This window comes from Actinoplanes sp. NPDC051470 (genome assembly GCF_040682035.1).
GTDB lineage: Bacteria > Actinomycetota > Actinomycetes > Mycobacteriales > Micromonosporaceae > Actinoplanes.
This window is the reverse complement of record NZ_JBFBAA010000047.1, coordinates 1-51,170: the sequence shown is the minus strand read 5'-3', so window position 1 is coordinate 51,170 and position 51,170 is coordinate 1. Positions and strand designations below refer to the sequence as shown.

55 protein-coding genes are annotated in these 51,170 nt (G+C 71.8%); 23 read left to right on the top strand and 32 right to left on the bottom strand.

Annotation, left to right across the window (positions count from 1 at the left end; translation table 11 throughout):
• Positions 1-1,844: M36 family metallopeptidase (locus AB0M54_RS44535; RefSeq protein ID WP_364478743.1), on the top strand; the 1,844-nt coding region annotated here is incomplete at its 5' end.
• Between the two features lie 75 nt (positions 1,845-1,919).
• On the opposite strand, the gene AB0M54_RS44530 is transcribed toward AB0M54_RS44535, so the two are convergent.
• Positions 1,920-2,510, bottom strand: coding sequence for a DinB family protein (locus AB0M54_RS44530; protein WP_364478740.1), 591 nt, complete (start codon positions 2,508-2,510; stop codon positions 1,920-1,922).
• A gap of 102 nt (positions 2,511-2,612) precedes the next feature.
• Between AB0M54_RS44530 and AB0M54_RS44525 the strand changes: the two genes are divergently transcribed.
• Entirely contained in the window at positions 2,613-3,533 is a 921-nt protein-coding gene (locus tag AB0M54_RS44525; RefSeq protein WP_364478737.1) for a CPBP family intramembrane glutamic endopeptidase, read from the top strand.
• An 87-nt stretch (positions 3,534-3,620) separates the two neighbouring features.
• Here the strand turns inward: AB0M54_RS44525 and AB0M54_RS44520 are convergent, their stop codons facing one another.
• Together AB0M54_RS44520 and AB0M54_RS44515 are read right to left on the bottom strand one after the other, a co-directional pair.
• Positions 3,621-4,424, bottom strand: coding sequence for a CAP domain-containing protein (locus AB0M54_RS44520; protein ID WP_364478734.1), 804 nt, complete (start codon positions 4,422-4,424; stop codon positions 3,621-3,623).
• 95 nt (positions 4,425-4,519) lie between these two features.
• The gene (locus AB0M54_RS44515; protein WP_364478731.1) at positions 4,520-6,562 is read right to left on the bottom strand and encodes an alpha-1,4-glucan--maltose-1-phosphate maltosyltransferase; all 2,043 of its coding nucleotides are present in this window, start codon (positions 6,560-6,562) and stop codon (positions 4,520-4,522) included.
• A gap of 103 nt (positions 6,563-6,665) precedes the next feature.
• On the opposite strand from AB0M54_RS44515, the gene AB0M54_RS44510 reads away from it, so the two are divergent.
• The 3 genes from AB0M54_RS44510 to AB0M54_RS44500 are packed head-to-tail and all read left to right on the top strand — an operon-like array spanning position 6,666 to position 8,421.
• Positions 6,666-7,163, top strand: coding sequence for a SigE family RNA polymerase sigma factor (locus tag AB0M54_RS44510; protein WP_364317951.1), 498 nt, complete (start codon positions 6,666-6,668; stop codon positions 7,161-7,163).
• A complete protein-coding gene (locus AB0M54_RS44505) occupies positions 7,156-8,007 on the top strand; it encodes a hypothetical protein (protein ID WP_364478728.1) in 852 nt (283 codons plus the stop codon). Before AB0M54_RS44510 ends, AB0M54_RS44505 begins: the two co-directional genes overlap by 8 nt.
• 33 nt (positions 8,008-8,040) lie before the next feature.
• Positions 8,041-8,421, top strand: a complete 381-nt coding sequence (locus tag AB0M54_RS44500) for a PPOX class F420-dependent oxidoreductase (RefSeq protein ID WP_364317954.1) — start codon at positions 8,041-8,043, stop codon at positions 8,419-8,421.
• On the opposite strand, the gene AB0M54_RS44495 is transcribed toward AB0M54_RS44500, so the two are convergent.
• Positions 8,339-9,394, bottom strand: a complete 1,056-nt coding sequence (locus AB0M54_RS44495) for a saccharopine dehydrogenase NADP-binding domain-containing protein (RefSeq protein WP_364317956.1) — start codon at positions 9,392-9,394, stop codon at positions 8,339-8,341. The two genes, AB0M54_RS44500 and AB0M54_RS44495, sit on opposite strands and share 83 nt — an antisense overlap.
• A 71-nt stretch (positions 9,395-9,465) precedes the next feature.
• Here AB0M54_RS44495 and AB0M54_RS44490 point away from each other — a divergent pair, with 71 nt between their 5' ends.
• Positions 9,466-10,458: a helix-turn-helix domain-containing protein gene (locus tag AB0M54_RS44490; RefSeq protein WP_364478725.1), complete on the top strand. Its 993-nt coding sequence runs from the start codon at positions 9,466-9,468 to the stop codon at positions 10,456-10,458.
• Between the two features lie 225 nt (positions 10,459-10,683).
• Here the strand turns inward: AB0M54_RS44490 and AB0M54_RS44485 are convergent, their stop codons facing one another.
• From AB0M54_RS44485 to AB0M54_RS44475, 3 genes are read right to left on the bottom strand one after another with little or no spacing between them, the layout of a single operon-like run.
• Positions 10,684-11,571, bottom strand: a complete 888-nt coding sequence (locus AB0M54_RS44485; RefSeq protein ID WP_364317958.1) for a carbohydrate ABC transporter permease — start codon at positions 11,569-11,571, stop codon at positions 10,684-10,686.
• Positions 11,568-12,437 carry a sugar ABC transporter permease gene (locus AB0M54_RS44480; RefSeq protein WP_364317960.1) on the bottom strand — a complete coding sequence of 290 codons (870 nt, stop codon included), beginning with the start codon at positions 12,435-12,437 and terminating at the stop codon, positions 11,568-11,570. The genes AB0M54_RS44485 and AB0M54_RS44480 overlap by 4 nt, the downstream gene beginning before the upstream one ends.
• A complete protein-coding gene (locus AB0M54_RS44475) occupies positions 12,434-13,798 on the bottom strand; it encodes an extracellular solute-binding protein (RefSeq protein ID WP_364317962.1) in 1,365 nt (454 codons plus the stop codon). The genes AB0M54_RS44480 and AB0M54_RS44475 overlap by 4 nt, the downstream gene beginning before the upstream one ends.
• Positions 13,799-13,940: 142 nt before the next feature.
• On the opposite strand from AB0M54_RS44475, the gene AB0M54_RS44470 reads away from it, so the two are divergent.
• From AB0M54_RS44470 to AB0M54_RS44460, 3 genes are all read left to right on the top strand, one after another.
• Positions 13,941-14,954 carry a LacI family DNA-binding transcriptional regulator gene (locus AB0M54_RS44470; RefSeq protein ID WP_364317963.1) on the top strand — a complete coding sequence of 338 codons (1,014 nt, stop codon included), beginning with the start codon at positions 13,941-13,943 and terminating at the stop codon, positions 14,952-14,954.
• Positions 14,955-14,998: 44 nt separating this feature from the next.
• The gene (locus AB0M54_RS44465) at positions 14,999-15,937 is read left to right on the top strand and encodes a TIGR03557 family F420-dependent LLM class oxidoreductase (RefSeq protein ID WP_364317965.1); all 939 of its coding nucleotides are present in this window, start codon (positions 14,999-15,001) and stop codon (positions 15,935-15,937) included.
• A gap of 111 nt (positions 15,938-16,048) precedes the next feature.
• Entirely contained in the window at positions 16,049-16,348 is a 300-nt protein-coding gene (locus AB0M54_RS44460) for a hypothetical protein (protein ID WP_364317967.1), read from the top strand.
• 2 nt (positions 16,349-16,350) lie between these two features.
• Here AB0M54_RS44460 and AB0M54_RS44455 read toward each other — a convergent pair whose 3' ends face one another.
• The 8 genes from AB0M54_RS44455 to AB0M54_RS44420 all read right to left on the bottom strand — a co-directional run bounded on the left by AB0M54_RS44455 (position 16,351) and on the right by AB0M54_RS44420 (position 21,463).
• Positions 16,351-16,590, bottom strand: coding sequence for a GNAT family N-acetyltransferase (locus tag AB0M54_RS44455; protein WP_364478722.1), 240 nt, complete (start codon positions 16,588-16,590; stop codon positions 16,351-16,353).
• Positions 16,591-16,603: 13 nt separating this feature from the next.
• The gene (locus tag AB0M54_RS44450; RefSeq protein ID WP_364317970.1) at positions 16,604-17,830 is read right to left on the bottom strand and encodes a prolyl oligopeptidase family serine peptidase; all 1,227 of its coding nucleotides are present in this window, start codon (positions 17,828-17,830) and stop codon (positions 16,604-16,606) included.
• 84 nt (positions 17,831-17,914) lie between these two features.
• Complete coding sequence (locus AB0M54_RS44445) at positions 17,915-19,171, bottom strand: hypothetical protein (protein ID WP_364478719.1); 1,257 nt, start codon at positions 19,169-19,171, stop codon at positions 17,915-17,917.
• 52 nt (positions 19,172-19,223) lie between these two features.
• Complete coding sequence (locus AB0M54_RS44440; RefSeq protein WP_364317973.1) at positions 19,224-19,787, bottom strand: type VII secretion system-associated protein; 564 nt, start codon at positions 19,785-19,787, stop codon at positions 19,224-19,226.
• Between the two features lie 23 nt (positions 19,788-19,810).
• On the bottom strand, positions 19,811-20,137 hold the full coding sequence (locus AB0M54_RS44435; RefSeq protein ID WP_364317974.1) for a hypothetical protein: 327 nt from the start codon (positions 20,135-20,137) through the stop codon (positions 19,811-19,813).
• Positions 20,134-20,475, bottom strand: a complete 342-nt coding sequence (locus AB0M54_RS44430; RefSeq protein WP_364317975.1) for a YbaB/EbfC family nucleoid-associated protein — start codon at positions 20,473-20,475, stop codon at positions 20,134-20,136. Before AB0M54_RS44430 ends, AB0M54_RS44435 begins: the two co-directional genes overlap by 4 nt.
• A 71-nt stretch (positions 20,476-20,546) precedes the next feature.
• The gene (locus tag AB0M54_RS44425; protein ID WP_364317976.1) at positions 20,547-20,711 is read right to left on the bottom strand and encodes a hypothetical protein; all 165 of its coding nucleotides are present in this window, start codon (positions 20,709-20,711) and stop codon (positions 20,547-20,549) included.
• Positions 20,672-21,463: a caspase family protein gene (locus AB0M54_RS44420; RefSeq protein WP_364478716.1), complete on the bottom strand. Its 792-nt coding sequence runs from the start codon at positions 21,461-21,463 to the stop codon at positions 20,672-20,674. Before AB0M54_RS44420 ends, AB0M54_RS44425 begins: the two co-directional genes overlap by 40 nt.
• A 76-nt stretch (positions 21,464-21,539) precedes the next feature.
• Here AB0M54_RS44420 and AB0M54_RS44415 point away from each other — a divergent pair, with 76 nt between their 5' ends.
• The 4 genes from AB0M54_RS44415 (at position 21,540) to AB0M54_RS44400 (ending at position 24,875) form a co-directional block, all read left to right on the top strand.
• Entirely contained in the window at positions 21,540-22,919 is a 1,380-nt protein-coding gene (locus AB0M54_RS44415) for a phthalyl amidase (RefSeq protein WP_364317978.1), read from the top strand.
• Positions 22,920-22,951: 32 nt separating this feature from the next.
• Positions 22,952-23,830: a hypothetical protein gene (locus tag AB0M54_RS44410; RefSeq protein ID WP_364478713.1), complete on the top strand. Its 879-nt coding sequence runs from the start codon at positions 22,952-22,954 to the stop codon at positions 23,828-23,830.
• A gap of 132 nt (positions 23,831-23,962) precedes the next feature.
• Positions 23,963-24,496, top strand: a complete 534-nt coding sequence (locus tag AB0M54_RS44405; RefSeq protein WP_364478710.1) for a hypothetical protein — start codon at positions 23,963-23,965, stop codon at positions 24,494-24,496.
• A gap of 37 nt (positions 24,497-24,533) precedes the next feature.
• Complete coding sequence (locus AB0M54_RS44400; RefSeq protein ID WP_364478707.1) at positions 24,534-24,875, top strand: hypothetical protein; 342 nt, start codon at positions 24,534-24,536, stop codon at positions 24,873-24,875.
• 6 nt (positions 24,876-24,881) lie between these two features.
• Here the strand turns inward: AB0M54_RS44400 and AB0M54_RS44395 are convergent, their stop codons facing one another.
• Together AB0M54_RS44395 and AB0M54_RS44390 are read right to left on the bottom strand one after the other, a co-directional pair.
• Positions 24,882-25,817: a cyclase family protein gene (locus AB0M54_RS44395; RefSeq protein ID WP_364478749.1), complete on the bottom strand. Its 936-nt coding sequence runs from the start codon at positions 25,815-25,817 to the stop codon at positions 24,882-24,884.
• A gap of 67 nt (positions 25,818-25,884) precedes the next feature.
• Positions 25,885-27,402, bottom strand: coding sequence for an alpha/beta hydrolase (locus AB0M54_RS44390; protein ID WP_364317982.1), 1,518 nt, complete (start codon positions 27,400-27,402; stop codon positions 25,885-25,887).
• Between the two features lie 83 nt (positions 27,403-27,485).
• Here AB0M54_RS44390 and AB0M54_RS44385 point away from each other — a divergent pair, with 83 nt between their 5' ends.
• A complete protein-coding gene (locus tag AB0M54_RS44385; protein WP_364478704.1) occupies positions 27,486-28,331 on the top strand; it encodes an aldo/keto reductase in 846 nt (281 codons plus the stop codon).
• 69 nt (positions 28,332-28,400) lie between these two features.
• Here the strand turns inward: AB0M54_RS44385 and AB0M54_RS44380 are convergent, their stop codons facing one another.
• The 3 genes from AB0M54_RS44380 to AB0M54_RS44370 form a co-directional block, all read right to left on the bottom strand.
• Positions 28,401-28,607 (bottom strand): hypothetical protein, encoded by a 207-nt coding sequence (locus AB0M54_RS44380; RefSeq protein ID WP_364317985.1) that lies wholly within the window; start codon positions 28,605-28,607, stop codon positions 28,401-28,403.
• A gap of 88 nt (positions 28,608-28,695) precedes the next feature.
• Entirely contained in the window at positions 28,696-30,111 is a 1,416-nt protein-coding gene (locus AB0M54_RS44375; RefSeq protein WP_364478701.1) for a M81 family metallopeptidase, read from the bottom strand.
• 11 nt (positions 30,112-30,122) lie between these two features.
• A complete protein-coding gene (locus tag AB0M54_RS44370; protein WP_364478698.1) occupies positions 30,123-31,268 on the bottom strand; it encodes an ROK family transcriptional regulator in 1,146 nt (381 codons plus the stop codon).
• A gap of 137 nt (positions 31,269-31,405) precedes the next feature.
• Here AB0M54_RS44370 and AB0M54_RS44365 point away from each other — a divergent pair, with 137 nt between their 5' ends.
• From AB0M54_RS44365 to AB0M54_RS44350, 4 genes are read left to right on the top strand one after another with little or no spacing between them, the layout of a single operon-like run.
• A complete protein-coding gene (locus AB0M54_RS44365; RefSeq protein ID WP_364478696.1) occupies positions 31,406-33,148 on the top strand; it encodes a peptide ABC transporter substrate-binding protein in 1,743 nt (580 codons plus the stop codon).
• Positions 33,149-33,150: 2 nt separating this feature from the next.
• Positions 33,151-34,110, top strand: coding sequence for an ABC transporter permease (locus AB0M54_RS44360; RefSeq protein ID WP_364478694.1), 960 nt, complete (start codon positions 33,151-33,153; stop codon positions 34,108-34,110).
• Entirely contained in the window at positions 34,107-34,961 is an 855-nt protein-coding gene (locus AB0M54_RS44355; RefSeq protein WP_364317990.1) for an ABC transporter permease, read from the top strand. The genes AB0M54_RS44360 and AB0M54_RS44355 overlap by 4 nt, the downstream gene beginning before the upstream one ends.
• Before the next feature lie 6 nt (positions 34,962-34,967).
• The gene (locus tag AB0M54_RS44350; protein WP_364478746.1) at positions 34,968-36,941 is read left to right on the top strand and encodes an ABC transporter ATP-binding protein; all 1,974 of its coding nucleotides are present in this window, start codon (positions 34,968-34,970) and stop codon (positions 36,939-36,941) included.
• A 2-nt stretch (positions 36,942-36,943) separates the two neighbouring features.
• Here the strand turns inward: AB0M54_RS44350 and AB0M54_RS44345 are convergent, their stop codons facing one another.
• Both AB0M54_RS44345 and AB0M54_RS44340 read right to left on the bottom strand, forming a co-directional pair.
• Entirely contained in the window at positions 36,944-37,519 is a 576-nt protein-coding gene (locus tag AB0M54_RS44345) for a hypothetical protein (protein ID WP_364317991.1), read from the bottom strand.
• 297 nt (positions 37,520-37,816) lie between these two features.
• Complete coding sequence (locus tag AB0M54_RS44340; protein WP_364478691.1) at positions 37,817-38,062, bottom strand: NUDIX domain-containing protein; 246 nt, start codon at positions 38,060-38,062, stop codon at positions 37,817-37,819.
• 73 nt (positions 38,063-38,135) lie between these two features.
• On the opposite strand from AB0M54_RS44340, the gene AB0M54_RS44335 reads away from it, so the two are divergent.
• Positions 38,136-38,687, top strand: a complete 552-nt coding sequence (locus AB0M54_RS44335; RefSeq protein ID WP_364478689.1) for a histidine phosphatase family protein — start codon at positions 38,136-38,138, stop codon at positions 38,685-38,687.
• A 3-nt stretch (positions 38,688-38,690) separates the two neighbouring features.
• Here the strand turns inward: AB0M54_RS44335 and AB0M54_RS44330 are convergent, their stop codons facing one another.
• The 3 genes from AB0M54_RS44330 to AB0M54_RS44320 are packed head-to-tail and all read right to left on the bottom strand — an operon-like array spanning position 38,691 to position 41,026.
• Positions 38,691-39,524: a PHP domain-containing protein gene (locus AB0M54_RS44330; protein WP_364478686.1), complete on the bottom strand. Its 834-nt coding sequence runs from the start codon at positions 39,522-39,524 to the stop codon at positions 38,691-38,693.
• A 16-nt stretch (positions 39,525-39,540) separates the two neighbouring features.
• Positions 39,541-40,242, bottom strand: coding sequence for an FKBP-type peptidyl-prolyl cis-trans isomerase (locus AB0M54_RS44325; protein ID WP_364478683.1), 702 nt, complete (start codon positions 40,240-40,242; stop codon positions 39,541-39,543).
• 31 nt (positions 40,243-40,273) lie between these two features.
• Complete coding sequence (locus AB0M54_RS44320; RefSeq protein ID WP_364478680.1) at positions 40,274-41,026, bottom strand: SDR family NAD(P)-dependent oxidoreductase; 753 nt, start codon at positions 41,024-41,026, stop codon at positions 40,274-40,276.
• A gap of 71 nt (positions 41,027-41,097) precedes the next feature.
• On the opposite strand from AB0M54_RS44320, the gene AB0M54_RS44315 reads away from it, so the two are divergent.
• Positions 41,098-41,973, top strand: coding sequence for an alpha/beta fold hydrolase (locus AB0M54_RS44315; RefSeq protein WP_364317994.1), 876 nt, complete (start codon positions 41,098-41,100; stop codon positions 41,971-41,973).
• Here AB0M54_RS44315 and AB0M54_RS44310 read toward each other — a convergent pair.
• The 4 genes from AB0M54_RS44310 to AB0M54_RS44295 form a co-directional block, all read right to left on the bottom strand.
• Positions 41,968-42,627 carry a class F sortase gene (locus tag AB0M54_RS44310; RefSeq protein ID WP_364478677.1) on the bottom strand — a complete coding sequence of 220 codons (660 nt, stop codon included), beginning with the start codon at positions 42,625-42,627 and terminating at the stop codon, positions 41,968-41,970. The two genes, AB0M54_RS44315 and AB0M54_RS44310, sit on opposite strands and share 6 nt — an antisense overlap.
• 6 nt (positions 42,628-42,633) lie before the next feature.
• Positions 42,634-43,446 carry a hypothetical protein gene (locus tag AB0M54_RS44305; RefSeq protein ID WP_364317996.1) on the bottom strand — a complete coding sequence of 271 codons (813 nt, stop codon included), beginning with the start codon at positions 43,444-43,446 and terminating at the stop codon, positions 42,634-42,636.
• 26 nt (positions 43,447-43,472) lie between these two features.
• Entirely contained in the window at positions 43,473-45,023 is a 1,551-nt protein-coding gene (locus AB0M54_RS44300) for a protein kinase (RefSeq protein WP_364478674.1), read from the bottom strand.
• Positions 45,024-45,094: 71 nt separating this feature from the next.
• A complete protein-coding gene (locus tag AB0M54_RS44295; RefSeq protein WP_364478671.1) occupies positions 45,095-45,775 on the bottom strand; it encodes a nitroreductase in 681 nt (226 codons plus the stop codon).
• A gap of 98 nt (positions 45,776-45,873) precedes the next feature.
• On the opposite strand from AB0M54_RS44295, the gene AB0M54_RS44290 reads away from it, so the two are divergent.
• Positions 45,874-46,338, top strand: coding sequence for an SRPBCC family protein (locus tag AB0M54_RS44290; protein ID WP_364478668.1), 465 nt, complete (start codon positions 45,874-45,876; stop codon positions 46,336-46,338).
• Here AB0M54_RS44290 and AB0M54_RS44285 read toward each other — a convergent pair.
• The 3 genes from AB0M54_RS44285 to AB0M54_RS44275 form a co-directional block, all read right to left on the bottom strand.
• Positions 46,320-46,958, bottom strand: a complete 639-nt coding sequence (locus AB0M54_RS44285) for a class F sortase (RefSeq protein WP_364478665.1) — start codon at positions 46,956-46,958, stop codon at positions 46,320-46,322. The genes AB0M54_RS44290 and AB0M54_RS44285 overlap by 19 nt on opposite strands.
• Positions 46,955-47,365, bottom strand: coding sequence for a hypothetical protein (locus tag AB0M54_RS44280; protein WP_364478662.1), 411 nt, complete (start codon positions 47,363-47,365; stop codon positions 46,955-46,957). The genes AB0M54_RS44285 and AB0M54_RS44280 overlap by 4 nt, the downstream gene beginning before the upstream one ends.
• 113 nt (positions 47,366-47,478) lie before the next feature.
• Complete coding sequence (locus AB0M54_RS44275) at positions 47,479-48,693, bottom strand: amidohydrolase family protein (protein ID WP_364478659.1); 1,215 nt, start codon at positions 48,691-48,693, stop codon at positions 47,479-47,481.
• An 88-nt stretch (positions 48,694-48,781) separates the two neighbouring features.
• Here AB0M54_RS44275 and AB0M54_RS44270 point away from each other — a divergent pair, with 88 nt between their 5' ends.
• A complete protein-coding gene (locus AB0M54_RS44270) occupies positions 48,782-49,597 on the top strand; it encodes an SAM-dependent methyltransferase (protein WP_364318003.1) in 816 nt (271 codons plus the stop codon).
• Between the two features lie 66 nt (positions 49,598-49,663).
• On the top strand, positions 49,664-51,103 hold the full coding sequence (locus AB0M54_RS44265; RefSeq protein WP_364478656.1) for an EAL domain-containing protein: 1,440 nt from the start codon (positions 49,664-49,666) through the stop codon (positions 51,101-51,103).
• The last annotated feature ends 67 nt before the right edge of the window (positions 51,104-51,170 follow it).

Sequence of the window (51,170 nt, the reverse complement as noted above, 5' to 3'; positions counted from 1 at the left end):
TCGCCCCGAACAAGCCCGGCGACTGGCGGTTCCCGTTCAAGGACTTCACCAGCCAGGTCGGCCCGCCCTGCGCCGCCGACAAGCAGTGCTCGTGGGACCCGAAGACCGCCGACTCGTGGAAGGACAACGCCAAGCAGAACGCGGCGCAGCTCTTCTACTACGTCAGCAGCTTCCACGACCACCTGGAGAAGTCGCCGATCGGCTTCACCCCGGCGGCCGGCAACTACGAGACCGCCGACGGTGACCCGATCGAGGTCAACGCGATCGACGGCGCCGCGACCGGCGAGGGCGGGCCGGATTCCGGCCACACCGACAACGCCAACATGCTGCCCACCCCGGACGGCGTGCCCGGCCGGATGCAGATGTACCTGTTCCGGGACCCGACCTGGCCCGAGGACCCCTTCATCGCGGCCAACTCGGGCGACGAGGCCGACGTGGTCTACCACGAGTACACCCACGGCATGTCCAACCGCCTGGTGGTCGACGCGTCGGGCAACTCGACGCTGACCGGCTTCCAGGGCGGCTCGATGGGCGAGGCCTGGTCCGACTGGTACGCGTTCGACAAGCTGGTCGCCGACGGCTTCCAGACCGACACCGCCAAGCCGGGAGAAGTGCTGGTCGGGCGGTACGTCAGCAACGACCAGAATCTGATCCGCACCCAGCCGCTGGACTGCACCGTCGGCGCCGACGCGACGGCCTGCCCCGGCACCGAGGGCGCCGGATCGGGCGGCTACACCTACGGCGACATGGGCAAGATCATCGGCGGTCCGGAGGTCCACGCGGACGGCGAGATCTGGGGCGAGACGCTCTGGGACCTGCGTACGTCGGTCGGCTCGAAGCTCGCCGAGTCCCTGGTCACCCGGGCGATGGAGCTGTCACCGGCCAACCCGTCGTTCCTCGACATGCGCAACTCGATCCTGATGGCCGACAAGGTCACCCGCGACGGCCGGGACGCCAAGAAGATCTGGAAGGTCTTCGCCGGCCGCGGCATGGGCTGGTTCGCCGCCGACCTGGGCGGCAACGACGTCACCCCGATCGAGGACTTCTCCACCCCGCCGACCCGGGACGCCTCGCGCACCTCGGTCACCGGCACCGTCACCGACGTGACCACCGGCGCGCCGCTGGCCGGGGCCACGATCACCTTCGCCGGGCACGCCTCCGGCTTCGCCGACTCGTACCAGGCCGTCAGCGACGCCCAGGGCAAGTACACGATCGCCAACGTGCTGCCCGGTGGCACGTACCCCTCGGTGAGCGCCAGCGCGCCCGGCTACGAGCCGGTCGTGAAGGACCTGCGGGTGCACCAGGGCGCCAACAAGGTGGACTGGGCGCTGCGCCGGGACTGGGCCGCGACCACCGGCGGCAGCCAGGTGACCGACTCCAACGGCGACGACTACGGCTTCATCGGGTGTGGTCCCGACGCCGCGGTCGACGCGCTGCAGCAGACCGGCTGGAGCACCGACGCCACGTACGGCGCCGACGGCAAGATCGACCCGCGCTTCCTGGTCGTGCAACTGCCGGCGGCGGTCGACGTGTCGGCCATCGAGATCAACCCGACCGGCAACTGCGGTGACGACGCCAGCGCCTCGACCGGTGACTACCGCGTCGAGACGTCGGCCGACGGCCAGACCTGGACGGTCGCCGCCGAGGGCCACTTCGGGGTGGCCAACCGCGACAAGATGAACGCGGTGCCGCTCGCCTCGGGCAGCACGTCCGAGGTGCGCTACCTGCGGTACTCGATGCTCGGCACGCAGATCGCCGAAGAGGGCATCACCTGCCCCGACGGCTACGCCGGGTGCTTCTACGTCGACACGGTCGAGGTCGGCGTGTACGGCGCCGCACACTGATCCATCGCTCCACAGGCAGGCCCGGTCAGCACTCCTCATGCGGCCGGGCCTGCCGCCGTACCACGGCGCGCGAGGTCAGGCGTCGCGGGCGGCCTCCGCGACCTGCTGGAGCCGGGCCCGGTAGTCCTGCCACCAGGTCGCGTCGCCGGGCGCCAGGTTGTTGTTGTCCGCCCGCAGCCCCGCCGCCCCGTCGATCAGCTCCCGCACGATGTCGGCGTGCCCGGCGTGCCGGTGGGCCTCGGCGATCATGTGCGTCAGGACAAGGTGCAACGTCACCTCTCGATGCTCCGCCGGCCACCAGGGCACGCGGCCGATCGCGTCCAGGTCGAGCGCCTCGATCGTCGCGTCGGAGTGCTGCCAGACGCGCCGGTAGAACGCCTCGACGCGGTCACGGGACTCGTCGAGGGTGGCCCACATGTCGGCGTTGGTCTCGGCGTCGTCCTCCAGGCCGGGCAGGACGTCGTCGAGCGGGCGACCGAAGACGGCGCCGAGGTAGCCCGCCTCGGTCAGGGCCACGTGTTTCACCAGGCCCAGCAGGTTGGTGCCGGTCGGGGTCAGCGGCCGGCGCAGGTCGTACTCGTCGAGCCCGTCGAGTTTCCACAGCAGCGCTTCGCGGGCGGTCCGCAGGTAGTGATGAAGATCCGCCTTGGTGTCCGATCCGCTCATGCCGAGCAGCATCGCATCTTCGTCGCGGGACTTGACCCTGCCCCCACGACACGGTTTCCACTCGTGATCGCACCTACCGATGCGATGCCGAAGGGAACCCTGATGGACGTCGATGACTCTCGACCGTTCGGCGCACACCTGCGCATGAGCTGGTGGAAACCCCTGGTGGTGGTCCTCGTACCGCCGCTGGTGCTGCTGGTCCTGCAGATCCTGGGCTACCAGCTGGCCGGCGTCCTGGAGGGCAGCGACAACCCGTTGGCGCCGACCATGACCCCGCTGAAGTTCCTGGCCGTGAACCTCGCGACCATCGCCACCGGCGTCCTGGCGATCCTGCTCCTGGCCCGGCTGGCCCGGGTGCCCTGGCGCAGCCTGATCAGCTCGCCCCGGCCGTTCGACGCCCGCCGTCTGCGGCGTTACCTGCTGAGCGCGGCACTGCTGGTGGCCGCCGGGATCGGCGTGGTGGCCGTCGTGGCCCCCGACTCACCGGGGTGGATCGCCTTCGGCGTGTCCGGTACGACGATTGTCATGCTCGTCGTGATCCTGCTGACCACGCCGCTCCAGGCGATCGGCGAGGAGCTGATGTTCCGGAGTGCCGCGCTGCCCGCCGCCGCGTCCTGGCTGCGCGCCGTCCGCCCGGCCCTGATCCTCGGCCTCGTCGTCTCCAGCCTGGCCTTCGCGGTGCTGCACGGGTCCTCGGACCCGTGGCTGCTCGGCTACTACGCCTTCCTCAGCGCCGCGACCGGACTGATGGCGATCGTGAGCAACGGCATCGAGGCGCCGGTCGCGTTCCACGTCGCCAACAACGTCCTGTTCACCACGGTCAACACGCTGATGTCGGACGGTGCGCCCTTCGCCATCGACCGCTCCACCGACACCGGCGACGCGGCCGTGCTGATCCTCGGCGCGGTCAACATTGCCATGCTCGTGCTGGTCTGGCTGCGTGAGCGAAGGATCCGGGCCACCCGTACGGTGGCGGGCGGGAGGAGCGGAGAGCATGGCCTGGAGCACTCGCGAGATCGCTGAGCTGAGCGCTCTACAACCGCGCTCAGCTCGACGTGCTGCGCCGGGCCCATCAGATCAGCACGGATGCCGATCCGGGCCGTTGAGGTACTAGTTGACGAAGTCCTGGGTGAACCAGACGCGGCCGTCAGCGCCGCGGGTCACGGCCAGGCCGACCCGGGTGAAGCCGGGGTTGAGCAGGTTCCGGCGGTGACCGTCGTTGGGCGCCACCTCGGCCAGCATCAGGTCGGTCAGCCCGTTGGCCGCGCCGACGATGGCGGCCTGGTTGTTGGCGGCATTGCTCTGGCCGATGTTCTCACCGGCCGAGCGCCAGGTGACGCCCGCGGCGGTGAAGCGCGCGCCCAGGCCGGCCTCACCCGGGCACTGGTGCGACAGGCCGCAGCCGCCGGCCATCAGGGCGTTGTGCGCCTCCGAGGCGCCGGTCAGCTGCGGGCTCAGCGCCAGGGTCGACAGACCTTCCGCCGTACGCGCGGCGTTGATGTGAGCCAGCACCTGGGTGATGACCGCGTCGTCGGCGGGCGGCGGCGTCACCGGCGGGCTCGTCGGCGGGGTGGCCGGCTCGCTGGGCGGCGTGGTGGGCGGGGTGGTCGGATCCGTCGGCGGCGTGGTCGGGTCGGACGGCGGGGAGGTGGGGTCGGACGGCGGCGCGGTGGTGGTCGGCGGCGCGGTGGTCGGCCTGGTCGGGCGCGACCGGTGCGGGCGCCGCTCGCGGGACGACGTCGCCTTGGTGGCCGGGCCGAGCTGGGCGGCGGCGGGCCGGGCGGCCGGGTGGGGGCGGTGCCCGGAGGACTGGGCCGAGGCGATGCCGGCGGCGCCCGCCCCGAGCACACCCAGGGCGCAGGTGGCGAGCACGAGAAGACGGGTCCGGGAGGGCCGGCGGTGACGCGAGCGCATGGTGATCCTTGTCGATCGATGGGGAGAGCCCGACCGACTCTGACCTGCGCCGACTTCTCACGCACGCTTATTGAACAAAACTTAAAGATCCGGCCTCAGGGACGCTGGACGCCGATGATGTGGACCGGCTCGGTGCCGGGGCCGAGCCGGACGAAGTTGTGTTCGCCCCAGGTGAAGCGCTGCCCGGTGATCAGGTCGTGCGCCACGAAGACGTCCGGCCAGGTCAGGCCGAGGGCGGCCAGGTCCAGGTGGATCCAGGTGTCGCGGGTGTGGTGCGGGTCGAGGTTGGCCACGACCAGGATCACGTCCTGGCGGTCGTACAGCGTCCGCGCCTTGGAGAAGACCAGGATGTTGTCGTCGTCCGCGGTGTGGAAGCGGAGGTTCCGTAGGCGGTGCAGCGCGGGGTGGGCCCGCCGGATGTCGTTGATCAGGGTGAGGTACGGCGCCAGGGATGACCCGTCGCGCTCGTGGTCGGCCCAGCGCCGGTCCTTGTACTCGTACTTCTCGTTGTCGATCTGCTCCTCGGCGCCCGGCCGCGCGCGGTCCTCGACCAGCTCGTACCCGGCGTAGATGCCGTAGGTGGGCACCAGGGTGGCCGCCAGGGCGGCGCGCAACTTCCACGCCGTCGGGCCGCCGTGCTGCATGAACGGCGTGAGGATGTCGTGCGTGGTCGGCCAGAAGCTGGGCCGCATGTACGCCGCCGCCGGCCCGGTCAGCTCGGTCAGGTACTCGACCAGCTCGGCCCGGGTGTGCCGCCACGCGTAGTAGGTGTACGACTGCTGGAAGCCGACCTTGGCCAGCGTGTGCATCATCGCCGGCCGGGTGAACGCCTCGGCCAGCCAGATGACGTCGGGATGGTCGCGGCCGACGTCGCCGATCAGCCACTCCCAGAACTCGACCGGCTTGGTGTGCGGGTTGTCGACCCGGAAGATCCGGACGCCGTGATCGATCCACACCTGCACCACGCGGCGCATCTCGGCGTAGATCCCCGCCGGGTCGTTGTCGAAGTTCAGCGGGTAGATGTCCTGGTACTTCTTCGGCGGGTTCTCGGCCGGGGTGATGGTGCCGTCGGCGCGGGTGGTGAAGAACTCCGGGTGGGTGGTCAGCCAGGGGTGGTCGGGTGAGGCGTTGAGCGCCAGGTCGAGGGCGACCTCCAGCCCCAGCTCGGCGGCCGTCGCGACGAAGGCGTCGAACGCGTCGAGGTCGCCCAGCTCGGGGTGGACGGTCTCGTGGCCGCCGGCCGCGGAGCCGATGCCGTACGGCGACCCGGGGTCCCCGGGCTCGGCCCGCAGGCTGTTGTTGCGGCCCTTGCGGTTGGTCCCGCCGATCGGGTGGATCGGGGTCAGGTAGACGACGTCGAAGCCCATCGCCGCGACGGCCGGCAGCCGGTCGGTCGCGGTCGCGAAGGTGCCGCTGGTCCACCGCCCGGTGTCCGGGTCCCGCGTCGCCCCCTCGGACCGGGGGAACATCTCGTACCGGGCGCCGTAGAGGGCCCGTTCGCGCTCCACCAGCCAGGGATGGTCGGGACCGGGTGAGACGTACTCCCGCAACGGTCGCGCCGCCAGCTCGGCGCGCACCGCCGGGGTGAGGCCGGCGGCGAGCCGTTCCGCCACCGGCAGCGTGCCGTCCCGCAGGGCCGCCGCGGCCCGGGTCAGCAGCCGGACCCCGTCGTCGCCGCGCGCGGTCGCGGCCACCGCCCGTTCCAGGACCCGCGCCCCCTCCTCCAGCATCAACTCGACGTCGACGCCCGCGCCGACCTTGATCACGGCGTCGTGGTGCCAGGTGCCGTACGGGTCGGACCAGCCCTCGACCCGGTACGACCAGCGCCCGGCGCGGTCCGCGCTGATCGTCACCGACCACCGGTCGAGTCCCGCGTTGACACAGGTCATCGGCAGGCACTGCTCGGCGCCGCCCGGATCGGTCAGCACGACCGTGGCGTTGACCGCGTCGTGCCCCTCGCGGAAGACGGTGGCGGTGACCTCGAACGACTCGTCCACCACGGACTTGGCCGGCCGGTTGCCCCCGTCCACCAGCGGCGTCACGTCCTGCACCGGGATCCGTCCGACCGGGCGGGCCGGCGCGGTCGGCGCGTCGGCCGGGACGACGGGCGCCCGCCGTCCGGACCGTTCAGCGTCCATGTCGCGGAGCGTATCCCGATCACCGCCGGGTCGCTCGACGGACGACGCAACCTTGCTCCCGCCCCGGGCGTGTTCTGCTGTGCGATGACCACGGGAGGTACGGGTGCCGGACGCGGGCGGGTTCGACGAGTTCTATCAGGGGAGCCGGCAACGGCTGCTCGGGTACGTGTATCTGCACACCCACGACCTGGCCGAGGCTCAGGACGTGGTGCAGGAGGCGTACATGAGGGCCTGGCAGCACTGGTCCTCGATCGACCGGTACGAGGACCCCGAGGCGTGGCTGCGGATGGTGGCCCAGCGGATCGCGGTGTCGCGGTGGCGGCGGCTGCGCAACCGGGCCCGCGCCTATCTGCGGCACGGACCGGCCGACCCCGAGCCGGAGCCCAGCGTCAACACCGTCGCCGTGGTGGAGGCGCTGCGCCGGCTGCCGGCCGAGCAGCGGACCGCGATCGCCATGCACTACCTGCTCGGGATGCCGGTGGCGGACGTCGCGCGGGAGACCGGCGCGCCGGTCGGCACCGTCAAGGCCCGCCTGCACCGTGGCCGCGCCGCGCTGGCCACCCTTCTCACCCTCGACCCCTCGGAGCCGGCTGATGTCTGACCTGCGAGACCTGATGAGCGATGTCACCACCGACCTGGCCGCCGTCCGGTGGCCGTCGGCCGACGAGCTGCGCGGCCGGGTGCGCCGCCGGCGCCGCCGCAACCTGGTGGCCGTGGCCGGCGCCGTGATCGTGGTGACGGCCGGCGCGACCGGCCTGGCCACCGCCGGCGGGCCACCGCCGCCGATGCCGGCCGCGCCGCCGGTCAGCGCCGCCCCGGTCCCGGTGGAGATCCCGCGGTCGGTGCTGCTGTCCCCCGCCGACGTCGGCGCGGGTCCGGACAGCCAGATCGACGGCCCCGACGCGTTCCGCCCGCTCCAGCCCGATGAGCTCACCCTCTGCCTCACCACCAACAGCAGCGGGCTGAAGCTGCCCCAGGTGCCGCGCTTCTCGGTCGGCGTCACCCTCCTGCTCGGCACCGAGGCGAGCCGCCCGGAGCGCCCATTCGTGCTGGCTCAGCAGATCCACCGGTACGCCGGCCCGGACGCGGTCGCGGTCCTGCGCGACCTGCGGTCGGTGGTCGCCGCCTGCGGCATCCGGACCGTGACCGGCGAGGTGACCGCAGCCGGCGGCGCCAAGGTCGCGGCGCGGGTGACGCACACCTGGTCGATCGCCGCCGAGAACTTCGCGGGCGACGACTCGGTGGTGGTGCGGCACGACGTCAGCGCGGTCGACGCGAGCACCGGCCGCCCGCTCGACGGGGGCGGCAGCGAGCTGGTGGCCTACGTCCGGGTGGGCGACCTCGTCACCCGTATCGTCCCCCGCGACCAGCCCCTCCCCGAGCTGCGGAAGATCGCCGCCCAGGCCGGCACCCGCCTGTGCGGCGCCTCCGACCCGCCATGCTGACCGAATCACGCTTCGGCTCGGTAGGCTGACCGGATGACCTTGGCCGACGAGATCCTCCGCAGCAAGCACGTCAGCCTGACGACCTATCGCAAGGACGGCACACCGGTGAGTACGCCGGTCTGGCACGTGCCGCACGACGGTGAACTGTGGATCGTGACCGAGGCGGCCTCGTTCAAGGTCAAGCGGATCCGCAACAACCCGCAGGTCACCGTCGTGCCGTGCTCGCTGCGCGGGGTGGTGGCGCCGGATGCGCCGAGCGCCACCGGAACGGCCCGGGTGCTGGACGACGACGGGACGGCCAAGGCCCGGAAACTGCTGGCCGGCCGATACGTCATGTCGCGGGCGGGTAACTGGTTCGCCCGCCTGCTGCGACTTCGCCGGCCGCCGATGATCGGCATCGTGGTGTCGTTCTGATTCTCGGGGCCAGGGCGCCGAGAAAATCCGGGGCGTCGAAGGCGGCGCCGGCCGAGGCGACGCCGGTGGTTCCGGTCCGGCCGGTCAGGATGCGGTCGACCGCCTCCACCGCGAGCGGGGCGGTGACGGCGTAGATGTCCCGGCCGGAAGCGACCACCCGGCGCTCCTCGGCGCCCGAGCGGACCAGGACGTCGACGACGAAGGTCTCGGCCTCGCGGACCCGCTCCGGACCGGACAGGTCCGCGGCCGCGTTGGCGGTCATGTAGGTGCGGATCTCCGGGACGGCCAGGTGGCTGGGGACGGTGACGACGTCGGCCATGGTGAACTCGGCGATGACCGGCTGGGGGCCCAGCGGGGCGGGGAAGGGCCAGGTCACGGTGGGCAGGGCGTCGTCGTGGTAGCGCAGCCGTCCGCCGGTGTAGCGGACCCGGCGGCCGTTGCGTCGCCGGCCTGAGACCGCGCCCGCGACAAGCGTGCCCGGGGTGGGGCGCCAGCTGCTCAGGCCGTACGCGATGTGCGCCTCGTCCGCGGCCGTCCAGTCGCCCATCGCGGTGGTGACCAGCAGATCGCCGAGGCCACCGAAGAAGGCCATGGCCGGGACCACCAGGGTGCCCGCGGCACGGGCCCGGTCGGCGAAGTGCTGGAACGTGTCCCGGTTGGCCTCGATCTCGGCTGCCACGTCGACGTACGGGATCCCGGCCCGCAGCGCGGCCTCGATCAGCGGGGCGGCGGTCGTGGCGAACGGGCCGGCGCAGTTGATCACGGCGGCCGCGTCGCGCAGCGCCCGGTCGAGCGCGGCCGGATCGTCGACCGCCGCCGGCCGCACCTCGAGCCCCGGCCGCACCTCAGATTCCGCGAGCTTGTCCCGGTCACGGCCGAGAAGCAGCGGGACGTAGCCGCGCCCACTCAACTCGGCGACCACGAACCGCCCGGTGTGCCCGGAAGCGCCGTACACGGCAACGCTTTTCTCCATGGCTGTCAGCGTGACCGCCCCGCCGTCCGGCGACTAGTGTCCGGAACGACACGACCCGTACAGTTCCGGACATGAGTTCCGGTCCGCGTACCGTCGCCGTCGCCGCCACCGACGGGATGCTGCACTTCGAGCTGGCCATGGCCTACGAGGTCTTCGGCTCCGCGCCGGACGCGGTGCGGGTCCCCTGGTACGACGTGACGATCTGCGGTGATCGGGCCGTGCGGGCCGGTCGTTTCCTGGTCGAGCCCGACTGCGGCCTCGACCGGCTGGCCAGGGCCGGCACGGTCATCGTCCCGGCCCTGGCCGACGTGGACGATGAGCCGCCGGCCGACCTGGTCGAGGCGGTCCGCGCGGCCCACGAGGCCGGCGCGCGGGTGGTGTCGCTGTGCACCGGCGCGTTCGTGCTCGCCGCCGCCGGGCTGCTGGACGGGCTGCGGGCCACCACCCACTGGGCCCACACCGAGCTGCTCGCCGCCCGCTATCCGCGGATCGCGGTCGACCCGGACGTGCTCTATGTCGACAACGGCCGGGTGCTCACGTCCGCCGGCAAGGCGGCGGCGATGGACCTGTGCCTGCATCTGGTCCGCCGCGACCACGGCTCGGCGATCGCCAACGTGGTCGCCCGCCGCCTCGTCGTGCCGCCCCATCGGGCCGGTGGCCAGGCCCAGTTCGTCACCACGCCGGTGCCGGCCCAGGACGGCCACGCCCTGGCCGGCCTGCTGCCCTGGGCGATGCGGCGGCTCGACCAGCCGCTGTCCGTGGACGACCTGGCCCGCCAGGCCAACCTGAGCGCACGCCACCTGACCCGCCACTTCCACGCGGTCGCCGGCACCACCCCGCTGCGGTGGCTGCTCACCCAGCGGATCCGCCGCGCGCAGGAGATGTTGGAGACCACCGACGACAGCGTCGACACCATCGCCGCGGCCGCCGGCATGGGTACGGCAACCACCCTGCGCCGCCACTTCCAGCGCACGATCGGCGTACCCCCGGACACCTACCGCCGCACGTTCCGCCCTCCGCACTCGGGGCAGTCCGGGTCACGGCCGCCCGGGGGCCAGAAGTAGATCACGACACAGGTCACGTTCGTGATTCTCGGCTCGGACGGGACGCCTCGGGTGGCGGAGTACGAGGCCTTCTCGCGCTGGTCGGCCGGAACGCGGCAACGGCCGGGACCCACCACCTGGATCCGGAGGATGGCGGGACTCGGCCGTTGCGGTTGGGTGCTTGGTCAGGCGTACCCAAGCCTGGTCTTGATCTTGCTGTTGGCCCTTGCGGCAACGCGGAGGCAACTATCCTTTGACCGCTCCGGTCATGCTGAACGCGCCGCCGAAGACGCGGGACATGGCCGTGTAGAGCAGCACCACGGGCAGGGTGTAGAGGATCGCGAAGGCGGCGAGCTGGCCGTACGCGACCTGGCCGTAGGTGGAGAAGAACGTGTAGATGGTCACCGAGGCGGGCTGGCTCTCGGGGCTCTGCAACAGGATGAACGGTACGAAGAAGTTGCCCCACTGGGTGACGAAGGTGAAGACGAAGACCACCGTCAGGCCGGGGATCATCAGCGGCAGGATGATCCGGCGCAGCGACTGGAACCAGCCGGCGCCGTCCGTCCACGCCGCCTCCTCGAGTTCGACCGGCACCGAGTCCATGAAGTTCTTCATCATCCAGATGGCGAACGGCAGGCTCGACGCGGCCATGAACAGGATCAGCGCGGGCACCGAGTCGGTCAGCTCGAACTGACTGTACATGGTGTAGACCGGCACCATGACCGCGGTGATCGGCAGGCCGGTGGAGAACAGGATGCCGTAGAGGAACATCCGTCCGAAGCGGCTGCGGTAACGCGACAGCGGGTAGGCCGCCAGCGTGGCCGCGAACACCGTGATCAGCGCCGTGCCGCCGGAGATGATCAGCGAGTTGAGCACCGGGCGGAAGATGGTCTCGACGTTGAGCACGTCCGCGAAGTTCTTGAACGAGAACTCCCAGGTGATGTCGGCCGACAGGGCAGCGCCGGGCTGGACCGACGCCACCACGAGCCACAGGAACGGCAGGAAGAAGGCGATCGCGACGATCAGCAGGACCAGGTAGACGGCGAACCGCAGCGGGCCGCGGCCCGGCATGGTCAGGTCGGCCGTGGGCCTGGTCTTCGCCTTCACGGGCGGCGGGGCAAGGGTTGTCGTCACAGGTTGTCCACCTTGATCAGGCGTACGTAGATGAGCGAGAAGATCGCCCCGATCACCAGCAGCACCAACGCCATCGCCGTGCCGTAGCCGAGCTTGTAGAACTGGAAACTCTCCTGGTACATGTAGATCGGCGTGGTCGAGCTCTTGTTGCCGGGGCCGCCCTTGGTCATCACGTAGATCAGGCCGAACGCGGCCAGGGTCTGCAGGGTGATGAGCATCAGGTTGCTGACGATCGAGCGGCGGATCAGCGGCAGGGTCACGCTTCGCAGGCGCTGCCAGGCCGACGCGCCGTCGACCGCAGCCGCCTCGTGCAGCTCGGGCGGCACGTCGTTGAGCGCGGCCTGGTAGACGAGCATCGAGAAGGCCGTGCCGCGCCAGACGTTGGCCAGGATGACCGCCAGCATCGGCGTCGTGTAGAGCCAGTTCTGGTCGAGCCCGACCCAGCCCAGGATGCCGTTCAGCGTGCCGTCGCGGTGCAGGTAGGAGTACCAGCAGAAGCCGGCCACCACCTCGGGCACCGTCCAGGCGGCGATGACCAGGCCGCTGACCAGCCCGCGGGCGGCCTGACTGCGGCCGCGCAGCAGCAGGGCGATGAGCAGCCCGAGGGTGTTCTGCCCGATCACGGCCGAGCCGACCACGAAGATCAGCGTCAGCCAGAGCGAGTTCCAGAACTGCGCGTCACGCCACATCGTGGTGAAGTTGTCCACCCCGATGAAGTTGACCTCGGCCGAGCCGGTCAGGGCGACGTCGGTGAACGCGCTGTACACGGCCCAGATCAGCGGGCCGGCGAAGAACACCGCGAGCAGCAGCAGGGCCGGGGCGAACGCCCCGATCCTGGCTGCCCGCGGGGCGGTGGAGGTCGTCATTGCGCGTTGGTCACCTTGTCCGGTCCGCCGACCGCCGAGGTGGTCGACTCGGCGAACGTCTTCGCGGCCTCGTCGACCGACTGCTGGCCGGTCATCACCGACTCCATGGCGACCTGGATGCCGTTGGAGACGTTCGGATAGTCCGGGTACGCCGGGCGGAACTTGGTGACCTCGACCAGGTCGGTGAAGAACTTGAGCGACGGGTTCGACTTCAGGTACTCAGGGTCGGCCGCCACGTCCTTGCGTTCGGCGATCTGGCCGGCCGCGATGTCGTACTTCTTGGTGTTCTCCTTGTTCAGCATCGTGGCCACGAAGTCGAACGAGGCCTTCTTGTCCTTGGAGTTGGCGCCGACCGAGAGCAGCCAGCCGCCGGACATGCTGATCTTGCCGGGGGCGTCGCCGTTCTGGGTGGGCATCGCGGTGTAGCCGAGCTTGTCGTTCCACTCGGGCCACGGCTTGCTGCCGCTCTCGAGCCAGGTGCTGCTGACCCAGGAGCCGTCGAGGCTGATGCCGAGCTTGCCGGTCGGGAACAGCTCGGTGTTGACCTTGGTGCCCCAGTTCGGGTCGAGGGCGTCCTGCGGCGCCGGCGCGAGCTTCTCGTCGAAGATCGTCTTGATGAAGCCCAGCGAGTCGTTGAAGCCGGGGCTCTGCACGATCCACTTCTTCTGGGCGTCGTCGTAGAGGGTGTGCTTCGTGCCGTACAGCAGCATCTCGAAGCCCTGCATGGTCGCGCCCTCGCCGGCGCCCTTGCCGGAGTAGACGTTCAGCGGGGTCACGCCGGGCACCTTCTGCTTGATGGCGCGCGCCGCGGTGAGGATGTCGTTCCAGTTCTTGGGCTCCCACGGCACGGTCAGACCGGCCTTCTGGAAGATGCCCTTGTCGTACCAGAGGGCGCGGGTGTCGGTGCCCATGGGTACGCCGTACGTCTTGCCGTCCTGCGCCTTGCCGGCGGCCTTCGCGGCGTCGGTGAACTGGGCCCAGTCGGGCCAGCCGCTCAGGTACTCGTCGATCGGGGCCAGGAAGCCGGCCTGGATGTCGGTGTTGATCAGGAACGTGTCCTCGTACATGACGTCCGGCGCCGTCTTGGGCGACCGGTTCATCAGGGAGAGCTTGGTGTAGTAGTCGTTCTCCGACGCCTCGATCGGCACCAGCTTCGCGGTGTAGCCGGGGTGTGCGGCCTCGTACTCCTTCTTGACGTCCTGCAGCTGCTTGTCCAACTGGATGAAGGACCCGAACTTCTGGTACGCGATGGTGATCGTCTTGCCGTCGGCGCCGCCGCCGTCGTCACCGCCGCCGCAGCCGGCGGCCGAGGCGGCGAGAACCGTTGCCGACAGCGCGGCAAGGACGAGTTTGAGCCGCATCAGGACCCCTCACATGTCGACCCGATCAGGTGGTTACCGGTTCAAGATCAATTGAGTATCGTCTCTGTTAACGTTCTCTGAAAACGTAATCAGATAGCGTGACCAGCGCAACAGCTGTGACGAATGATCTTTCGGAGGAGGCGTGGCACAGCGCCGGCCCACGATGCACGACGTCGCGCGGGCAGCAGGGGTGAGCCCCGCGACCGTGTCCCGGGTGGTCAACAACGAACGCTACATCCGCGAGGAGACCCGCGCCGCGGTCGAGCGCGCCATCGCCGACCTGGGCTTTCAACGCAACGAGGCCGCGAGGTCGCTGCGCCCCGGGCAGAACACCGACACCATCGCCCTGGTCATCGACGACGCGGCCAACCCGTTCTGGTCGGCGGTCACCGACGGCGCCGAAGAGATCGCCCGCCGCCACCAGCACATGCTCGTGGTGGCCAGCACCCGGAAGAGCTACGAGCGCGAACGCGACCTGCTGCGCGACCTGGTGCTCCGCCGCCGGGTCGACGGCCTGCTCGTGGTGCCGGCCGCGCACACCCAGCACGAGCTGCACACCGAGCTGGGGCGCTGGGCGCCGATGGTGTTCCTCGACCGGACGCCGTCCGGGGTGCCCGCCGACGCCGTCGTGCTCGACAACCGGGGCGGCACCCGGGGCGCGGTGGAGAGCCTGATCGCCCAGGGCTGCCGGCGGATCGCCTACATCGGCGGCGACCCCAACGTGACCACCGGGAAGCATCGGCTGGCCGGCTACCGGGAGGCGCTCAAACGGGCGGGCCTCCCCTACGACCGGGCCGTCGTCCGGCTCAACGCCCACACCGTCCGCGACGCCCACGACGCCGCGACCGAACTGCTCTGCTCGACCGCGACGCAAGGCATCGACGCGATCTTCGCCGACAACAACCGCATGTGCGTGGGCCTGCTGCACGCCCTGCACGAGATCCAGCCGGCCGAGACGATCGCCGTGGCCGCCTTCGACGACGTCGAGCTGGCCGACCTGCTCCCTCACCCGGTCGCGCTGGTCACCTACGACGCCACCGCCTTCGGCGCGCACGCCGCCGAGCTGCTGTTCGCGCGGATGGGCGGCGCACACGGCCCGCCCCGGCGCTCGGTGCACCGCACCACCCTGCTCATCCGCGGCGGCGCCCCGGCCTGACAACTGACCGGCATGTCCGGCGTCGCGCGGGGTATTCCCCCGCCATGCGTATCGGCTACTTCCTGTCATGTGAGGAATACACCCCCGCCCAGCTCATCGAGCAGGCCAAGGCCGCCGAGGAGGCCGGCTTCCAGAGCCTGTGGATCTCCGACCACTTCCACCCGTGGAACGACGAACAGGGCCAGAGCCCATTCGTGTGGTCGATCATCGGCGCGCTCAGCCAGGTCGTCAACATCCCGATCACCACGGCCGTGACCTGCCCGATCATGCGGATCCACCCGACCATCACGGCCCAGGCCGCGGCCACCAGCGCGGTCATGCACGACGGCCGGTTCGTGCTCGGGGTGGGCACCGGCGAGGCGCTCAACGAGCACATCAACGGCGACCGGTGGCCCTTCGCCGACGAGCGGCTGGAGATGCTCGAGGAGGCGATCGAGGTGATGCGCGAGCTGTGGAAGGGTGATTTCGTCACCCACCGTGGCCGGCACTACCAGGTCGACCAGGCGCGCATCTACACGCGGCCGGCCGAGCCGCCGGCCGTGTACGTGTCGGCCTTCGGGCCCAAGGCGATCGAGCTGGCCGCCCGGGTCGGCGACGGCTACGTCTCCACGATGCCCGACGGCGACCTGGTTCGTAAGTTCCGCGAGCTGGGCGGTGGGGACAAGCCCGTACAGGGCGGGTTCAAGGGCTGCTGGGCTCCGACCGAGGCCGAGGGGGTACGCGAGGCGCACCGCCTGTGGCCCAACAGCGGCGTGCCCGGCGAGCTGTCCCAGGTGCTGCCGTCACCACGGCACTTCGAGCAGGCGTCCCAGCTGGTCACCGAGGACATGGTGCGTGACGCGATCGTGTGCGGGCCCGACCCGGCCGGGCACGCCGCCCAGCTCCAGGCGTACGAGAAGGCCGGCTTCGACGAGGTGTACATCGCCAACATGGGTTCGCACTACACCGAGCTGATCGACCTGTACCGGCGCGAGTTCCTGTAGGCCGTCCGACCCCCTGGTGGGAGCAGACCGACGCCGAGCGCCGGGAGCGCTGGGAGCAAGGACCGCGCGACTGATCTTTACTGGGCGTCGCCGATCGGCGAGACTGCGGAGATGGGCGAGGTCTTTCCGATGCCGGCCGTGGGTGATCTCTTCACCGACATGCGCGGCGGCGACCGAAGGATGCGGGTCAGCTACCACGAGGACCGCGGCGCGGTCGTGGTGTCGCTGTGGGCCGACACCGTGTGCAAGGGCACCTTCCAGCTCGGCGTCCCGGACGTGAGCCGGCTGGTCGCGTTGTTGTCCCACGTCGAGCGGTCGGCCGCCACCCCGTCGGTGCCCGACGACGTCGTGGAGACGTCCCCGCCGCCGGACCAGACGGGCGATGTGAGCCGGACGCCACGGGTGGCCTGAGGTCATTCGCGCAGGGTGTAGCGCAGGAAGCCGCTGTGAGGCGTGTATTTGTCGTACAGCGCGCGGGCCCGGTAGTTCGTCTCACGGGTGTGCCAGTAGAGCGCCGACCAGCCGCGCGCCGCGGTCTCGGCGCGCAGCCAGTCGATGAGGGCGGCGCCGACACCGCCGGCCCGGGCGTCCGGGTCGACGAAGAGATCCTGCATGAGGCAGACCGGATCGAGCGCCGAGGTGCTGTCGTGCACGACGAGGCCAACGCTAGAGGTGTTTGCGGGCCATCCACTGCCAGACGTGCTGGCCGTTGTGGCTGGGGTCGTTGCGGGCCACGTAGATCCAGGACCAGTGGCCGGGGAAGCGGTAGCCGTTCCAGGTGACCGTGTCGTAGAGGCTCATGATCGAGCCGGGGATCACGTCGTGGGCGTGGACGGTGTTCGGGTTGGGCGGGACCGTGGTGTCGTCGCGGGAGGCGACCAGCCAGGTCGGGGTGTCGATGGCGGCCAGTTCGGCGTCGGTGAAGCGCTCCTGGACGACGGCGCAGATCGGCACCGAGGACGCGAACGTGTCCGGGTACTCGGTGGTCATCTTCAGGCTCATGAAGCCGCCGTTGCTGCAGCCGACCACGTGGATGCGGTCGGTGTCGATCTGCTGCGTGCGTACCACAGCCTTGATGATCTCGAGGATCTGCGGCGCGTAGCGGTCGCCGTCCTCCAGCCAGAACGACTGACTCTGGGGGGCGACCACGTACGCGTCGCCGAAGATCCGCTGCGCCTCGGGGGTGACGAAGCCCAGGGCGCCACGGTTGGCGCGCAGCTGCGTCTCGTTGTCGTAGTAGGCGGGCAGCGACCCGCCCTCTCCCCCGCCGTGCAGCCAGACGATCAGCGGGCGCTTGCCGGCGTGGCGCACCGGCGAGTAGAGCCGATACTTCATGCCCGAGCGGGAGGTGCGGTAGCTGAACGAGTCGACCTCGGGATTGACCAGCCGGCCCTGCACGAACTCGCTGACCGTGACCGAGCGGCCGTCACGCAGCCGGATCGGCGCGTTCTGGGTGATCGTGTAGGTCAGGTCGAAGCGCACGTTGCGGCCCCGGGCCGCGGCCCAGCCGAGCGTGGCGCCGCCGGTCTGGCCCTCGGCGTAGCTCAGCTCCAGCACGATGTCGCCGGCGTTGTCGACCTTGACGGCGGTCACCGCGCGGTCGAGGTCGTACGTGCCCAGCACGGTGTCGCCGGCCGCGAGCGGGCTGCTGGCCTTGGCGTGCACGGTGAAGCTGCCGGTGGTGAGGCTGGACCGGTCGATCGGGCCGAGCTTGGCCGCGGCGAGCGTGATCGAGACGACCTGCTCGCCGCCGTCGAGCACCTCGGCGTCGAGGCGGAACCGGAGCTTCCGGCTGATGGACGGCGCCGCCTGGGCGAGAGCGGCGCCGGGCAGGGCGAGGCCGGCGACGGCACCCGCGCCCACGGCCAGAACGGAACGACGACTGACGGCCACAGAAGACTCCTCGTCGTGATCATTGTGTTTCCAGCGTGTTGCATCGAGATCGGTCTATCACAGATCCACTGAGCACCGGAAGAGTCAGCCGACGGGGTCGAACTTCGGGTTCTGGATCCAGTCGCCCAACTTCCCGTTGGCGTCGACCGGATAGGCCCCGGCGATGTAGCGCAACTTGACGCCGCCCGGGAAGGCGATCTCGTTCTCGTTGGGTTTGGGCGGTGTGAGGCCGATGTTCGCCAGGGTCGCCTCGACGTCGATGCCACCCGGCACGATCAGGGTGTAGCGGTAGGTCGGCTTCGGCCAGTCCCTCTGCAGCTCCGGGTTGCGCGTGGTGCCGACGAACGCGGAGCGGTTGTGCGCGGGCGGTTCGAACACATACCGGCCGAGGTCCACGTTGGTCGCGTCCCGGGGGCCGAACCCCTGCTTGAAGATGTCCTCCGGGTTGCGCGCGTCCACGCGGTAGAGCGGCTCGGCCGAGTCCCGCCAGACCGGCGTCGGCTGGATGTCGTCCACCGCGACGCTGTCGTTGACGGCCACCGCGAGCCGCGGGTCCGGCGGCGGGGCGACCACGCCGTCGAGCTGGCGGCCGGCCTCCTCGAACGCCTCGTCGACGGGGTTCCCGGGCCCGAAGATCCCGTCACCGAACTCGTCGATCTTCTCGCCGAACGCGTTGACGCCGTCCTGCAGGTCGTCGAGCCAGCCCGGCGTGAGGCCCGCCTCGTCGAGGGTGTTCCAGCCCTCGTTCGCGGTGTCCCGGAGCCAGTCCTCGGCGGCCTCGCCCGCTTCGTACAGGCCCTCACCGACGTTGTTGGCGCCCTTGGCCACGCTCTCGAAGAAGCCGTCTTCGTCGTCGTCCCCGGGTCCCCCGGACATCGCGTCGGCGTTGGCGGCGAGCACCCCGTTGAGATTGGTGGCCACACCGGCGGCGAAGTCGTTCTGGAAGGTCGTCCGCAGCGGCTCGGGAAGCAGGCTCATCAACCCGTACAGGGGCGCGTTGGCCGCGATGCTGTTCACGTACTCCGTCTTCGTACCGCGGACGGCCTGCTCGAACCTCGAGGCGCGGGCCGCGGCCGTACCCATCCCCGAAGCCAGCGCGTGCCACCGGCCGGTGTCCTGCACCTTCGCCGAATAGTCCTGCCCCACCTGGTCGGGCCAGCTCGCCAGCGACATCCGGCCGGCGCCCTCGACCCCCGTCGCGGCCGTCGTCAACGCGTCCCGCGCGCCCGCCCACCCCGTGGCCAGCTGCGCGACCACATCCTCATCGGTCTCCGGCCACTCGACCATGCCCTCGACCGCGGTCCACAACCCGAACCCGTCCGCCGGACGTGCGATCCCCATCCCTCGATTGTGGAGATTTCCGGGCCTCGCCCCGGCCGGTGGCCGGTTGCGGTCAGGCGCGCGCGGCCAGGTCGGCGCCCGGGATCGTCACACTGACCGGCCCACCCGGGTTGAGCTGCAAGGACTTGCCGGCCAGCGCGGCGGCGATCTCCCGGCCGGTGCGCCGCTGCCACTGCGTCCAGGCCGGCGGCAGCGCCTGCTCCGAGGTGTACGCCTGCACCGTCCCGTCCCGCACGTAGAGGTCGGTGCCGCCGGGCTCCCGCGCGAACAGGAACAACTCCCCGTCCAGGACCGCGTCCAGCAACGACTCCTCCGGCCCCGTGTTGGTGGCGGCTCGCTGCAGGGCGGCCTCCAGGGCATTCCCGGGTACGGGCAGACGGAGCGCCTGCGGCGACGGACGGTAGTTCGGGTTGGCGCGGTACTCGCCCAGCTCACCGGCGGCGTCCACGTGGAAGCCGCCCCGGACCGCCCAGCCCGGCACCCGCCCGTCCGGGTCGACGGCGGGATCGAGCACGTACAGCCACGCGCCGGGCTGCCGGCGGGCCCGTTCACGCAGCTCGTCGGTGATCTCCGGCGGCCCGCTCAGCTCGGCCGGAAGGTCGGGTTCGGGATCCACTCGCCCAGGTTTCCTCTCTCGTCTCAGGGGTCCACCGGCCGTACGCGTAGGAAGCCCCGCGCCGCATTGTCCTCGCCCTGGTCGTACAGGTCGGCGCAGACGTGACCGAGGCCGGCCATGTCGGCGCAGGTGCCCGGCACCCCGGCGGCCGACTGTTTCATCGCCTCCGCGGCCTCGTACTGCCGCTGGAAGATGTCGGCCAGGGTACCCGTGCGGATGCCGCCCTCGCCGGTCGTGATCATCGTGTGCTGGGCCCCCCAGGCGGTGCCGAACTCCCGCCCGTGCCCGTCGATCCGGTCCATCGCCGACCGATCGGCGGTGTACCGATCCAGGCCGTCCGGGCTGGTCATCGGAACGCCTTGACCTGGTGCAGGAACGGATCGAAGTCCAGGTCGGCCTCGCGTGCCGTGGCGCCGGCCGGCAGCAGGTCACGCACCAGCTCGAACACCTGCCGCTGAGCATCCGCGGTGGCCGCCTCGAGCGTGGCGGTGATTCCCCGGGCCAGGGCCCGCGAGTCGGGTTGCCGGTAGATGCGCGGATCGAGCCGCAACTCCCGCAACTCACCACGCGCCCCGACCACCACCATGATCAGCCCGTCCGGCGACTCGGCGCGGGCACTGATTCCCGCCATGCCCTGCTGCACGGCCCGCACCGAGTCGGCGAGCCGCCGAATCCTCGACTCCTCCATGCCGTCGAGTGTGGAGATCCCCGGGCGCGGGTCACCGGCGTTGGCCGGTTGCGGTCACCGACGTCTCGGTGTCAGGGCTCCAGAACTACTGCGACCAGACCGGAATCAGTTCCCACACACAGCAGACCGCCCGGGGCGAGCGCCAGTTCCGTGATCGACGCCTCCAGGTTGAGTTCGGTCATCAGGCGCTCGCTGGTCAGATCCCAGATCCGCACCGCGCCGTCTTCACTGGCCACGCAGAGCAGGTCTCGGCCGGCCAGGCTGCACGCCAGGAGGTCGTTGATGTACAGGGGATGCCTCGTGAACGGGACCGTGACCGGCTCACCGGTCCGGACCGCGGGCCGCGGCCCGGTGCTGGGTCTCCAGGTCGGTGCCGAGCGGCGGCAGCTTCCTGCCGTTGCCCGCTCCGCCCGGTGACGGCGGTGAGCGCCGCCGGCAGCGCCTTGGCGAAGGCCTTGTCGTACGCCGGCTCCTGCGACCGCGCGGACGTCAGGAACCAGAGGTTCGTCCACTGATCGCCGGACAGGGCCTTCGCCACCCGCCGCAGAGCGATCTGCCCGGCCTCGGCCGCGCCCGCGCCGCCGTAACAGGTGTCGATGATCAGCAGGAGATGGCGGACTCCCCCGTTGACCAGGACGCGCACCAGTTCCTCGGTGGGCAGTGCCGTCCCGGCGGGGTCGTCGGGATCGGTGTCCCAGCACATCAGGTAGTGCCGGTCGTCGACGACACCGTGGCCGGCGAAGTAGACCACCAGAAGATCGTCGCCGATGGACTCGTCGCGGCACCAGAATCTCAGCCGTTGCCGGATGGAGTCGGCGGACTCGTACTCGCCGAGGCCACGCAGCGCCTGGCGGTATCCGAAGTCCGCGAACACACGGGCCACCGCCTCAAGGTCGTGGTCAACGCCGGGGAGTGGCGCTGCCCCCGGCTCGCGGAACCGGCCCGTCCCCAAGGTGATGACATATCGTCGCTGCTCCGAGTCATTCACCTTCCTGTCTGACGAACGGCTCGGCTATTGACAGACGTCACTGGTCGATCGTTGGATGTTACCTGGAGGTAACATCATGATCACCGCGTTCGTCACGGCCCTGGTTCTGGCGGTTCCGCTGGCCGGCGGGGGTGCCCCCGAGGCCGCGTGCGCGGCGCCGACCCCGAGCGCCACCCAGCCGGGATACCTGGTGGCCGATCCGCGGTGCGACCTCGACGGCACGCCGTTCGTCGCGCTCGACGGCGCGACCGTGCACACCGGCATCCACCGGGGCGCGGCCTACCGGATCGAGGTGCCGCGGCGCTGGAACGGCCAGCTGGTCGACTATGCCCACGGCTATCGCGGCACCGGCGCCGTGGTCTACGTCGACAATCCGGCGTTGCGGGCCCACTACATCGCCCGCGGGTTCGCCTGGGCGGCCTCGAGCTACGCGACCAACGGCTACGACGTGGGCCAGGGTGTTCGCGACGCCTCGGCGCTGATCGACGTGTTCCGGCAGGTCACCGGGCGGCGGGCGAAGGCCGTCTACATGACCGGGGCGTCCATGGGTGGTCACGTCACGGCCGTGGCCATCGAGAAGCACCCGTCGGCGTTCGCCGGGGCGATGCCCTACTGCGGCGTGCTCGGCGACACCCGGCTGTTCGACTACTTCCTCGACGCGAACGTCACCGCCGCCGCGCTGGCCGGCGTCCCCATCGATTTCCCGCTCCGGCCACCGGCCGACTACCCGGATCAGTGGCGCGCCCAGGTGAACCGCGTCCTGCCCGCCCTGGGCGTCAGCACCGGACGGCCGCCGGCCCTGACCGCCGCCGGTCGCACCTGGTCGGAGGTGGTGGAACGGCGCTCCGGCGGGGTGCGGCCGGGCTTCGACGGCTCATTCGCGTACTGGAACGCCGTGCCGTCCCTCGCGCCGCTCAGCGACCTGCCGTTCCTCTTCGGCCTCTATCCCGGGCTCACCGGCGGCACCTCGAACATCGCCGACGGCAACGTCACCGACAACCGGTCGACGGTCTACCGCAGCACCGACCGGCTCTGGCCGACCCCGGCCGAGTGGCGGCTCAACGCCGAGGTGCTGCGGGTGCGGCGGACCGACTCGGCCGACCCCGGGCTCAGCGGCGTCCCCCGCGTCAACGGCAAGCCGCCCGTGCCGGTGCTGTCGATGCACGACATCGGCGACCTGTTCGTCCCGTTCTCGATGGAGCAGGTCTACGCCCAGCGCGCCGCCGCGAACGGCCGCTCCCGCCTGTTCGTGTCCCGCGCCGTCCGCGGCGTCGGCCACTGCGACTTCACCCAGCCCGAACTGCAGAAAGGCTTCGACGACCTGGTGACCTGGGTACGCACGGGCCACCGCCCCGGCGGCGACGCGATCCTCGACCGCCGGGTGGTCGCCGGCCCCCGCTTCGGCTGCCGCTACACCGTCGGCACCCGACCCGCCTTCGTGGCGCCCGCCTGCTGACCATCCGCGCCCGGCTGATCGATAATGGCCGTATGGCCAACCTCGTCCTCGACGTCGAACAGCCGTCCCGACCGGCGCTGAGGCTGGAGGTCGCCGGGCGCGGGCTGCTGGTGCTGCGTCACGACGACACGGTCACCCTGATGGCCCGGGTCGACGACAACCACTACGGCGTCGAGTACGCGATGACCGGTCACTACCGCTCGCCGGTCCCACCCATCCGGGCCGCACACGCGGCGGCTGTCGGTGCCGCATCGCCGGCCCGGTGGGCGTACCATTTCGCCGCCTCCTTGACCGGCGGCCCGTTGCACACCGGCCGCTGGGCGATCAGTGTCGAGGTCCCCCGCCTGCGCCCGACCGAGAGATGGGCCGAACTACTGCTGCCCCAGCCCCAGGGTGAGATCGACTGGTTCATGGACAACGGAGCCTGGCAGATCCTGCCGCTTCATCCGCTGGCGAGCGTGGACGCCGGTCGGGTCAAGGCGTACCGGAAGCAGGCCAGGGACGGAATCCTGCCGCCCGTCCTGCTGTGGTGGGTCAGCGGGCTCGACTGCTACGTCGTGTTGGACGGCCACGACCGGCTCGTCGCGGCCCTCGCCGAAGACCGCGAACCGCCGCTGCTCGCCCTCTCCTCGGTCGACACCGATCAGGTCGCCCGCGACACCGAGGACGCGCTGAGCCGCTACACGACAACCACGCAAGGCCTGGACCGCCAGATCACCGCCGGCAGCCCGGGCGCCGAGGCCGCCCTCGTCGCCGTCGACCGCAGGCTCGCCGACACCCTGCAAACCATCGAATCCCGCTACGGCACCACCCGCGCTTGGCCACTGCGCGGCGGCACCCCACAGTGGAACGCCCTGGCCCGGGAGCACTTGCCCGCCTGGCCCTCAGGACTCATCGGCCTCCAAGCCTGAGGTGAACAGCAGTTCCTCGTCCGGGGCGGGATCGGGGAAGCGAGGCGTTGACGCGGCGATCCGCTCGGCGAAGTTGGGGTGCGCGGTGGCCAAAGCAGCTGCCGGACGGAAGACTGGTGCGATGGTGGAGTCATGACGGCGGCGACGCGGCTCGCGCGCGTCGTCGTGGTGCCCGACCCGGACGCCGACGCGCAGGAGCGGGACGAACTCGTGCGGCGGCTGCGCGCCGAGGTGGCCGAGCAGGAGTTCGACCTCGTCGCCGATCCGGCGGCCGGGCCCGTGCCGGACGGCGCCAAGGCCGCCGACCCGGCCGGTGTGGACTCCCTGATCATCGCGCTGGCCGCGTCGGGCGGGGTGCTGACCAGCCTGATCGCCGGGCTGGACACGGGCGACGCCGACATCGACGGCGACGGCCTCGTCTCGGTCGACGACGCGCACGAGTACGTGCGGCACCGGCTGGCCGGCCAGCCACAGCGGCAGAGCCCGCGCAAGTGGGAGTTCGACGTGCAGGGCCGGATCGTGCTCGCCCGCTCGGCCGTTCGACCGCGGCGGTCCCTCCGGCCGCGGCACCGCCGGCCGTTCTGCCTCCGCGCCCGTGGCAAGCCGACGACGGTCCGGGCATACCCGTGGTCCGCCGGCCGGGCTGGTGGGCCACGCTCGCGCTGATGGCGATCAGCACCGCCCTGGCCTCGGCGACGCCGTCGTGGCCGCGGCCATCGCCGGTTGCGCGTGGGGAGTCGCCTACACGGTGGCGGAGGTGGTCGGTGGCCGGACGTCGGCGCGCCGGCACGAGCCATTCCTGCGCTGGGCGCAGTCGCTCGGCACGGTGGCCATCCCGTCCGGGCCGCGTCAATTCCTGCGCGGGCTGGCCGAATCGGTCCCGCTGAACGTCGGTCTCGCTCTGGCCGTGTCCGGGGCGACCGCTGCTCTCGCCTCCCCGTGGTTCGACTCCGAGGGCCGGAAACACCTGTTCCAGCTCACCTTCGTCGTGCTGGCCACCGTGCCGGTAGCGGTGTATCTGCGCCGCTCGAAGAGGCCGAACTGACCGCGATCAGAAGGTGGCGATCGGGTTGACGGGGCTGCCGGAGGTGCCGGCGAGGCGGACCGGGGCGACGGCGAGGTGGAAGTCCCACTGGGCGAGGTCGGCCGCCGTTGTCGCGCAGGCCTCCAGGTCGCAGTTGTCGAGCAGCCACAGGCCCATCGCGACGAGGCTGACGGCGTGGACCGGCATCAGGACGTCGTCGTACCCGGATGGTTGAACGTCCTGCGGGGTGTCGGCGCCGATCAGGGCGACCTCCCGGTCGCGGAACCAGGGCAGGCAGGACGCGTGCCAGCCGGCCTGGGTGATACCGCCGGCCGGGCCGTTCTCGTGCCGGGCCCGGCCGTAGCCGGTTCGCAGGAGCACCGCGTCGCCGGATCGGACGCGCACGCCCTGGCGGCGTTCGGCCTCCTCGAGATCCTCGGGGTGCACGCCCTCGCCGGGTTCCAGCCACGGCACGTCGCGGACCTTGGCCACGTCCAGCAGGACCCCGCGCGTGACGATTCCGTTCGCCGCCGCCGTGACGGCCGCCCACGCCGATCCGGTTGTGGCGTCGACCAGGGAGTGTGGCCGGCCGTTGTACATCGCGCCGTCCCAGAAGAGGTGGCACGGCGAGTCGAGGTGGGTGAGCGTGTTGCCGTGGAACATGAGGCCGAGCCGCTCGTTCGAGAAGCCCCAGCGCCGGTCGGCGTGGAAGGCGGGCGGCATGTTCTCGGCGCCCGGCATGTCGGCGGCGCACGGGCACGTCGTGGTCGACCGCTCCATGTCGTCCGGCACGCCGACCTCCCAGGCACAGGACACGCTCCGGCCGTGGCGGACGGCCCGGGCCGCGGCCAGGCGGACGTCGTCGGTGATCAGGTTCAGGGTGCCGAGCTCGTCGTCGTCGCCCCACCGTCCCCAGTTCGACAGGGTGTCGAAGTACCCGAGCACGTCGTCCTGGGTGGGCATCACGTGGGTAGGTTAACGCGAGTAGGCCGCTGTGCCCCGGACACGCCCGGGGCACAGCGGCGGAGCGTCACAGCCAGGGGCCGGGGCGCCAGCCGGTGGTGGCGGACCGGGTTCCGGCGGCGGGCACGTCCTCGGGCGACGGGCCCTGACAGAACCGGTCGCGGGCCGGGAGCTGGCCGCTGACCAGGAACCCGGTGGCGATGGCGTCGGTGCACGGGCCGGACCGGATGCCGTAGATGCCGTGACCGCCGGCGTTGACGGTGACGAACGCGGCCCGGTGGCCGAGGGCCCGGCGCAGGCCGTACCCGTTGCGGTAGGAGGTTGCCGGGTCGCGCAGGTTCTGCAGGATCAGGACGTTGCGCGGTCCCCGGTCGGTCACCTTGACGGGCGGCTCGACCGGCCGGTGGGCCCAGAACGCGCAGGGCCAGATGTTGGCGGGCATGCCGGCCGTGGCCGGGTAGGCGCGGCGGCTGGCGGCGGAGGCGCGGGCGTACACGTTGGTGTCACGCGGCCAGCTCACGTCGCCGCAGACGATCCCGTACAGCACGGCGAGCGAGTTGTCCCAGGCCGGCTCGGCGAGGGCGGCCCCGGCCGTGGGCGGGCTCGCCGGATCCGAGAACTCCTGCCAGAACCGCGCGAGATCACCGAAGGACCGGTCGTCGTAGAGGCCACCGCGGGTCTGCTCGCGGAAGATGTTGCCGGTGATGGTGATCCCGGGCAGTTCGACCGGCGAGTGGTCCAGCCGCCGGGCGATCCGGTAGTAGGTGCGTTCGACCTCCCGCGGCGTGGCGCCGAGGTGGTAGACGTCGTCGCGGGCCGCGGCCCACTTGGTGAAGTCGGGCAGCCGCAGCGCCACCGCCTCACCCCAGCTGCTCCAGACGCCGTACCACACCCGGGCCGGGTCGACCGCGCTGTCCAGCACGATCCGGTCGGTGCGCTGCGGGAACAGCGAGACGTAGACCGCGCCCAGGTACGTGCCGTAGGAGTACCCGAGGTACGAGAGCTTCGGCTCGCCGAGCGCGGCGCGGATGCTGTCCATGTCGCGGGCGGTGTTGGCGGTGGTGATGTGCGGCAGCAGGTCGCCGGCGGTGGCGGCACACCGGCGCGCGGTGTCGCGGGCGAAGGCGATGTTGCGGTTGATCGAGCCGTCCGGCGCCGGATAGGGCAGGACCAGGTCGAACGTGGTGGTGTCGGGCAGGTCGCAGCTGATCGGCGTGCTCTGACCCACGCCGCGCGGGTCGAACCCGATCAGGTCGTAGCGGTCGAGGACGTCGGCGGGCAGGGTCTCGGCGAGGAACAGCGGCATGTCCAGGCCGCTGCCGCCGGGACCGCCCGGGTTGAGCAGCATGATCCCGCGGCGTTTGGCCGGGTCGGCCGCCTTGAGCCGGGAGACGGCGACGGTGATCGACCGGCCGCGCGGGGCCCGGTAGTCGAGCGGCACGCGCAGGTCGGCGCACTCCAGACCGGTGCCGGGCGCGCCGGCGCACGGCGCCCAGCTCGGGCCGGGGGCGGCCTGTGCCGCCGTGGCGGGAGCGAGCGGTACGAGGACGGTGGCGGTGACGAACAGAGCGAGCATCCGTTTCATCGAGATACCTCCATCTCTGCGATGGTGTCGCATCGCCGCCACCGGACCCGAGCTGGGGTTAGGCTCCCGGGATGATTGATCGAATGCCATTCGGCGCGACCGGGCACGAGTCGAGCCGGGTGATCTTCGGCGCCGCGGCCCTGGGCAGCGTCACCAAGGCCGACGCCGACCGCACGCTCGACCTGCTGCTGCGGCACCACATCAACCACATCGACGTCGCCGCCGGCTACGGCGACGCCGAGCTGCGGGTGGCGACCTGGCTGCGCCGTCATCCGGGCGAGTTCTTCCTGGCGACCAAGACCGGCGAGCGGACCTACCGCGGCGCGCGGGAGGAGATCCGCCGGTCGCTGGACCGCCTCGGGGTCGACCGGATCGACTCGATCCAGCTGCACAATCTCGTCGACGTCATCGAGTGGGAGACCGCGCTGGGGCCGAACGGCGCTCTCGAGGCGGCGATCGAGGCGCGCGAGGAGGGTCTGGTGCGCTTCATCGGCGTGACCGGGCACGGGTTGTCGGTGCCCGAGATGCACCGCCGCAGCCTGGAGCGGTTCCCGTTCGACTCCGTGCTCGCGCCCTACAACTTCGCCCAGATGGGCGACCCGCGGTACGCGGAGACGTTCGAGGCGCTGGCCGCGGTGTGTGCCGAGCGGCAGGTCGCGCTGCAGACGATCAAGAGTCTGGCGTTGCGTCGCTGGGAGGGCCGGCCCAAGTCGGCGTCCACCTGGTACGAGCCGCTGCGTGATCAGGCCGACATCGACCTGGCTGTGCACTGGGTGCTCGGCCGCCCGGAGGCGTTCCTGCTGACCACCGGCGACGTGGAGATCCTGCCGCGGCTGCTCGACGCGGCCGAGCGGTACCAGCAGCGCCCGTCCGACGCGGCGATGGGCGACCTGGTGGCGCGGCGTGAGGTGGAGCCGCTGTTCGTCTGACGGATTCCGGCCTTCTCAGCCGGGACGGGCCGCGCCCGGTGAGACGCGGCCCGCACCAGGTCCCGTCGATCAGCCGCTACGACGGTTGCCGTACTGGCGAGGGCTCTGCACGGTGCCGGATCGCCCGACGCCGTGGCCCTTCGTACCCCCGGCGTGGGTGGGGGTGCCCTTGCCCTTGGACCGCCGCGCCGCCCGGTTCTCGAAGGGCTGCGGCAGCTCCTCGGATTCCGCCTCGGCGTCGGCGGTGGGTTCGGCGTCGCTGGTGGCGTCGGTCATCAGTGTCTCCTCGTGCTGTTCCGGACCGGACTGCTCGCTGCGGACCGTGAAGCATGGTCGCGCGATAAGCAGACGGTAGCGTGCACGCTCAGGTGATCACGGTGAGGTCGGCGGTGAAGTCGCGGTCCAGGGGAAAGACCGGGCGAAGAACATTCCGGTACGCCAGCCGGGCCAGATGCTGGTCGACGCCGCCCGGCGTGAGCGCGAGCATCCAGTCCCCCGCCGCCTCGAACAGCTCCGGCTCCAGGTAGCCGATCTTCACGGTGACCAGGTCGGCCGACCGCACGTCGACGCCGAGCCGCTGGTAGGAGGCCAGCAGGCGGTACTGCATGCGCCGTGAGGTGAGAAAGACACTCAACCCGGCGATGCGTACGCTGACGCAGCGCCCGCCGTCCGGGTCGTCGGCGACGGCCTCCAGGACGCCGTCGAGCTGGACCGGGCCGGGGTCGCGGCCGTCGATCCGCCCACCGGCCGTCACCCGCACCGGCGAGCCGATCGCCACACCGTCGAGTGACGCGACCGCGGCCGGGTCGGCCAGCGACGCGAAGACCGCCCGCCGTGACGAGTCGCGGGCCAGCATCCGCGACAGCGCGTAGGTGACGTCGTCGGCCCCGCCCGCGCCGGGGTTGTCGCCGGAGTCGCTGATGAAGAACGGTCGCCGGGCATCCGGGGCCAGGGCGGCGTCGAGGCACTCGTCCATCGTGCCGGTGGGCGCGACGAACGCGAACTCGTCCCGCGCGGCCCAGAACCGCTCCCCCAGCTCCCGGGCGGCGCCGGCGACCGCGGCCCGGTCGTGGCCGGTGACCACGACGGCGCCCCGGCAGCGGGGCTGGTCGGCCCAGGCGAATCCGATCCAGACGGCCGCGTCGATGATCTCGGGCCGCGCGGTGAGCGCCGGGATCCGGGCGTAGAGCCCCCGGGCCGGCTCGTCGCGGGTGCTGGTCTGCTCGCCCGGCAGCAGGATCGGCACGTGGACGAGGGCCTTGTGCGGGCGTGACCCGCGGCGCAGTGCCTCGACCAGGTTGCGGGCGGCGCGCTCGCGGGTCTCCCACACGTCCACGTGCGGGGCGGTGCGATAGCAGGTGAGCAGGTCGCAGGCGTCGAAGAGCACCCGGGAGACGTTGCCGTGCAGGTCCATCGCCGTGGAGATCAGCGGCTCCGGACCGATCGCCGTCCGGATCGCGGTGACCAGGTTGCCCTCGGCGTCGTCGAGCCCGGGAACGCTCATCGCGCCGTGGAAGTCGAGCAGGAAGCCGTCCACCGGTCCGGCGGCGGCGATCTCCTCCTTCCAGGCGTGGTAGGCCGACGCCTCGACCGCTCCGCCGGGAAGCGCCCGGGCGTGCACCAGCGGCACCCACTCGACGCCGGACGCCCAGGGCGCGGTCAGCCAGTCGTAGCGGGCCAGCAGCTCGGAACCCCGGGTTACCTCGAAGTCGGCGGCGGTGCTCAGGTGGGGCGAGAACGTGCTGGACTCGATGTGGATGCCGCCGACGGCGATGCGCATACGCGGGCTCCTCAGGACGGGCGCACGTCGGCGCTCGACCGCAGCAGATGCCCGAGGCCGGTCAGGGCCGCGTCGGGGCCGGCGGTGCTGGCCTCGATGGTCAGCGACCCGGTCAGCGACGGCAGGCAGCGCTCGTAGAGCACGCCCTTGGCGGCGGCCACGTAGACGCCCAGGCTGGACAGCGCGCCGCCGATGACGACGGCGTCGGGGTTGAGGAAGTTGACCAGGCCGCTGAGGGCCACCCCGAGCAGGCGGCCGGCCTCGCGCACAGCGGCGACGACGGCCGGATCGCCGTCGTGGACGGCCACGATGAGCTCGCCGAGTCCTGGTGAGCCAAGGCCGGGCGAGCCGACGCTGGCCGAGCCGAGCTGGCGGGTCAGGGCGGCGCCGCTGGCCACGGTCTCCAGGCAACCGCGGCTGCCGCAGGAGCACTGCCGTTCGCCGCTGTCGGCGACCCGCACGTGGGTCACGTCGCCGCTGAGGCCGCCACCGCCGCGGAAGATGCGGCCGCCGGTGACCAGGCACGCGCCGATGCCCGTACCCGCCTTCACATAGATCATGTCGTCGGTGTCGTAGCCCCGGGTGACGTACTCGCCGATCGCCGCCGCCTTGGCGTCGTTGTCCACGAGCATCGGCCCGTCGAAGCGGTCGAAGGCGACCGACAGGTGTTCGGCCGGGTCGACGCCGCTCCAGCCGGGCATCCGGGCCGGACCGACCACGCGTCCGCTCGGGAACTCGACCGGGCCGGGCAGCGCCACCCCGACACCGAGCAGCGGCTCGCCGGCGACCAGGGAGGCGAACGTGCGGAAGACGGCGGCGGGACCGTCGGCGATGTCGATCGGCACCTCTTCGACCCCGCGCAGCACCCCGCCGGCCTGGTAGAGCCCGACCCGGGCGTGCCGGCCGCCGAGCTCGGCGACGGCGTACACCCCGTCGGTGTCGCGCAGGCGCAGGATCCGCGGCCGGCGGCCCCCGGTGGACCGGCCAACGCCCTCCTCGAGCACGACGCCCTCTTCGAGCAGCCGGCGCACCACGGCGGTGACGGTGGAGGGGGCGACCTGGAGCGCGTCGACGAGGTCGCTCCGCGAGGTGGCCGCGCCACTGGCCAGCAGCCCGAGCGCCTGCGCGCGCAGCGTGGCGGGGATCGATGGGGGCACGGTCGCCAACTTCGGTCGGAGCGGCCAGAGGCTTTGAACGTAGCACGGCAGAAGTAACCGAAATAAGTGTCTATTTTTCGTTGACCTGAAACTTTGGTGGGCTTACGTTCTCGGCGTCACGTATGGGAGGAACGGTCATGAGAAGACTGTTGGCGGCGGCCGGTGCGATCACCTTGGCCGCGAGCCTCACGGCCTGCACCGGCGGGACGACGCCGGATGACGGCCAGGGCGCGAGCAAGGACAGCGCGACCGTGGCCTTCCGTACACCCAACTGGATCTTGCCGATCTCGGCGCCCGGCTTCACCCAGGGCGAGAACGCGATCTTCACCCAGGCCCAGTACCGGCCGTTGTACGCCTACCGGCTGGACGGCTCGGCGCAGTACAACATCGACGCGCGGCGCTCGCTGGCCGAGGCGCCGGTGGTCAGCAACGGTGGCAAGACGCTGACCATCACGCTGAAGGACAACAAGTGGTCCGACGGCACCCCGCTCACGACCAAGGACGTGCAGTTCTGGTTCGAGCTGGTGAGCGCCAACAAGGACAAGTGGGCGTCGTACCGCAAGGGTGGCTTCCCGGACAACGTCACCAAGTGGTCGGTGACGAACGACAAGACGCTCGTGCTGACCACGACGACGGCATACAACACCGCGTGGTTCGTGGACAACCAGCTCAACCGCATCACTCCCCTGCCCGCGCACGCGTGGGACAAAGAGGGTCAGGCGAGCAAGCCCGAGGGTGCGAAGAAGGTCTTCGAGACGCTCACCGCGGCGGCCAAGGACCCCAAGACGTACGACTCCAACCCGCTGTGGAAGACCAACAGCGGCCCCTGGAAGCTGGCCCGGTACGTGCCCAACGGCGAGGTGACCCTGGCCGCGCAGCCCACCTACACCGGCGCCGACAAGCCCAAGCTGGCCACCGTCGTGCTGCGGCCGTTCACCGGTGACGACGCCGAGTTCAACGTGCTGCGGGCCGGCCAGATCGACTACGGGTACGTGCCGGCGGCCAACGTGTCGCAGAAGTCGTACCTGGAGTCCAAGGGCTACCGGGTCGCGCCCTGGTACGGCTGGTCCATCACCTACCTCCAGCTCAACTACCACAACCCGAGGAGCGGGGCGCTGTTCAAGCAGCCCTACCTGCGGCAGGCCATGCAGATGCTGATCGACCAGCCGTCGATCAGCAAGGTGATCTGGTCCGACACCGCCGCCCCGACCTGCGGGCCGGTGCCGCCGAAGCCGGGCACCACCGGTGCCACCGGCTGCGCCTACACGTTCGATCCGGCCGCCGCCAAGCAGCTCCTGGAGACGCACGGCTGGAAGGTCACCCCGGACGGGCAGACCACCTGCCAGGCCGCCGCCCAGTGCGGCGAGGGCGTGACCGCGGGCCAGGCGCTGACCTTCACGGTGACCAGCCAGACCGGGTTCGCCGCCACCACCAAGATGTTCGCCGAGATCAAGTCGCAGATGGCCAAGCTCGGCATCACGCTGGACATCAAGGAGGTCCCCGACTCGGTGGCGGTCACGCCGGCCTGCAAGCCGGCCGACGCGACCTGCACCTGGGACATGTCGTTCTTCGGCTCGCAGGGCAGCTGGTACTACCCGGCGTTCGCCAGCGGCGAGCGGCTGTTCGCCACCGACGCCCCGGTGAACCTGGGCAGCTACAGCAACCCCGAGGCCGACCGGCTGATCGACGCCACCCAGTTCGCGGCCGGCGACGGCGCGAGCGAGCTCACGGCGTACAACGACTTCCTGGCCAAGGACCTGCCGGTGCTGTGGATGCCGAACCCGGTCTACCAGACCTCGGCCTACCGCTCGGGTCTGCAGGGTGTCGAGCCGCAGGACCCGATGAACGCCATGTACTTCCAGGACTGGTCCTGGAAGTAGCCATGGTCAGGTACCTCGTCACCCGGGTGGGGCAGGCGATCGTGGTGATCCTGCTGGTCACGGTGATCGCCTTCCTCATCCTGCACCTGCTGCCGGGCGGCGCCGCGCGGGCCACGCTCGGCAAGGAGGCGACGCTCGACCAGCTCGCCTCGTTCAACCACGAGATGGGCTACGACCGGCCCTGGTTCCAGCAGTACGGGATGTACCTGCTGCGGCTGGGGCGCGGCGACTTCGGCTACTCGTACCAGCTGAACCAGTCGGTGGTCGAGGCGATGGCCCAGCGGCTGCCCAAGACCATGGTCCTGTCGCTGCTGTCGACACTGCTGGCCGTGGTCGTGGCGATCCCGCTGGGCGTGATCCAGGCGGTACGGCGCAACCGGCCGGCCGATTACGTCATCACGTCGCTGTCGCTGCTGGCGTACGCGACACCGATCTTCTTCATGGGTCTTCTGCTGATCATCCTGTTCTCGCAGACCTGGCCGATCCTGCCGCCCGAGGCGCCGCAGGGCTTCACGGTGGGTGAGATGCTGGCCGACCCGGCCGGGCTGGTGCTGCCCGTGGTCACGCTGGCCATCGTCACCATCGCGGTCTACTCGCGCTACGTACGCTCGTCGATGGTCGACAACCTCAACGAGAACTACGTGCGGACCGCGCGCGGCAAGGGCCTGCCGGAATGGCGGGTGGTGCTGGTGCACACCCTGCGCAACGGGCTGTTCCCGGTCATCGGGCTGCTCGGTATGTACCTGCCCGCCCTGTTCAGCGGCGCGCTGGTGGTCGAGTCGCTGTTCAACTTCCCGGGCATGGGCCAGCTGTTCTGGCAGGCCGCCCTGAAGCGTGACTTCCCGGTCCTGCTCGGCGTCACCGTCGTCATCACGATCGCGACGATCGCCGGATCGCTGATCGCCGACCTGCTCTACGCGGCCGCCGACCCCCGGGTCCGGCTGCGCCGGGGCGCCTCATGAGCACCCTCGTCCCGCTGCGGCGCGGCCTCGGCGTCTTCGCGGAGAACCGCCTGGCCGTGGTCGGCGCCGGCATCTTCCTGGCCCTGGCCGCCCTGTGCTTCCTCGGCCCGCTGTTCTGGACCACCGACCAGGTGCACACCGACCTCGCCTCGGTGCACCTGCCGCCCGGGCCGGGACATCCGCTCGGCACCGACGGCGTCGGCTACGACCAGCTCGGCCGGCTCATGCTCGGCGGCCAGACGTCGATCATCGTCGGGCTGGCCGCCGGCCTGCTGGCCACCGTCGCCGGCACGATCTGGGGCGCGGTCGCCGGGTTCGCCGGCGGCTGGGTCGACGCGGCGATGATGCGGGTGGTCGACGCGATGATGTCGATCCCGGCGCTGTTCCTGTTCATGCTGCTCGCCGCGATCGTCACCCCGAGCGTCACGATGCTGATCGTGATCATCGGCGCGTTCGCCTGGCTGGGCCCGGCCCGGCTGGTCCGCGGCGAGGCGCTGAGCCTGCGCTCCCGCGAGTACGTGCAGGCGATGCGGGCGATGGGCGGCACCGGCGGGCGGGCGGTACGCCGCCACATCGTCCCCAACGCGATCGGCACGGTGATCGTCAACGCCACCTTCCAGGTCGCCGACGCGATCCTCTACGTGGCCTACCTGTCCTTCCTCGGCCTCGGCGTGCCCCCACCCGCGGCGAACTGGGGCGGGATGCTCTCCGACGGCCTCGCCGACACCTACAGCGGCCACTGGTGGCTGCTCTACCCGCCCGGCATCGCCATCGTCCTGATCGTGCTCGCGTTCAACTTCATCGGCGACGGGCTGCGGGACGCGTTCGAGGTCCGGCTGCGCCGGCGCTGAAGGGATCTGCCTGTGAACGAGCCCCTGCTCGAGCTGCGCGGCCTCGACACCGACATCGCGCTGCGGCGCGGCGCCGTGCACGCCCTCGACGGCGTCAGTCTCCAGGTGCTTCCCGGCGAGACGCTCGGCGTGGTCGGCGAGTCCGGCAGCGGCAAGACGATGACCGCGCTGTCGGTGATGGGCCTGCTGCCGCACGGTGGCCGGGTCACCGGCGGCGAGATCCTCTTCGAGGGACGCGACCTGCGGACGCTGCCTCCCGATGACGTTCGCCGGATCCGTGGCGTACGCATGGGAATGGTCTTCCAGGACCCGCTCACCTCGCTCAACCCGACCATGCGCATCGGCACCCAGGTCGCCGAACCGCTGCGCGTGCACTTCGGCACCGGCAAGGCCGAGGCTCGGGAACGCGCGATCGACATGCTGCGCCGGGTCGGCATGCCCCGCCCCGACCGGATCGCCGACAACTACCCGCACGAGCTGTCCGGCGGCATGCGGCAGCGGGTGGCGATCGCGATGGCCCTGATCTGCTCGCCGCGGCTGCTGATCGCCGACGAGCCGACCACCGCGCTCGACGTCACCACCCAGCGGCAGATCCTCGAACTGATCGACGACCTGCGCGCGGAGTTCGGGATGGCGGTCATCCTGGTCACCCACGACCTGGGGGTGATCGCGGGCCGCGCCGACCGGGTCGCCGTCATGTACGCCGGGCGGGTGGTCGAGACGGCCGTGACCAGCTCACTGTTCCGCTCCCCCAAACACCGCTACACCGAGGCGTTGCTGGAGTCGCTGCCCGAGGAGGCGCGTGGCGAACGCCTCTACAGCATTCCCGGCCTGCCGCCCGACCTGTCCCAGCCGATGACCGGCTGCCGTTTCGCGCCCCGCTGCCGGCATGTGACCGACGCTTGTCGCCTGTCTGAGATCCCGCTGTCCGGTGCCGAGCACCAGTTCGCCTGCATCCACCCGGCCTCCGGTCGCGCCGCCGCGGGCGTACCGCTGCCTTCGCCCGCGCGCTCCTTCTCGGACGCCCCTGTTCTGTCGGTCCGCGACCTGGTCAAGAACTACCCCGTGCGCCGTGGTGGCGGCCAGGTCAGCGCCGTCGCCGGCGTCTCCTTCGACGTCGCCCCCGGCGAAACCTTCGGCCTGGTCGGCGAATCCGGCTGCGGCAAGTCCACGGTGGGCCGGCTCGCCGTCGGCCTGGAGCGCCCGAGCGCCGGTCAGATCGTTCTCGAGGGTACGGACATCGCCGCGCTGACCGGCCGCGAACGCCGCCGCATGCACCGCGAGGTGCAGCTGATGTTCCAGGACAGCTACGCCGCCATGAACCCGCGGATGCGCGTCGACGCCATCCTGGCCGAACCCCTGGAGATCCAGAAGGTCGGCGACCGCCGCGCCCGCATCGCCACCCTCCTCGACCAGGTGGGCCTGTCCCGCCAGGTCCTGGAGCGCTACCCGCACGAGTTCTCCGGCGGCCAGCTCCAGCGCATCGGCCTGGCCCGGGCCCTGGCCCTGCACCCCCGCCTGATCGTCGGCGACGAGCCGGTGAGCGCCCTCGACGTGTCGATCCAGGCCCAGGTCCTCAACCTCATGCGCGACCTGCAGAAAGACCTCGGGCTGGCGTACGTCTTCATCAGCCACGACCTGTCCGTCGTCGACTACATGGCCGACCGCATCGGCGTCATGTACCTGGGCAAGCTGGTCGAGGTCGGCCCCGCCCGCGACGTGGTGCGTTCCGCCCGCCACCCGTACACGCAGGCCCTGATCGACGCCGTGCCGACCATCTCGACGGCGAAACGCGAGCGGATCGCCATCGAGGGCGAGCTGCCCAGCGCCATCGACCCGCCGTCGGGCTGCCGCTTCCGCACCCGCTGCCCCCGCGCGGCCGCGCTCTGCGAGACCGAGCCCCCTTTGACCGGCGACACCCACCAGGTGGCCTGCCACTTCCCCCTGCGCCAGCCCCCGCCCGCGACCAGCGCCGCCTGAGATCAATCGTCACCGAACCGCCAGCCGTCGGGCGGGAGCCGGTCGTCCGGCCAGTCGGTCACCGACGGGGGCGGGTCGACCCACGTCACCGTCCGGAGGGGCGCCCACCTCCGGCGATACACGTCACGGAGCGTCGTCAGCCCCCAGATCACCAGGAACGGCCAGAGAAGGAAGCCGGCGATGCTCATCCAGGTCTGCGCCGTGGACATCGTGTCGGCGACCCCGTGGAGATGCCGGCCGACCAGCAGCAGAGGGCCCGGGCCGACCAGCGGCACGATCAGCCACCAGAAGGCGTACGTCCGCAGGATCTCCGCCGCCCGCGGACGCGACTCGCCGTCGATCTGATAGCGCCCGAGAACGATGTAGCTGTGCCGGGCCGCGTCCAGCGGATCCAGGGGGTGTTCGCTCAGGTAGTAGCGGGTGAGCGGAAAGACCGGCAGGTACAGGGCCAGCAGCCACCGGGTCGCGAAGCACCGGCCGCTGCCGTCGACCCGGGTGAAACCGCGCAGGCCCGAACCGAAGCCGTTGTACGTCGTCAGCACCGGCTGGCCCGTGACCTCCCACACCCTGTCGACCACAGGACGATGCTATCGACGGTCGTACATCCGGCCCTCGAGCCGATGTATCGGCCGGCTGGACAGGCTTCCGGGTGAAGGTCCGGCCCATCCGCGCCGTCCCTGGCGCTGGCCATGGGCTGAGCTCGGTTGCCAGGCGCCCGGGCTGCCCGCTCGCCCTCGCTGCCGCCCCTCACGCCCGCTGCCCAGCACCGGTGGTAGGTCCTGACGGTGTCCGGGCCGGCGAAGCCGTGCTGCCCTACCACCGTCCGGGACAGTGGTAGGCCCTGACGGTATTCGGGGCTGTAATGCCGGGCTGCTCTACCACTGTGCCTGACGGTGGTAGGTCCGGTCGGCACACCGCTCGCGGCCCTGCAACTGCGCCGCTCGGCCGGTTTCCTCGCGGCACTCGCGCCGGGCCGCCTGCCGCCAGGCCTCGCCGCCCTCGATGCCGCCGCCGGGTATGCCCCAGGTCTCGTCGCCGCGGCGGCGCATGAGCAAGACCCGGTTGTTATCGTCGAGGACGGCCACGCCGCAACAGGCTCTGAGTTGGGTCTCGTTGTCCATGGGGCGATGCTGCCAGATCCGCAGGACCCGACCGTGGAGGCGATCGACCGTCAACCCGGAGCCGACCGAGATCGTGCTGGTCCGTCACGCCCGGTCCGTTCCGCCGACCGCCGACGGTCCGGACGAGTTGACCCGCCCGCTGACGCCGGAAGGGCTGAGGCAGGCGGACGAGTTGGTGGCTGTGCTCGCCGAGCTGGGTCCGACGGCGGCGTGGTCGAGCCCGTACCGGCGGGCGATCCAAACCATCCGGCCCACCGCGCGGTTCCTCGGCCTTTCCGTGCACACCGATGGTGAGCTGCGGGAATGGGACGACGGCCTGGCGTACACCGATGATTGGGAACCGCATTACGCCGAAAGCTGGGCGCATCCCTCCCACGCGCGGCCCGAAGGCGAAAGCCTCGAGCAGCTTCGCACCCGGGCGGTCGGCGCCGTGCGGATGATCGTGCACCGCGGCCGCGGCCGGGTCGTTCTCGTCGCCGGTCATGGCACCTTCATCGCTCAGGCGCTGTCCGGCTTCGGCCATCCCCTCGATCGGGACGCCTGGCAGCGCATGCCGATGCCCGCGATCTACCGCCTTCGCTTCACCGAGCTGACCGCCCCACCCGAGGTGTCCGAGATCGCGTGACGATCAGGCGTACCACCGGTCGTAGGGGTGGCGGCCGGGATGGAAGCCCAGCGTCTCGACCATAGCGGCTGCGTCCGCGAAGCCGCCGCCCACGCCGCCGGGAGAGTGCGCGTCGCTGCCGAAGGTGATCACCTCGCCGCCTGCTTCCCGCCACCAGCGCACGATCTCGGGGAATGGCCTGCGGTTCGTGTTGACCTCCAGGGCCCGGCCCGCGGCGGCCACCGTCGTCAGCGCGCACCGGAACTCGGCCTCGAAGGCGGCGGGGACGAAGGGGCCGGCGGCAGCGGGCCAGTACCGGCTGACGAAGTCGATGTGGGCGAGCGCCTCGAAGTCCGGGAAGCCGGCCACCAGCCGGGGTATCTCGGCCAGGTAGTCGCGGACCACCTCGGCGGCCGGCCGGCGCGCGAAGTGCTCGCCCGGCTCGTTGAGGCCGCCACCCAGGGGCAGGGTGTGCAAGGAGCCGAGCACGCGGTCGAACTGGCCCGCATCGAGGACCGCGGCGACCTGGTCCCGGTGCCAGTGCGGCTCCCCGACCTCCACACCGGTGAGCACCACCAGGCCGGGGAACTTCTCGCGGCAGCGTTGGACGCAGGCCAGATACCCGTCGACGTCGAGAGGCGGCGGTGCCAGCGTCCCGTCCTCGGTGATCAGGTCGGTCACCTTCGCCGGGGCGTCCGGCGCGGGTTCCACGCCGGTCCAGACCGTGAAGTCGAGGTGTTCGGTGAAGGCGACGGCCGGCAGACCCATGGTCGTCGCCCGGGCGCAGCTGGCCTCCATGTCGCCGGGCTCGCAGTCCCACGACCATTCGGTGTGCACGTGTCCGTCGGCGGGCAGCATGGCCGTGGTGCGGGGGTCAGGAGGCGGACAGGACGTCGATGACGAAGCGCAGGGTGCCGGCCGGTTGGCCGCCGGTGGGGTTGTCGCCGTAGGCCAGGTCGGCCGGGATGTCGAGTTGGACCCGGCTGCCCACCGGGACGCCGATCAGGCCCTGGTCCCAGCCCGGGATGACCTTGCCGGCGCCGGCCTGGAAGCTGAACGGCTCGGAGCGGCTCCAGGACGAGTCGAACTCCTTGCCGTCGGCGTAGGTGACGCCGACGTAGTTCACGTTGATCGACTGGCCGGCCGCGACCGCCGCGCCCGTGCCCTTGATGAGGGTCTTCGTGGTGAGCTTGGCGACCTTGCCGGCGCCCTTGGTCACGGCCGGCTTCTTGCTCAGGGCCGGGTCGGCGCCCGCGGGCAGCGGCGGGAAGGCCGCGGCGGGGGCGGTGCTCGCCTCCACACTGGAGCTCGCGCTCGGGGCGGCGGCCTGGTCGGGGTCCGACGACGAGCGGCCGATCCACACGGCCAGTCCGACCACGAGGGCCAGCACGGCCACCGCCGCGCCGACGACGGTCAGCGTGCGGTTGCGCTTCTGCCTCGCCCGGGCGCGGGCCTTGGCCGCCTTGGCCTCGGCGCGCTTCTCGGCCTTCGTCTTGAGGGGCGGACCGGTGAGGGGCGGACCAGCGGCGGCACGCTTGCCGGCCGCGCTGCCGCGGCTCGTCACGGAATCAGGCACGAGCCGACAATACTTGCCCTCGACGCGTGCGTCAGTGCAGGTGCGATCCGCCGTTGACGTCGATCGTCGCCCCGGTCAGGTAGGCGGCGTCGGGCGAGGCGAGGAAGACCACGGCGCCGGCCACGTCGGCGGGGGTGGCGAGGCGGCCGACCAGCGTGGTGGCGGCCAGTTCGGTCTTGCGCTCCTCGGTCATGGCGCCGTGCGTGATGTCGGTGTCGACCATGCTCGGCGCGACCGCGTTGACCGTGATGCCCTGGCCCTCCACCTCGCGGGCCAGGGTTCTGGTCAGGCCGAGGATCGCGGCCTTGCTGGCCGAGTAGGCGGTGGCGCCGAAGACACCGCCGCCGCGCTGGCCGGACACCGAGGACATGGTGATGATCCGGCCGTACCCGCGCTCCCGCAGGCCGGGCAGCACCGCCTGGGTGACCAGGAAGGTTCCGCGTACGTTGACCGCGAAGATCTTCTCCCACTCGTCCAGGGTGATGTTCTCGAAGCGGGTCGGCGAGGAGATGCCGGCGATGGTGGCGAGCACGGTGACCGGCGGCAGCGCGTCCTCGGCGGCCCGGACCGCGGCGAGGACCGAGGCCTGGTCGGTGACGTCGGCGTGGGCCGCGAAGACGGCTGGGCTGCCGGCGTTCCCGGCCTGGGCGGCGGTGTCGGCGGCGCCGTCGGCGTCGATGTCCAGGACGCCGACCGCGTAGCCCAGGGCGGCGAACCGCAGCGCGGTGGCGCGCCCGATGCCGCGCTTCGAGCCGCCGCCGGTGATCAGGATCGTGGGAGTCATCGCGTACCTCCGAGGGTGTTGTCATGGTATCTGCGATGCGGCCGGCGCCAGGGAGCGGCTACCGTGCCGCCATGCTGGATGCGCACGAGCGGTTCGTGGCCTCGGGGCCGCTGCGGATCTGGACCGAGCGGGCCGGTGATCCGGGGCTGCCCGCGGTACTGATGGTCATGGGGTCGGGCGCTCAGGGTGTCTTCTGCCCGGATGCGCTGGTCGGCCGGCTGGTCGAGCGTGGCGTTCAGGTGATCCGGTTCGATCACCGGGACACCGGGCGCTCCAGCGTGGTCGACTTCGACGCTCACCCGTACACGATCGGGGATCTGGCTCGCGACTGCCTGGCCGTGCTGGACGGCTATGGACTGGATTCCGCGCATGTGGCGGGGACGTCCCTGGGCGGGATGATCGCGCAGTGGCTGGGGGTGCACGCGCCGGACCGGGTCCGGTCGTTGACGGTGATGTCCAGCTCGCCGATGGGTCACGACCCGCGGCCGGCGTGGACGCGGGCGCTGGCCGGGGAGCCGGCCGACCCGGCTGACCTGCCGCCGCCGTCGCCCGCGCTTCTCGCGCATCAGGCCGCCGGGCTGCCGCCGGGTCCGGAGACCGACGTGGCCCTGTTCCGGGTCTTCACCGGGCCGGTCCGGCCGTTCGACGAGCCGGCCGCCCGGGCGACGCTCGAGCTGGCCCGGTCGCGGGCCACCGACCCGGCGGCCGCGGCCAACCACAACCGGGCCGCCTGGACGGATGATCCGAGTCTGCTCGCCCCGCTGTCGTCGATCACCGCGCCGACCTCGATCGTGCACGGCGACCAGGATCCGGTCTATCCGCTCGGCCACGGCGAGGCCCTGGCCGCCGCGATCCCGGGGGCGGAACTGCACGTCGTACCCGGAATGGGCCATGCCTTCACCTCCCCCGGCCTCCCCGAGGAGGTCGCCAAGGTGATCCGGCTATGACAGGGTGGCGAAGACGACGATGTTGTCCCGGTAGTGGCCGGCGCGGTCGTCGAAGTCGCCGCCGCAGGTGATCAGGCGCAGGCCGGCGTGGTCGATGGCGCCGTAGACGGCGTCGGTCGGGAACCGGTCCTTGGCGTACCGGCCGGTCTTCGTCACCGAGAACGTGGCGGTGCTGCCGTCCTGCCGGGCGATGGTGACGATGTCGCCGGCGGCGAGCGTGGCCAGGCGGGCGAAGGTTCCCGGCCGCCGGTGGAAGTCGACGTGTCCGGCCAGGACGGCCGGGCCGAGCGAGCCGGGCGTGGGCGCCTTGGTGTACCAGCCGACCGTCGCCGCGTCGCCGGGCACCTGCATGGTGCCGTCGGCGTTCTGGCCCAGGCCGATCACCGGCACGGACACCTTCATCGCCGGGATGGTCAGGCGGGCCGGCGGCGAGGTCGCCATCAGCGGGCCGCGGGTGAGCCGGTCGGGCGTCGCCGGTCGGGCCGGCTCCGGAGCGGTGGCCGGCGGCGCGGTTTCCGGCGGCTCCACGGGGGTACGGCGCACGGCCGCCACCACGAGCAGCGAGCCGGTGATGGCAAGGACGGCGACGGCCGCCCGCACCGCATGTCGGGTGCGGCGGCCGCCGGTCCGCGGCGAGGAGTCGCCGTTTCCCATCGACGATCAGCCCCGGTCGCGCAGCTCACGCGGGAGCGCGAAGGCACGCCGGCGGGTGAGGACGAAGGCGCCGAGCGCGAGCAGCAGGGCGAGCCCGCCGAAGCCGTACAGCCGCGCCGTGGTGCCGCGGCTGCTGCCGTCACCGGTCGCGACCCCGCCGGCCGGGACGGAACCCGCGGCGGCGCCGGAGACCATGCCGCACACGGCCGGGTCGGTCGCCTCCTCGGGGATGCCCTTCAGGCCGGCCGACTTGGCCAGGGTGGATTCGCCGAGGCCGTCGAGGTCGTACTTGCCGTTGTTGTTGGCGTCGATGCCGTGCTCGACGACGTGCAGGTCCTTGAGGTGGTCGATGGTGCCGGCGGGCAGGTCGGCGCCGGGGATGGTGCGGTCGTAGGCCAGGGCCCCCTTGGCGTCGGCGGTGGGCATCCGGTCCACGGCCAGGCCGCTGGCCTTGCTGGTGTCGCCCTTGGTGGTCAGCGAGACGAAGATGTCGCCGTACATCGGCAGACCCTCCTCGGTGCTGACGAAACCGTTGCCGTCGGCGTCGGCGGACATGTCCGGGCAGTGGAAGTCGGTGCCGTTGGTGGCGCCGTGCAGATGCTGGGCGTGTGGCGAGTTCGGGACCATCCCCTTCGTACGGATGGAGATCTTGAGGTCGCCGTTGTCCATGGCGGTCAGGGTGGCCGTGCCCGAGGCGCCCGACTTGTTCAGCGGGTCGAGCTGGACGTGCACGCTCTCGGCGGCGAGGGCCGCGGACGGCACGGCGAACAGGAGGGCCGCGGCGGCGGGGATGACGAGCAGGGTTCGGCGCAATCTCACGAGATGCTCCTTGATCGAGGTGTTTGTTACTGGGGGGATGGGACCGACCAGGTCGGTGCGGCCTGGCCGGGGGTACGCACGGAGCTGACGATCGCCCGTTCGACGGCGGTGGCGGCGGCCCAGTCGGCGTCGCTGGTCGTCCAGGACACCTCGATCGGGCGGCGCCCGCCGGCCTGCACCAGGTAGCGGTGCGCGTGCCGCCTGGCGCCGGCCGGCGGCTGCCAGGTGTACTCCCAGTCGGCTCCCCCGCCGGTCACCAGCAGGACGCCCATGCTGATCCGGCGGTACCCGGGCAGCTCACCGGCGTCGGACGCGGCCCGTTCGGCGGCCTGCCAGTGCTCCAGCGGGCCGACGGCCAGCGGCTTGATCGGCTGGACGGTGGCGGCGCGTACGCCGTTCGGGGCGCGGTAACAGGTCTCGCCGTCCTTCTGCGAGCGGGTCCACCCGGCGGGGACCCGGATCTCGATCCCGGGCGCCGCGGAGGGTTCCGGGGAGAAGTCGGCGCACGGGCCGGTCGGGGCCGCCGCGGTGGCTCTTTGCGGCGTCGGCCCCTCCGGCCCCTCCGGCCGGAAAGCCATCGCGGCCCCCGTGCCGGCCACGACCACCACGGCGGCGGCCGCGGCGACGAGGACCCGCCGGCGGCGCGGCGGCGACGGCACGGCCTGCGACTGCTCGCCCGGTTCGGCGATCGAGCCGGCCGGGGCGACCGCCGCGGCCCGGAAGCGCACCGGGACGGGTTCCTCGGCGACCAGGCGCAGGGCCACCTGCACCTCGGCCACGGGTGGGCGCAGGTCGGGGTCCTTCTCCAGCAGCAGCCCGATCAGCGGCGACAGCGGTCCCTCGTGCCGCATCGGGTCGGGCTGCGCCCCGGCGATCGCGGTCAGCGAGGCGGCCACATTCGCGCGGCGGAACGGCGGCCGGCCCTCGACCATGGCGTACAGAGTCGCTCCCAGCGACCACAGATCACCCTCGACGCTGGCCGTGCCGTCGGTCAGCTGCTCCGGCGCGACGTAGTAGGGCGAACCGAGCACCGACAGGGCGCCGTCGACGCGTTCGGTGTCGAGCGCGGCCAGCCCGAAGTCGGTGAGCATGACCCGGTCGTCGGTGGCCAGCAGGATGTTGTGCGGCTTGACGTCCCGGTGCACGACACCGGCGCGGTGCGCGGCCCCGAGCGCGTCCAGGACGGCCAGGCCGATCCGGGCGGCCTCCGGGTGCTCCAGGCGGCCCTCCTGCTCGAGCCGGGCGTGCAACGAGACCGACTCGACGAACTCCATCACGATCCACGAGCTCCCGGTGGTCCGGACGACGTCGTAGACCCGGACCACCCCCGGGTGCTCCAGCCGGGCCGCCGCCCGGGCCTCGCTCATCGCCCGGAGCGCGGCGGTGCGCCGGTCCGGGACGGGCAGCCCGCGGGGCGCGACGAGTTCCTTGACGGCCACCTGCCGGTCCAGCACCTCGTCGTGCGCACGCCACACCCGGCCCATGCCGCCGGCCCCGACGACCGCGATCAGGCGGTAACGCCCCAGGACCAACAGCGGGCCCGGGGTACGGGCGGCGCCGACATCACGTTCCGACATGAGAGTGATTCGGAGCCACTCCTGCGCCGGATGGTGATCAATATCTTCGGACGTCGACCGGCCCGCAGAGGTCAGTCCAGGAAGGTCACGGTCTCGGACAGCGGGGCGCGGCGGATGCGCGGAGGCGCCCAGGCCGGGTCCGCGAACCCGATGGACAGGCCGCAGACCAGCGTCCGGTGAGGCGGTGGGGCGATCACCTCGGCGACGCTGCGGTGGTACTCGGCCCAGATCTCCTGGGCGCAGCTGTGCAGTCCCTCGGCCCGCAGGAGCAGCATCACCGTCTGCAGGTGGATGCCGATGTCCGCCCACCGCGGCGCCGGCATGTCCCGGTCGAGGTAGCAGAACAACGCCGTGCCGGCGCCGAAGCAGTTCCAGTTCTCGGCCCGGATCCGCGCTCGGCCCGCGACATCCCCGCGCGCGACGCCCCGTGAGCCGTAGATGCCTTCGCCCAGCGCCGCCATCCGGTCGAGGTAGGGCGGACACAGCTCGGGCGGAAGGTTCGCGAACTCGCGACCGTCACCGGAGTCGCCGGCCGCGGCCCGCCCGGCGACGGCCTTCTTCAGCCGGGCCAGCGGCTCCCCGGACAGCACGTAGACACTGCCCGGCTGCAGGTTGCTGCCCGACGGGGCCTGCACGGCCGCCGTCAGCACCCGTTCCAGGGCCTCGCGCGGGACCGGCCGATCGGTGAACCGGCGGATCGACTGCCGGGTCCGTACCGCGCTGTAGACGTCCATCAGCCCCGCTCTCGTCATGCCGCCCACGATAGGAACGAGCGCGCCGGGCCACCTCCCTCCGAGGAGGGAACACCGAGCGGCCGGAAGTCGGCGGCGGCGGGCCGCATAATGGCGGGATGGTGACAACGGTGGATTCCGGGCCTCGGCGGGTGAGTCGCCGGGTGCGCGTGAACGCGCCCGCGGCGGAGATCTTCGCGCTGGTGGCCGACCCGCATCGGCATGCCGAGCTGGACGGCTCGGGCACGGTGCGGGACGTTCCGGTGAAGGGACCTCACGCGCTGAAGCAGGGCGACCGGTTCACCGTGGGCATGAAGCAGTACGGGTTGCCGTACTCGATCACCTCGGTGGTGACCGCGCTCGAGCCCGACCGCCTGGTCGAGTGGCGACATCCGCTCGGGCATCGCTGGCGCTGGGAGCTGGCCTCGCCCGAGCCGGGCGTCACCGAGGTCACCGAGACGTTCGACTATTCGACGGCCCGCTCGCCGAAGGTGATGGAGCTGCTGGGGTTCCCGGCGAAGAACGCGCAGGGCATCAGCGGGACGCTCGAGGCGCTGGCCGCGCGTTACGCCGCGACCGCGTAGACGACCACCGAGTCGCGGTAGTGGCCGCGGCGGCGGTCGAGGTCGCCGCCGCAGGTGATGAGCCGCAGGGCGGGACGGCCCACCGGACCGTAGACGGCGCCGGTCGGAAAGCTCGTCTTGCGGTACTGCCTGGTGGCGGCGACGGTGAACACGGCGGTGCTCCGGTCGGCGCGGCGCACCGTGATCGTGTCGCCGGCCGTCAGGGTGCCCAGCCGGTAGAAGACGGCCGGCCCGTAGCGTGTGGTGTCGACGTGGCCGACGATCACCGCCGGCCCGTCCTCCCCCGGCGTGGGCAGATGGCGATACCAGCCGGCCGGCGCGTCCTTCGTCAGCGGCGGCACCTCCATCGTCCCGTCGCGTTCGACGCCGAGCGCCATGACACCGGTGTCCACCCCGATGGCCGGGATGGTCAGGCGTACCGGCACGGATCGGGGCAACGCCTCGCGCTCTTTCGCCGGTCCGCGCTCCTCCGCGGCAGAGAGCCGGCCCGTGGCCGCCTTCACCGGGCCGAACGGTGGCGGCGGCGGATCGGTCAGCCCGGCGGCGAGCAGGTTGGCGCCGGAGACGGCCAGGATGAACGCCAGCAGAGCCGTGCCCGAGCTCCGGTCGAACAGGATCATCCCGCCGACCGGCGCAACGCCGTCAGCCCGACCCCACCGGCGACCGCCAGCAGCGCGCCACCCAGGACGATCAGCCGCATCGACCCGTCACCACCCGGCCCTCCACCGGCGGCCGGCGCCCCCGAAGGCACCACCGTGGCCACCGGCTTCCCGGGCGGCGAGGTCGGCGGCGATTCCGGTGGCGGGTCGACCGGTGTCGGGCTCGACGGCGAGCCGGTCACCGGCGGGTAGCTGAACGACGGCGACGACGCCGGACCGCCCGCCGGAGTGGTCCCGTTCCCGCAGAACGCGAGCAGCCCCAACAGCAGGAGCAGCAACAGCACAAGAGCGGCGACAACAATCAAGATCCGCCAGGTACGCCCGGAGCGCGCCGCCGCGGCCGGCGGCTGATCACCGTACTGAGTCATGGTCCGGCTCTTCTCACGAGCGTGATGGTGGAGCGACCGTACCGGCGAACCTCGCGGCCTCGACCCTCAGTGACCGGAAGCCGACCGTGGACCACCCGCCCGGGGTGACGGTGTCAGACCGGTTTGACGCGGCGACCGGCCTGCCACACCTGGCGGATCCGGGCCGGGTCGGCCAGCACCGCGATGTCGTCCAGCGGGTTGTCGTCCAGGATCAGCAGGTCGGCGTCGTACCCGGCCTCGAGCCGGCCCGATCGCGGCGCCTGCGGACCCAGGGTGGCCGGGGCGTTGGCGGTGGCCGTCTCGATCGCTTCGAGCGGCGTGAAGCCGGCCTTCACCAGCAGGGTCAGCTCCTCGCCGTGCCGGCCCCAGTCACCCGCGCCGATGTCGGTGCCCATCGCGACCGTCACGCCGGTCTGGTGGGCCAGGGCGACCGCTTCGGCGTGACGTTCCACCACCGCGAGCATCTTCGGCCGGGCGTACGGCGGGAGCCGGTCGATGTCGGCCACCGCGGAGGCGATGACGAATTGGGTGGGCACCAGGATCGCGCTGGTCTCGCGCATCGCGGCCGCGCATTCCTCGTCGAGGTACGTGCCGTGCTCGATGGTGCGTACGCCGGCCTCCAGGGCGGCGATCATACCGGGCTTGCCGTGGCAGTGCGCGGCCACCGCCCGCTCGGCCAGACCCGCCACCTCGACCAGGACCCGCAGCTCGGCCGCGGTGAACTGCTGGTGGATCGGATGGTCGACCTCGGACATGACGCCGCCGGAGGCACAGATCTTGATCACCTTGGCGTTGCGCCGCAGCTGTTCGCGGACCACCCGGGCGCAGCCGGATTCGCCGTCGGCGACGCGGAGCTCGTTCGACGCCGCTCCGTAGTCGTGCACCCAGGGCAGCGGATAGCTGTGCAGGTCGACGTGGCCGCCGGTGGGTGAGATCGCGGCCCCGGCGGCGTGGATGGCCGGGCCGGGCACCGTCCCCTCGGCCACCGCCGCCGTCATGTCGAGGCCGAGCCCGCCCAGCTCGCGGATGCTGGTCACGCCGGCGTCCAGCGCCGCCCGCAGGCCCGCGACGCCACGCGCGGCCCGCAGGGCGACCGGCTCGCGCGGGAGCATCGCCAGGTCGGGCACGAGCTGACCGAGCAGATGCACGTGGCAGTCCCACAGCCCGGGCATGACGACCTCGGCCCGGACCTCCTCGGCGTCGCCGGCCACCGGGGCTTCCGCGGCCGGGCCGGCGTAGGCGATCGTCGGGCCGTCGAGCAGGACGACGGCGTCGCTGACCGGAGCGCCCCGCCCCGGGATCATCAGATTGGCGTGAATCCGTTGCATGGTCCCCACCATAGGAGTGCTCGCGCCGGCCGGGCCGACCGGGCATCATGGACCTGGTGCCGATGTGCCGGCCGGAGCGGGGGTAGCGGTGACCGAGTCGAGCGCGTGGGTGCCGGAGGGTGTGGACATCACCGTGCCGAACGCGTCGCGGGTGTACGACTACGCGCTGGGCGGGGTGCACAACTTCCAGGTCGACCGCGCTTTCTACACGCAGGCCGAGAAGGTCATGCCGCAGGTGCGGGTGATGGCGCAGGCGAACCGCGCGTTCCTGGGCCGGGCGGTGCGATGGCTGAGCGCGGCCGGTGTCCGCCAGTTCCTCGATCTCGGCTCGGGGATCCCGACGCTGGGCAACGTGCACGAGGTGGCCCAGGAGGTCGACCCGGCGACCCGGGTGGTCTATGTCGACATCGACCCGGTCGCGGTGGAACAGAGCAACAGCCTGCTCAAGGCCAACCGGTACGCCACCGCGATCCGCGGCGACCTGCGTGACCCCGGGGCGATCCTGCGAGATCCGCGGCTGCTGGAGTCCCTCGACTTCGCCGAGCCGGTGGCGGTCCTGATGGTCGCCGTGCTGCATTTCATCTCCGACCGGGACGACCCGGCGTCGATCATCCGCGAGTTCGGCGCGGTGCTGACGCCGGGGAGCTTCCTGGCGATCTCGCACGGCACCCTGGAGACCACCGAGGCGGCCCGCGCCCAGCAGGAGGCGGTCCGGAAGCTGTACGAGCAGACCCCCACACCGTTCGTCGTCCGGGACGCGGACCAGGTGGCCGGGCTGCTCGGGGAGTCCTTCGCGTTGCAGCCGCCCGGGGTGGTCAACATCGATCAATGGCATCCCGACGACGACGAGGACGCCGACAACGCGCCGGTGGCGCTGCTGGCCGCGCTGGGCCGTCGCCGCTGACCGCGGTGGCGCGTGAGCCGTCCACGGTGCACAGTGGGTGGCGGCATCGGACCGGAGGACGGCATCATGACGCGTACGGGCTCGCATGGCGCCGATGAGCCGGCGCTCGACGCGGTGGCTCGGCAGTGGCTCCGTCAGGTGGCTGAGCAGGGGTTCGTGCCGCGCCGAGACCACGCCCGGGCCGTTCTGCGCGGGCTGCTGCGCCAACTGGTGACCGCCGCCCGGGCCGACCCCTTCGACGCCACCGCGGCCCGGCCGGTCGGTGACGCCCTGGTCGAGGCGCGGATGGCGTCCCCGCACGTCCTGGCCGTGAGCCTTCCCCTGCTGGCCGCACGGCTGCCCGCCCTGCTCGGCGCCGGCGAACCGGCCGCGCGGGCGCGGGTCCAGCCCCTGCTGGGAGAGTTCGCCGCCGGGTTCACCGCCTCCCTGCGTGACACCGCGATGCTGGCCGCCGAAGAGCTGGCCCGCTCGGAGCGGGTCGCCTGGCGCGACGAGCAGCACCGCCTGCAGGACCGCCTGCAGCACGCCCGGCTGCACGACGTGGTCACCGGGCTGCCGAACCGGGTCAACCTGCGGGAACACCTGCGCGCCACGATCGCCGCGGCCCGGCCCGGCGCGCGCATCGGGATCTGCCTGCTGCGCATCGACGACTTCGACAACCTCAACGACGCCCTGGGCCACCAGGCGGGCGACGACCTGCTGCACACCATCGGCCTGCGCCTGCGGGAAGTCGTCGCCGGCGCCGCGCCCGCTCTGCTCGCCCACCTCGGCGGGGAGCAGTTCGCCGTGGCCGTCACGGACACCAGCGGGCCCGACGAGATGATCAAGGTCTCCCGGCTGGCCCGGCACGCCATCAGTGACGCACGGCTGCCGTGGATCGACGGCTACCAGCTACGGCTGCGGACCACGGCCGGCATCGTGGAGGACCTCTGCGCCGGCACCGCCCCCGACGACTGGCTGCGCAACGCGCACATCGCCCTGGCCTGGACCCATCCCGGCCACCGCCCGCACGCCGTGTTCGACCCGGCCCGCGCCACCCGGGACCTGCGCCGTCACCGGCTCGCCGCGGCCATGCCGGCCGCCCTGGAACGCGGCGAGTTCGTGCCCCACTACCAGCCGATGTACGCCCTCGCCGACCACACCGTGGTCGCCGTCGAAGCGCTCGCCCGCTGGCAACCCGACGGCCGTACGGCCCCGGCCGGCCCGCAGGAGTTCATCACGCTCGCCGAGCAGACCGGCCTGATCCGGCCGCTCGGCCAGTCCCTGCTCGGTCAGGCCTGCCGGCACGGCAGCGCCTGGCACGCCGCGGGCAACCGGCTCCTGATCAGCGTCAACCTCTCCCCGCTGCAGCTGGCCGACCCGGCCCTGCTCGCCACCATCGACGAGATCCTCGACCGCACCGGCCTGCCGGCCGCCGCCCTTCAGCTCGAGATCACCGAGAGCACCGCCATCGACGGCCCCAACCAGATCCTCGATCACCTAGCCCCGCATTCCGCACGTCGGTGATCGTGGGCGGGTTTCGGCGCGGCGGGTTGGCCGGGGGCAGGTTCGGTGGCAGCGTGGCGGGGTTGTG

Bases quoted from the DNA above. Each gene is read 5' to 3' on its own strand.
- AB0M54_RS44330 (WP_364478686.1), bottom strand. From the start codon at position 39,524: ATGCTGCCCGCCGACGGACACGTGCACACCGAATGGTCGTGGGACTGC.
- AB0M54_RS44310 (WP_364478677.1), bottom strand. From the start codon at position 42,627: ATGGGAAACGGCGACTCCTCGCCGCGGACCGGCGGCCGCCGCACCCGA.
- AB0M54_RS44530 (WP_364478740.1), bottom strand. From the start codon at position 2,510: ATGAGCGGATCGGACACCAAGGCGGATCTTCATCACTACCTGCGGACC.
- AB0M54_RS44525 (WP_364478737.1), top strand. From the start codon at position 2,613: ATGGACGTCGATGACTCTCGACCGTTCGGCGCACACCTGCGCATGAGC.
- AB0M54_RS44430 (WP_364317975.1), bottom strand. From the start codon at position 20,475: ATGGAGGAGTCGAGGATTCGGCGGCTCGCCGACTCGGTGCGGGCCGTG.
- AB0M54_RS44460 (WP_364317967.1), top strand. From the start codon at position 16,049: ATGGGCGAGGTCTTTCCGATGCCGGCCGTGGGTGATCTCTTCACCGAC.
- AB0M54_RS44385 (WP_364478704.1), top strand. From the start codon at position 27,486: ATGCCATTCGGCGCGACCGGGCACGAGTCGAGCCGGGTGATCTTCGGC.
- AB0M54_RS44265 (WP_364478656.1), top strand. From the start codon at position 49,664: ATGACGCGTACGGGCTCGCATGGCGCCGATGAGCCGGCGCTCGACGCG.
- AB0M54_RS44435 (WP_364317974.1), bottom strand. From the start codon at position 20,137: ATGACCAGCCCGGACGGCCTGGATCGGTACACCGCCGATCGGTCGGCG.
- AB0M54_RS44405 (WP_364478710.1), top strand. From the start codon at position 23,963: ATGACGGCGGCGACGCGGCTCGCGCGCGTCGTCGTGGTGCCCGACCCG.
- AB0M54_RS44390 (WP_364317982.1), bottom strand. From the start codon at position 27,402: ATGAAACGGATGCTCGCTCTGTTCGTCACCGCCACCGTCCTCGTACCG.
- AB0M54_RS44380 (WP_364317985.1), bottom strand. From the start codon at position 28,607: ATGACCGACGCCACCAGCGACGCCGAACCCACCGCCGACGCCGAGGCG.
- AB0M54_RS44490 (WP_364478725.1), top strand. From the start codon at position 9,466: ATGAGTTCCGGTCCGCGTACCGTCGCCGTCGCCGCCACCGACGGGATG.
- AB0M54_RS44505 (WP_364478728.1), top strand. From the start codon at position 7,156: ATGTCTGACCTGCGAGACCTGATGAGCGATGTCACCACCGACCTGGCC.
- AB0M54_RS44520 (WP_364478734.1), bottom strand. From the start codon at position 4,424: ATGCGCTCGCGTCACCGCCGGCCCTCCCGGACCCGTCTTCTCGTGCTC.
- AB0M54_RS44275 (WP_364478659.1), bottom strand. From the start codon at position 48,693: ATGCAACGGATTCACGCCAATCTGATGATCCCGGGGCGGGGCGCTCCG.
- AB0M54_RS44395 (WP_364478749.1), bottom strand. From the start codon at position 25,817: ATGCCCACCCAGGACGACGTGCTCGGGTACTTCGACACCCTGTCGAAC.
- AB0M54_RS44285 (WP_364478665.1), bottom strand. From the start codon at position 46,958: ATGATCCTGTTCGACCGGAGCTCGGGCACGGCTCTGCTGGCGTTCATC.
- AB0M54_RS44480 (WP_364317960.1), bottom strand. From the start codon at position 12,437: ATGACGACCTCCACCGCCCCGCGGGCAGCCAGGATCGGGGCGTTCGCC.
- AB0M54_RS44295 (WP_364478671.1), bottom strand. From the start codon at position 45,775: ATGACGAGAGCGGGGCTGATGGACGTCTACAGCGCGGTACGGACCCGG.
- AB0M54_RS44415 (WP_364317978.1), top strand. From the start codon at position 21,540: ATGATCACCGCGTTCGTCACGGCCCTGGTTCTGGCGGTTCCGCTGGCC.
- AB0M54_RS44340 (WP_364478691.1), bottom strand. From the start codon at position 38,062: ATGGACAACGAGACCCAACTCAGAGCCTGTTGCGGCGTGGCCGTCCTC.
- AB0M54_RS44290 (WP_364478668.1), top strand. From the start codon at position 45,874: ATGGTGACAACGGTGGATTCCGGGCCTCGGCGGGTGAGTCGCCGGGTG.
- AB0M54_RS44355 (WP_364317990.1), top strand. From the start codon at position 34,107: ATGAGCACCCTCGTCCCGCTGCGGCGCGGCCTCGGCGTCTTCGCGGAG.
- AB0M54_RS44495 (WP_364317956.1), bottom strand. From the start codon at position 9,394: ATGGAGAAAAGCGTTGCCGTGTACGGCGCTTCCGGGCACACCGGGCGG.
- AB0M54_RS44300 (WP_364478674.1), bottom strand. From the start codon at position 45,023: ATGTCGGAACGTGATGTCGGCGCCGCCCGTACCCCGGGCCCGCTGTTG.
- AB0M54_RS44475 (WP_364317962.1), bottom strand. From the start codon at position 13,798: ATGCGGCTCAAACTCGTCCTTGCCGCGCTGTCGGCAACGGTTCTCGCC.
- AB0M54_RS44365 (WP_364478696.1), top strand. From the start codon at position 31,406: ATGAGAAGACTGTTGGCGGCGGCCGGTGCGATCACCTTGGCCGCGAGC.
- AB0M54_RS44375 (WP_364478701.1), bottom strand. From the start codon at position 30,111: ATGCGCATCGCCGTCGGCGGCATCCACATCGAGTCCAGCACGTTCTCG.
- AB0M54_RS44315 (WP_364317994.1), top strand. From the start codon at position 41,098: ATGCTGGATGCGCACGAGCGGTTCGTGGCCTCGGGGCCGCTGCGGATC.
- AB0M54_RS44500 (WP_364317954.1), top strand. From the start codon at position 8,041: ATGACCTTGGCCGACGAGATCCTCCGCAGCAAGCACGTCAGCCTGACG.
- AB0M54_RS44320 (WP_364478680.1), bottom strand. From the start codon at position 41,026: ATGACTCCCACGATCCTGATCACCGGCGGCGGCTCGAAGCGCGGCATC.
- AB0M54_RS44360 (WP_364478694.1), top strand. From the start codon at position 33,151: ATGGTCAGGTACCTCGTCACCCGGGTGGGGCAGGCGATCGTGGTGATC.
- AB0M54_RS44280 (WP_364478662.1), bottom strand. From the start codon at position 47,365: ATGACTCAGTACGGTGATCAGCCGCCGGCCGCGGCGGCGCGCTCCGGG.
- AB0M54_RS44465 (WP_364317965.1), top strand. From the start codon at position 14,999: ATGCGTATCGGCTACTTCCTGTCATGTGAGGAATACACCCCCGCCCAG.
- AB0M54_RS44410 (WP_364478713.1), top strand. From the start codon at position 22,952: ATGGCCAACCTCGTCCTCGACGTCGAACAGCCGTCCCGACCGGCGCTG.
- AB0M54_RS44445 (WP_364478719.1), bottom strand. From the start codon at position 19,171: ATGGGGATCGCACGTCCGGCGGACGGGTTCGGGTTGTGGACCGCGGTC.
- AB0M54_RS44515 (WP_364478731.1), bottom strand. From the start codon at position 6,562: ATGGACGCTGAACGGTCCGGACGGCGGGCGCCCGTCGTCCCGGCCGAC.